Below are 43,494 nucleotides of genomic sequence, written 5' to 3'. Positions count from 1 at the left end.
AATATGATTTATACAATCTTATTTTAGGTAATCCAGCATATTCAAGTGTAGAAGTTATTAATAACAACCTCCCAAACGCTCTTGAAAAAACAGCAGCATTTACTAAAGTGTATTTTAAAGATCAAAGCATTACAATAACTAATAATCTATTTGACAAATACACCTATTTTTTTAAAATTGACTTAAGTAAAAATACAGTAGATTTGAGATTAAAAAAGGAGAACAAATTGCTTTTAAAAACACTCCAATAATTCAAGAAGGAGGAGAGTTTGATAGTTATAGAGAATTAGAAAAAACTTCAAAATTTTTAAGAAAAATAACAAATTCTAAAATAGGTATTTGTGCTTACAAAAAAGATAATTTGCTTATTATTACATTAGTTGCTAGCGAAGAAATTCAAACCACTCCAATGGTTGGATTTGGTGTTGTAACTGGATTAGGCGGATTAATATCTGGAATTATTTATGCTTCATTCAACTCCTATACGCATACTAAATCTACTCGAATAGAATGTTTATTTAATATGGATTTCAAGCATATAATGGGTGAGATTCCAAAAAACGATTTTAATAAAATCGATGACTTTAAGATTACTAATGTTTTTGAGAATTCAAAATTACAAACTGTTTTTAAGTATGATGATAATTTTATTTTTGGCGCTTTAGATAAAGATACAAGTGTTTACAAACTCTATAAGTTAGACTAGTATTATCTGGCTACTCTTGTAGAATGCATCATCTCTAATTTCCATACAGAATCATTCTTAACAGCCACAATACTCTCTAGCCATTAGTAATTAACAATTATGGTGTCTTTCTTAAAAGTTGCATAATTATGGTAAGCCATCCAAACACGATTGCCTTCTTTTTTAGCCTTAAAAAAATCGAAGTTGTTTATTCGCTTAGTACTATCATCTCTTAATTTGGCATTTTTACACCAATTTACAATAGTGTCGTTAGACCAAACCTCTCCATGTTCTAGCAAAACAAAATCTTTAGTTTGATATTTTAAAATGGATTCTTCTTTTTTAGCAGCCCAAACATCGTCAAAAACACCTTGTACAACTTTCTCTACAGCCTTAAAAACTTCCGCGTCTGTATTGTTTCTCTTTATTGCAACTAGTTAAAGCAAAACTTAAAATAATAAGGTATTTAAATAAATGTTTCATTGTGTTCAATTTTTAAATGGTTGGTAAATCTTATTTTAGCAGTATAATTAAAAGAGATGTTAACACAACTAAAATACATAATTTCTAGAACCAATTTACTTGAATCTTCAGTAAAAAACACAATAAAATTACTTAACGAAGATTGTACTGTTCCTTTTATTTCACGATACAGAAAAGAAGCAACAGGTAATTTAGACGAAGTTCAAATTGGTGACATTGTAAAATATAAAGAAATATTTGAAACTTTAGAAAAACGTAAAATTTCAATTAAAAAGGCTATACAAGAACAAGATGTTTTAACTGAAGAATTAAAACAAAAAATTAAAGCTTGCCAAGACCTAATAACACTGGAAGACCTTTACTTGCCATTTAAGAAAAAAAGTAAAAAAAAGGCAGAAACTGCACGTAAAAACGGACTAGAGTCATTGGCAAAAATAATAATGAGTCAAAACTCTAACAACATAGAGTCTACTGCCTTTAAGTATGTAAAAGGCGAAATAACAACTATAGAAGAGGCTTTAGAAGGTGCTAGACATATTATTGCAGAATGGATTAACGAGCGTTTAGACATTAGAAATAATCTTAGAAATCAACTTGAAAGACATGCCCAAATAACTACTAAAGTTGTTAAGGCTAAAATAAACGAAGAGAAAGCTCAAAAATATAGAGATTATTTTGATTGGTCTGAATCTTTACAACGCATTCCATCGCATAGACTTTTGGCTATTTTAAGAGCAGAAAATGAAGGTTTTATACGTGTTAAAATTGAAATTAATTCTATTAAAGCTCTAGAAAACATTGATAGAAAAATTATTAAATCTAATAATGCATGCGCAGACCAAATTGAGTTAGCAATTAGTGACGCTTATAAGCGTTTATTGTTTCCATCTTTAAGTAAGGAAGCCTTAAGTAATGCTAAAGAAAAAGCAGACGAAGCTGCTATTACTGTTTTTGCAAAAAACTTAAAACAATTATTACTTGGTTCTCCATTAGGAGAAAAGCGTGTTTTAGCAATAGATCCAGGTTTTAGAACAGGTTGTAAAATAGTTTGTTTAGATGCACAAGGTGCTTTATTACATAATGAAACTATTTATCCGCATCCACCAAAAAGTGATAGTATTGGAGCTATTAAAAAGTTATCCTCATTAACCGAAGCCTATAAAATTAATGCCATTGCCATAGGTAATGGAACAGCCTCTAGAGAAACAGAAGCTATAGTTAAAAAAGTACATTTTAAAAACGACGTTCAAGTATTTGTAGTTAGCGAAGCAGGAGCAAGTATTTACTCTGCATCAAAAATTGCAAGAGACGAATTTCCTAATTATGATGTTACAGTAAAAGGCTCTGTTTCTATTGGTAGACGTTTACAAGATCCATTAGCAGAATTGGTTAAAATAGATGCTAAATCTATTGGTGTTGGGCAATACCAACATGATGTAGACCAAAATAAATTACAAAAACAATTAGATGTTGTTGTAGAGAATTGTGTAAATAGTGTTGGTGTAAATATTAATACTGCAAGTATTCCATTATTAAGTTCGGTTTCAGGAATTGGACCAAAATTAGCTGAAAACATCTTTGATTACAGAAATGAAAATGGTGTTTTTGAATCGCGAAGTGACATTAAAAAAGTACCACGTTTAGGCGGAAAATCTTTTGAGCAAGGTGCCGCTTTCCTTAGAATTAAAAAGTCTGAAAATCCGCTAGATGATTCTGCTGTGCATCCTGAAAGTTATAAAATAGTGGAGAAAATGGCTAAAGACGAAGGTGTTACAATTCAAGAATTAATTGGTAACGAATCCATACTTCAAAAAATAAATTTAAAAGTATACTGTACAGAAACCATTGGCCTTTTAACACTTCAAGATATTATTAAAGAGTTAAAAAAACCAGGACTGGATATTAGAGAAGCTGCTAAAGTGTTTAGTTTTAATGAGAATATAAAATCTATAACCGATTTGCATTCTGGACAATTATTACCTGGTATAGTAAATAACATAACAGCATTTGGTTGTTTTGTAGATATTGGTATAAAGGAAAGTGGCTTAATACATGTGTCTAATTTAAGTGATAGTTTTGTAAAAGATGTAAACGAACATGTACATTTACACCAACAAATTATTGTTAAGGTTTTAGAGGTTGATGTTACTAGAAAAAGAATTCAATTAAAATTGCACAAATAAGGTGTTAAAAATAGCTTATCATCCTATTTATTGCCATCCTTTGCCAGAAGGACATAGGTTTCCTATGTTAAAATACGAGCTGCTTCCTCAGCAATTAATCCATGAAGGAACTTGTACAGAAGATAATTTTTTTGAGCCTATAAAAATGATTAATGAAGCACCAATTCTAGCTGTTCATAATGCAGAATATTTTTACGATTTACTTAATATTACTTTAAACCAACGTGCTGCAAGAAAAATTGGTTTTCCTTTAAGCGAAGTTTTAATAGAACGCGAAATTACAATTGCTGATGGTACCATAAAAGCAAGTGAATATGCTTTAAAATATGGTATTGCTATGAATATTGCAGGTGGTACACATCATGCTTACACTAATCGTGGAGAAGCTTTTTGTATGTTAAATGATCAAGCTATAGGAGCTAGATATTTACAAAATAAAGGTTTAGCTAAACAAATTCTAATTGTAGATTTAGATGTGCATCAAGGGAATGGTACTGCTGAGATTTTTAAAAACGATGTTTCGGTATTTACTTTTTCTATGCATGGAAAACACAATTATCCGTTTAAAAAAGAACAAAGTAATTTAGATATTGAACTAGAAAATAACGTTGGTGATGCTGAATACCTTTCAATTTTAAAAGGAATTCTTCCTAAGTTAATAAAAGAACAACAACCTGATTTTATTTACTATTTATGTGGTGTAGATGTTATTGCTACAGATAAATTAGGAAAATTAGGTTTAAGTGTAGATGGTTGTAAAGCACGCGACCAATTTATTCTACAAACTTGTAAAAACAATAATATTCCAGTAATGTGTAGTATGGGAGGAGGTTATAGTCCAGACATAAAAACTATTGTAGAAGCTCATGCCAATACCTTTAGACTAGCTCAAGATATTTATTTTTAATTTTTAAGCTTGAAGTAATAATACACCCATTGCTATACAAATAATAGGTAAAGCTAAAAGCAATGCGAAATTATATTTTGGAGCTTTCTTTTTATTAAACTTAGCATTCATTACTTTCCTAGTCTTTCCATTATACTGAATCCAATTTTTAAAATGAATAAATAAGGAAACCATAATAATAAAAAACCAAGCTTTATCTTTAGACATTGCATCTACATGCAACTGACTAAAAAAAGCTGCAAAAAAACAACCTAAAAGGAACGCTAAAGCAATTTGTAATGCAGATGTATAAGACAGAGCTATAATGTTCGCTTTTTGCTTATAGCGTGTTTTAAAACGTAAGAACATGTAATAAAAAAGTTGATCGAAAACTGTCATAACTTAAAATTATAAAACCTGATAGTTAACACTATCAGGTTTTATATAATATTTTATTTTCTGAAAAATTATTCAGCTGAAATTTTAACATTATCTACTTCCCATGTAGCTGCTGAAGCACTAGTTGAGGTATATTTAAATGCAATAAATAAATCACCTCCTGCTGCTGCAGAAACATCTAATAGTCCTGAATCTGTCCATGAAGACCAGCTTCCTGTATTTGTATCTAATGTTGGTGATAAAGCTGCCCAAGTTCCATCTGTTGTTGGATCTCCACCAGCATAATCTGTTGCATATAATACTTCAATATCATTACCATCGTAACGTTTAACTGTTTGGAATGTTAAGAAAGCTGAAGGCACAGAAGACAAATCTATTGGTAAAGAAATTAACCAATCTTCATTTTCTTGTGCTCCACCAGCAAACCCTGACATAGTTGCACTATCTGCTGGATTTCCAAAAGTATTATAATACCATTCTTGAGTTCCTGTTACACTAAATGGTGTCCATTTACTTAAATTTCCTGCAGAGAAATCATCTTCGAATAAAGGATCACAACGTAATGCATCATCAAAATTTAAACCTTCTGGAGAGTTAATATAAATTGTGTAAAAATCATCAAAGTAATCTCTTGTTAAGATACCTTCTATAGAACCTCTATTTGCTGGTAAATTTAATCCTTTAAAATCTGAGAATGTACTAGTACTTAAAATTACAGATCCTCCAGTCTCACAACTTTCTAATGTACGTTCTCCATCAAAACTATCGTTAGGCTCTGATGCAAATGTAGTTTGGTTTCCAACTACTAAGTTGCTATTAAACTGCATGTTATCTAGTTTAATATACTGACTCTCTAAAGAATCGTTAAAATCTGAAATAGAAACTTCTTTAGCAACAATTGTTGCAACTTCGTCTGCTCTTAGTATGTGCTGAACTACTAGAGTGCTTGGTATTCTTTCTAACTCATCGCTTTCTAAACGTCCTAGTTGAATAACACCATTACCTTCGCCTACACTTAATCCATTAAGTTTTATATAAACTTTACGACCAAACTCATATTGAGTAAACATAGGATTTTTATCTACTTGAACAACAATTGCAGCAGTTGGGTTTTCTGGAGCATTTTGTATTACTAGTTGCTTGTAAAAGTTACCACCTTCATCACTAGAGACTACATAACCTTCTGTATATTTCTCTGTTACAGTTTGGCTAGCCTCATCATAAGTTACAGGATCTCCGTTTCCTGTTCCAAAGTTTCCTAATACTGCACTTAAAGAGTTGAATTGTGCATTTGCATTTGGATATTCTGTAATTCCTGAAATTCCAGTTGGGAGATCGAAATTATCGTCTTCAACACAGCCAGTAAGTAAAACTAAGCTCACTAAAAATAATGCGATTTGGTTTAAATTAAATTTTTTCATTTTTTCTTGAATTTATTTTTTCTATAAATATAATTAAAATCTTAGGTAAACATTCATATAATAGGTAGTTCCATTACCTAAAAAATAACGATTACCAAATATTGGTCCATTTCCATTGGTTTGCTCATCTAGTTGACTTCTATAATCTACACGTCTAGATTGCTCAAAACCACCAGTTCTATAGTCTTTATTTAATACGTTATTAATAGTTGCAAAGAATCCTACAAAATAGTCACCTATTTTCCATGATTTACCACCAACAACATTAAGTAACATATATTCATTAAATTGTTCTTGCTGTAATAATTTTCTAGCGATTGCTGGATCTACATCATTAATCTCTCCTCCACTTACAACATAAACGTTTCCTCCTGCTGTACCATCTTGAAACTGAGTATCAGAGTATAATTCTGGATCTGTAACAAAAGCAGCACTTCTTTTTAAAGCACTTGGGTTTACATAAGCGTTAGAAAAGAAATTAGAAGTTATACCAATATTCCAATAATCAGGATCACGATATTCGAACCCAAGCTGCATAGCGCGTTCTGGTCCACTAGCAACGTGTAAGTCTTTTAGGTTCGTTGTACCATCTCCAAAAATAGCACGACCTGTTCCAAACTCCTGACTGTAATATGTGAGATTTGGATTATTAGTGTATGTAAATTGTCCTATTGATGCTACGGCTTTTAATTTAATTGTTGGTGTAACTTGTGCTTCTATACCTAATTCTCCACCTATTCGTTGTGTTTCTATACCAGTAACAGCTTCTTGTACTAAATTACTTCCAGCACCTTCACTAAAGAAAAATCCTGTTTGTGTTCCGTTTTCAAAATTTGAGTAATAACCTGTTAATCTTGCTTGTACTATTGGAGAACGGAAAATATAACTTGCGTCTACACTTGTTATAGTTTCACTATCTACATCATCTAAAAGCATATTAGACTGTCTCGCATTAGCAAATACATTTCTGGTAATTGGTGCTTTTGTCATATATGATCCATTAAAATCTAATAAATGCTTTCCAGAAATTTTATAAGTTGCTCCTGCTTTAACTCCAAAATTACTAAACTCAGCCTTTTCTCCTTTTCCAAAAGAGTTTCCAGCAAAATAACCGCTTTCAAACAAACCATTACGTTGGTAGTCTGTTTTAGAAATATTTCCTGCTAAATAAAAGTCTACTTTATTATATTTAAAAACACCTTGAGCAAATGCACTAACTACATTAACATCAACTTCGTAATTATATTTATAACGATCTCCTTCAGCTACAAGTCTGTTAGGGTTTCTAAGGTCTGATTGTGCAGTAGTTAAAACACCGTCAACAATTTGTCCTTCGTCTGAAAAGAAATCGACATCTAAATAAGTTTCAGCTCCTAATAAATCTGAAACTAAAGCGTAGTTCTCACTTTTTAAGTTTCTGTAGTTAACTGCCGCATTTAAACGAATATTATCGGTTAATTCAGTATCAAAAATAATGTTAGCCATTAATTGTTTATCATCTATTCTATCTTCTTGAATTGCATATATTGCATTGTTTCCAGCATTATTAGAATTAACATTTGCTGTATATAAAGCGTTCCAATCAAACTGTCCATCGTCTAAAAACGCTTGCTGAGCTTGATAAGCTAATTCATAATTATATGCGGTTGGTCCTCCATCTACATTTAAATGATAACTAGGTAGATTTTGGTAATAGGTAGGATCTGTATTACGCGCTCCACCAATATAACTGTCTTGACCTTGGAAGGATACTAAACGTGTTCCTCCATTATCAACTCTTGTGTTTCCAGACGTACCAAATTGGTAACCTATATTTGTATTTATAGATGTTTTATCTGAAAGCGTCCAAAGGTGATTTAACATTAAAATTGGTTCTTCTATTTTTCTAATTCTAGAGTTTCTTACTTCTCCATTTAATTCACCCCAAAAAGGATTATACTGTCTTCCTTTTAAGTCTGTAACTTCTTGAGTTAAAGCTGCTCCTCTACCTCTTCTGTTTTGAGCATAGATTGATGTAAAGTTAATACTATGCTTATCGTTGATTTGCTTCTCTACAGCAACAACAAATGAATTAGCATCGTATAATGTACCTTCAAAATAACCTCCATTTCCATATCTTCTAGAAGCTAATAAACTGTATGCCCATCCATCTTTCATTAAACCAGAATTGTAACTTGCCATTACACGTCCTTCATAACTTCTGTTAGCTGATGCAAAAGATAAACGTCCACCTTCACGATATTTAGAGGCTCTCATTACTATATTATTAGTACCTGCGATATCTCCAAAGTTATTATCGTTAGGAGCCATTCCCATTGAAAATTCTTGGTTACGTTGTAAATCGTTAATACCTCCCCAGTTTCCCCATTGCGGTCTCCCGGTAGCTTGCTTATTCATTTCAAGCCCATTAATTAGAACTTTACCGCTTGAATTATCTAAACCTCTTGGCCTAAAAAATGTCGCACTAAAATCGAAAGCTGCAGCTCTTAAAAACACATCTCTAGAAGCTTGTAATAATCCAGAAATATTACTTGTTAATCCATCTTCATCACTATTCAGCTGATCGTCTGAAAGAGAAATAATAAATAAATCTTTTTTATCACTAGCATTGTATGCTAAAGTCATATCCTGTATGTCTACAGTTTGTCCTTCACTAACAATAATAGGATAACGCCTAGTGGTATAATCTGTTAGTTCGATTTTTAGGAATTGTTCTCCTAATGGAATGCCTTTTTTAAAGATAAATTGTCCAAAAGCATCAGTTTTAGTTGTTAAAATTGACTCTTCAATGATTACTGTTACATTAGGAAGAGGCTCATCTGTAGCAGCGTCCTTAACGCTACCTTTAACAATCGTTTCTTGAGCGAAGACTGTGCAGACAGAAAAAATTCCTAAAAAAAAAATTAAAAAACTTTTTTTCATACTATAAATAATAGTTAATAAATTGTTGATGCATTAAATAATCGTTATTTAAGGCTTACAAAGTTACATTTTTTATTAGAAATATTTAACTTTGGAAAACATATTTGTATAAATATATAATATAATCATAACAATACTATTAATGAAGAACTTTAAAACATGGTTTTCAGTTGTACTAATTACTGCTGTTTTAACCGTTAATGCTCAAGAAGAAAAGAAATATAAAATCCATACTGTGGCTTTTTATAATTTAGAAAACTTATTTGACACAGAAAACGATGTAGAAAAAAATGACGAAGCTAGCCCAATGATGGAAATAAAGGCGGATCGTGAAGAAATCTACAAAAAGAAAGTACACAATATGGCGCGTGTAATTTCAGATATAGGCAATAGTATTACAGGAAATTCTCCTGCTCTGTTAGGTGTCTGTGAAGTTGAAAACGTTAAAGTAATGGAAGATGTAGCTAATGATCCTTTACTTTTAGCAAAGGATTATGGGATTGTTCACTTCGATTCTCCAGATAGACGTGGTATTGATGTAGGTTTAATGTACCAAAAAGGTTTATTTCAGCCAATCTCTAAAAGCACTCATACTCTAAAGATATTTGATGATAATACAAGAAAACGAATTTATACTAGAGACCAATTATTGGTTTCTGGAAATTTAGAAGGCGAACTTGTACACATTATAGTAAACCATTGGCCATCAAGACGTGGTGGAGAGGCTAGAAGTCGTGCTAAACGTGTTGCTGCTGCTAAACTCAATAAACACGTGATGGATTCTTTACAAGCTATAAATCCTTACGCAAAGATTATTACGATGGGAGATTTAAACGATAACCCAACAAATGCAAGTGTTAAAGATGTTTTAAAAGCAAAACGCAAGCAAAAAGACGTGAAAATTAGAGGCATATATAACCCTTTTATTAATATGTTTAAAAAACAAGGTTTAGGAACTGGTGCTTACAGAGATTCTTGGAGTTTATTCGATCAAATTATGGTAACTAAACCTTTTCTTGAAAAAGATTACACCCATTGGTCTTACTATAAAGCTGGGATTTTTAATGAAAATTATTTAGTGAACAAAAAAGGACGTTACAAAGGTTATCCTTTAAGAAGTTTTGCAGATGGTGGTTTTACTAATGGTTTTAGTGATCACTTTCCTGTTTATATTTATTTAATTAAAAAAACAGAATAAAACTTTTTTTAAAGTTAAAACGCCAACTAATCTAGTTGGCGTTTTTTATTACATTATTTTTATGAATAATTTCTTTTTTGCTTTACTAACAATTACGAGTTTACTGGCTTATGGCCAAAAGACTGAAAAAAAAATTATAAATAATAATGCCATAAAATGTATTATTATTGAAGGTGATGACATTTTTAAAATTGATACTAAAACCGCTAAAACAAATCTTATAACTTTAACTACCAAAATTGAAGGAGAGGGAGCGCAAAACACAACAATAATAACAGAAGTTAAAAGTGACTCCTTATTAATTTCAAGTATTTATAAAGGATACTTAAAAAAGAATAACGATAAATTAAGTGCTCATAAACAACTCTCCATAGACGTTTCTATTATAATTCAAGAATATAATTCTAAATTTTAAAAGTAAAATTGCTTCTGCAAAAATTACTGGAAAACATAAACAGCTCATACTCGAATTAAATCAAGGAAATGCTAACATAAGTGGTTTTAATTGAGATGCAATAATTAACACCATTAATGGAAATATTAACCTAGAAACTAACTATGCAAATATTTCTGCATCAACTAAAACTGGAAAAATAAATACCGAAAAAATAATAAAGGCAAATAATGAAATAATAATACATTCCATTAATGGCAATATTAACATCTTTAAAACTAAAAAATAGTATTATTTTAGCTTAAAACATTGAAATGTCTATAAAGAAGACAACTATTTTAATTCTTATTATTCTACTTATCGACCAGGTGAGTAAATTATATATAAAAACACATTTTCAAATACACGAATCACTAGAGGTTTTTAGTTGGTTTAAAATTTACTTTGTTGAAAACGATGGTATGGCTTGGGGAACCACATTAAGTGATATTATTCCTTTTGTTAGTGATAGAACAGGAAAATTATGTCTTACATCATTTAGAATTCTAGCAATTTTTGGTATTGGGTTTTGGCTAATAAACTCCATAAAAAAACAGATTTCTAATACTCTTGTTTTAGCATTAGTGTTTATTTTTTCTGGTGCTTTAGGAAATATAATAGATTCCGTTTTTTATGGTGTATTTTTTAACGACAGTTTTAGCCAAGTCGCCACTTTTATGCCAAAAGATGGTGGTTATGACAAATTACTTTTTGGAAACGTTGTAGACATGCTTTATTTTCCATTATGGCAAGATAATTTACCAGAATGGGTACCATTAATTGGTGGTCGGAATTTTATATTCTTTGAACCAGTATTTAATATAGCTGATGTTGCTATAGCTTTAGGATTTGGTATTTTATTATTCTTCAATAATAAAGCATTTCCTAGATAATGGAAGATATTTTTTAAACTAAATCTGCTTTTTAAAAGAATATATTTTTTGAGGAGTAACACAAAAGTCTAAAGCAATATCGCTACTAAAAATATCAAGAATTTGTTTTTCGGTTTCAAAAAAAGAAAGACCAATTTTTATAGTCTCTGGTTTACAGTTTGCTAAAAAATTATCGTAAAAGCCTTTCCCGTAACCTACTCTATTTCCATATTCGTCGAAAGCTAAAAGAGGTATAAAAACAACTTCAATTTTATTATTTGTAATTTCTATACCATCAACGGGTTCTGGAATATTATATTTATTTAGTTTAATTGTAGTGGCATCTGTAAGTAGAAAATTGTGCAGTATTCTAGTTTTAAAATCACTCTTAGAAATTACTATGTTTTTATCTTTTCCAGATAATATACTAAGTATATAGTCTGTATTAATTTCACTTAAGCTTTCAATCGATAAAAAAATATGATAAAATTCATATTCCCAAATATCTAAAGTTAACAATCTATTTGCAATTTCTAAACTTAAGGCATCGATAGTATCTTTGGTTAATTCCTTTCGAAGGTTTTTATACTTATTTCTTAGTTCTAATTTACTTGTCATAGCTAATCGTCTACCAAAACAGTAGAAATATGAAAAAGAGCATCTCCTTGATACACAATAGGCGATTCATTTACATTAATAATGTAACCAGAATTAGATGCTTTTACAAAATGATTAAATTTACCATAAGGATCTGTAATATTGCCAATAAAATCACCTTTATCAACTTTAGAATTTATCTCAATTGAAGCCTTAAACATACCTGAATAATTAGCACGTATCCATCTGCTTTTAGCAATAAAAACAGGTTTCACTTTAGCTTTAGGAACTTCAAAATTACTTCTTAGCATTCCATAATGGTCTAAAACACGTATAGCACCATTAACGCCTGTTTCTGTAATAATACTATCTATATGAACAGATTTCCCACCCTCAAACAACAAAATAGGTTTACCCATTTTATTACAAGTATTTCTAAAAGATTTACCAATATTATCTGAATAAATAACAAATGGAGCTCCAAAAACTTTGGCATCAGTATCAAACGCAGTATTACCTTTGGTTATTCTTACTTGTGGAGCATTGTAGCGCATTGCTCCACCTGTATGAAAATCTAAAACATAGTCAATATGTGGTAAAATCTCAGTAGTAATAGTATATGCAACTCTGCTTGCTAAAGAACCCGATTTACTTCCAGGAAATACACGGTTTAAATCGCGACCATCTGGAAAAGCACGTGCCATATTTAAAAACCCAAAAATATTGACTACTGGAATACAAATAATTGTACCAATTTTTGCTTTATTAATACCACTAGATATAATTTGCCTTAAAATTTCAACTCCATTAATTTCATCTCCATGAATTCCAGAAGTTAACAAAAAAGTAGGCCCAGGTTTTTTAGAACGTTCTATAATTACAGGAACATCAATTGGTGTTCTTGTGTGCAGTTTAGCAATATTAAAACTAATTTCTTTACTTTCACCTAGCTTAATTACTTCTCCTAAAATAGTTAAGTCTTCTGTGTTTTTAATTGACATCATTTACAAACAATTATACATTACGTTCAATATAACGAATAATATTTGCTGCAATATCTTTTTTAGTAGCCGTTTCAATACCTTCTAAACCTGGAGAAGAATTAACTTCTAAAACTAAAGGTCCACGAGCAGATTGTAATAAATCTACTCCACATATACCCAAACCAAGAGATTTAGCGGCTTTTAAAGCTGCATTTTCTTCTTCATCTGAAAGCTCTATTATGTTGGCACTTCCTCCTCTGTGTAAATTAGATCTAAATTCGCCTTCTTTTCCTTGACGTTTCATTGCACCAACAACAACACCATCCACAATAAAAACACGAAGATCTGCACCTTTAGATTCTTTAATAAATTCTTGAACAATAACACGTGCTTGTAATCCATTAAAAGCTTCAATTACAGATTCTGCTGCGTTATTAGTCTCTGCTAATACAACACCTAATCCTTGAGTCCCTTCTAATAATTTAATTACTAATGGTGCACCACCTACATATTCTATCATGCTTTGAACATCTTTAGCATAGTTAGAAAAAACCGTTTTTGGCATACCTAAACCTGCACGAGATAATACTTGAAGACTACGCAGTTTATCTCTAGATCTTACTAAGGCTTGAGATTCTACAGCGGAAAATACTTTCATCATTTCAAACTGTCTTACCACAGCAGTTCCGTAAAAAGTTACAGAAGCGCCTATTCTAGGTATAATTGCATCACATTCTAGCGTACGTCCTTTAAAAATAACTTTGGGATTTTTTTTCTCAATAATAATATCACACATCAAAGGATCGATAACTTCAACCTCATGCTTACGTTTTTTGGCAGCTTCTACTATACGTTTTGTGGAGTATAAGTGATAATTTCTAGATAAAATTATTATTTTCATGACTTTAAATTGGTTGTTATTATTAATTAGATGTGGTATTTTTAATATATTGAAAGTATTATAATTTTGAAAGCATCTTTCTTTCAAAAGATAAGTTTTTTAAATTAATGTCGACAAGAAATTTTTTAGATAGGAATTTTCTACCAATTAAAATGGGATATTTCATCTCATGTCGCGTACTTAGCGTAAGGTGAATTTTATATTTCTTTTCAAAAAGAATAACTGATGTTTTAACAATGTGTCTGTTTTCAACCATTCCATTACTACTTTTTACTTTAGTTGTAGAATAGTTTTTGAAAACAATAATTTTTTTATTATAATTTGGGTGTTCTCTACCAAAAAACAAGCATTTTAAAGAGTTATCTTCTTCAATGACTTTGTGGCAATGCATAGATGAAGTAAAAGCTCCTGTATCAATCTTAATATCTATGTCGAATAAATCAAGTGTAGGAAAATCTACTTTATCTACTCTACCTATAATTTTCTTTGGCATTATTAGCGCTTAATTTAGGCTACAATGTAACAAAAAACTTGTATTAACTAATCTTGTAATCATAATTACTATTGAAAATATTTTTTAAGTATTACCTTTGATTTATGAGTAAGCCTGCTTTAGACATTCAACTTAAAACCATACCAGAATCTCCTGGTGTTTATCAGTATTTTGACGCAGAAGGAACTATTATATATGTTGGTAAAGCAAAAAACTTAAAAAAAAGAGTATCTTCTTATTTCACAAAAACTCATGAAAATGGTAAAACTAGGGTTTTAGTAAAAAAAATTAAAAATGTAAAGCATATTGTTGTCGAGACTGAAAATGATGCACTTTTATTAGAAAATAATCTAATAAAAAAGCACAAACCAAGATATAATGTTTTATTAAAAGACGATAAAACTTATCCGTGGATTTGCATAAAAAAAGAACGCTTTCCAAGGGTATTCCCAACAAGACGCGTTATAAAGGACGGAAGTGAGTATTTTGGACCTTATACAAGCATGAAAACGGTAAAAACTTTATTAGGTTTAATTAAAGGATTATATCAATTAAGAACATGTAATTATAATTTATCTCAAGAAAAAATTCAAGAAGACAAATACAAGGTTTGTTTAGAATACCACTTAGGAAACTGCAAAGGTGCTTGCGAAGGTAAAGAGACAGAAAGAAGCTACTATGAAAACATTATTGTAATTAAAGACATTTTAAAAGGAAATTTTAAAGAATCTTTAAGTCAATTTAAAATACAAATGCAATCTCTAGCTCAAGACATGCACTTTGAAGAAGCACAAAAAATTAAAGAAAAAATTGAAGTTCTTGAAAACTATCAAGCAAAATCTACTATAATAAATCCTAAAATTAGTAATGTAGATGTTTTTTCTATAGTTAGTGATGAGAGTTACGGTTACATTAATTTTCTTCAAATATCTTTTGGTTCTATAATACGATCGCATACTTTAGAAATCAAGAAAAAATTAGATGAAACAGACAGAGAACTCTTAGAACTCTCAATTGTAGAACTTAGAGCACGTTTTAACTCTAATTCTAAAGAAATATATGTGCCTTTTAAAGTTAGTGTAGGTGAATCTATTAAAGTATCGCTTCCACAACTTGGCGACAAACGAAAAATACTTGACCTATCTATTCGTAATGCAAAATATTACAGAATGGAACGTTTTAAACAAGTTAAAATTACAGATCCAGATCGCCATGTTAATAGAATTATGTCTCAAATGCAAAAAGATCTTCGTTTAAGTGAAGAACCAAGACACATAGAATGTTTTGATAATTCTAATATACAAGGTACAAATCCAGTTGCAGCATGCGTTGTGTTTAAAAATGGTAAACCTAGTAAAAAGGAATACCGGAATTTTAATATAAAAACGGTTGTTGGTCCAGATGATTTTGCATCTATGGAAGAGGTTGTCTATAGACGTTATAAGCGTTTACTAGAGGAAGAGCAACCACTACCGCAGTTGATCATTATAGATGGTGGTAAAGGGCAATTGTCATCGGCCTTGAAAAGTTTAAACGCTTTAGATTTACGCGGTAAAATTGCAATTATTGGCATTGCTAAACGTTTAGAGGAATTATTTTATCCAAACGATCCAATTCCTTTATATTTACACAAAAAAAGTGAAACTCTAAAAATTATACAGCAGTTAAGAAACGAAGCACATCGCTTTGGGATAGAACATCATAGAAATAAAAGAAGCAAACAAGCGTTAAGTACAGAAATGGAAACCATCCCTGGTATTGGCGAAAAAACCATAATAGATTTACTTAAAGAGTTTAAATCTGCAAAACGAATAGCTAATGCAAAATTAGATGAACTTGAACATGTTGTAGGCGTTTCAAGAGCAGAAAAAATTTATAACTATTACCATAAACAAGAAAACGAATAAACGAAACGAGCATGCTAAAATTTTATCGCAAAAGCAGGGATTAATATCGTACAGCTTGTGACCATTAAAAGACAATAAAATAAACACATGAAATCATTTTTCATTGTAATATTACTATTATTAATAACAAACACTAGTGTGTTTTCTCAAGACAACTTGAAAAAAGAACCAAAAGTGGGTCTAGTTTTAAGTGGTGGAGGCGCAAAAGGCTTAGCACATATTGGTGCATTAAAGGTTATAGATAGTCTAGGCATTCGTGTAGACTATATTGCTGGCACAAGTATGGGAGCAATAATTGGGTCTTTATACGCTTCTGGTTACTCAGGCAAGCAATTAGATTCTATTTTTAGTAATGTTGATTTCGATAAAATATTAAAAGACGAAATTCCAAGAGCAGCTAAAACATTTTACGAACGAGAAAACCATGAGAAATATGCTTTAATTTTACCATTTAATAATTTTAAAGTAAAACTACCATCTGCGCTTTCAAGAGGACAAAACATCTTCAATTTATTGTCTCAATTAACATTACACGTTAATGAAATAGAAGATTTTAGTAAGCTACCAATACCTTTTTTTTGCATAGCAACAAACATAGAAAGAGGACAACCAATAATTTTAGAAAAAGGTAATCTGGCTCAATCTGTAAAAGCAAGTGGTGCCTTTCCATCCTTGTTTCAACCTGTAATAATAGACGAACAACTCTTAATAGATGGTGGTGTAACAAACAACTATCCAATAGACGAATTAAGAGATAAAGGAATGGATATTATTATTGGTGTAGATGTTCAAGATGGGTTAGCTAATAGAAGTGATTTGTCTTCTGCTCCTGAGATATTATTTCAAATAAATAATTTTCGAACAATTAACGATATGAAAATTAAGGTGCCAAAAACTGATGTTTATATTAAACCAGACATTACTAAATTTAATGTTATTTCTTTTAATGATGGCTCTAAAATAATAGAAAATGGAGAAATCGCGGCCAAATTAAAAATAGACCAATTAGAACAATTGGCTAAAAAACAAAGAAAAAAAAGAGGTGCTTTTATTACACCAAAAACAGAAGATAGCCTTCAAATAAATCAAATGTTTTTTAAAGGTTTAGATAATTATACAATTTCTTACATATTAGGCAAACTAAAATTAAAACCGTTCGAAAAAGTAAGTTATAAGAGATTTATAAGTGGTGCAAACAACCTTATAGGAACTAATAATTTTGATAGTTTTGCCTATAAATTAGTACCATCTACAATTAATGGTGTTACAGGCTACGATTTACATACAGAAATTAAAGAGACAGATAAAACTGCCTTTTTAAAATTTGGTTTGCATTATGATGGACTATATAAAAGCGCACTTTTAGGAAACATTACTAAAAAACAATTACTATTTAAAAGTGATGCGCTTTCACTAGATTTAATTGCTGGTGATAACGTTAGGTATAATTTTAAATACTATATAGATAAAGGGTTCTACTGGAGTCTTGGTTTAAACTCTAGATATAATGAATTCAACAAAGATGTTTCTGCATCATCCTTCCTATCTCCAGGATTATTTACTTCTTCTGGACTAAATAAATTAGATATTAAAATTACCGATATTACAAATAGAATTTTTGTTCAAACACAGTATAAAAACGATTTAACACTAACACTTGGTGCAGAACAAAAGCATTTAAAAATCTCAACAGAAACTGTATTACCAAGTACAAGCCAAAATGCAACTATATTTGATAATAGCGATTATTTAAGCGCTTTTGGAGATCTGCGTTTCGATTCTTTCGATAATAAATATTACCCAAACGAAGGTTTATATTTTAATACCGATTTTAATTTATACCTATTCTCTTCAGATTATAATACGAATTTTAGTCAATTCTCAATTATCAATGCAAGCTTAGGTTACGCCTATTCTTTTACACCAAAACTTAGTGCTAGTATTATAAAAGAGGTAGGAGCAAAAATTAACGGTAACGGTATCTTGTATTTAGATTTTGCTTTAGGTGGTTTTGCTAACAATTTTATTAATAACTACAAATCTTTTTATGGTTACAATTATCTATCTATTGCAGGAGACAGTTATATAAAAGGCACAATAAATTTAGATTACGAGATAATAAAAAAACACCACATTATACTGGCTGCAAATTATGCAAACGTAGAAGACGATTTGTTTAGCTCAGAAGATGTAGAGTGGTTTTCGCTTCCAGACTATTCTGGTTATGCCTTAGGATATGGAGTAGAAACTTTTCTTGGACCTATTGAAGCCAAATACACTTTTTCACCAGAAACAAAAGAAAGCTATTGGTTTTTTAATTTAGGTTTTTGGTTTTAGAATTTAGAATTTCTTAAACTCCAAAAAAATCACGATATTTGTTAATAATGAATTACTTCTGGCAAGACATGTTAACCTTTTTAAAATTTCTTATTAAAAGAAATCCTGAGTGATTTGTCTTTTCCTTATTTCGCATTTATTATAAGTTGAGATTTCAACTTAAAATTTTTAACTAAAAAACTTAAAAATGCCATTTTATCATAAATTAGGAAACATCCCACCCAAGAGACACACTCAATTTAGAAAAGAAAATGGGTCTCTATATTACGAACAACTTTTTGGAACCATAGGTTTTAATGGTATGAGCACAAACTCTTATCATGAACAACGTCCAACACAAGTAAAAGAAATTAAAAAACAATACAGTGTTGCTCCCAAGATTGCTAAAAAAAACCACATGCAATCCTACAGATTAAAAGGCTTCCAAGTAAAACCAGAAGATGACTATTTAGAAAGTAGAAAAGCTGTTTTAACAAATAGTGATTGTACTATTATTCTAGCAGCACCAAAACAATCTACAACAGATTATTTTTATAAAAATGCAGATGCAGACGAAATGATTTTTGTTCATAAAGGCTCAGGAAAACTAAGAACACACCTTGGTAATCTTGACTTTAAATATGGAGACTATTTAATTATTCCTCGCGGAATAATTTACAAAATAGATTTCGATACCCAAGACAACAGGCTCTTTATTGTAGAATCTCGTAGTCCAATTTACACACCTAAACGCTATAGAAACTGGTTTGGGCAATTATTAGAACATTCACCATATTGCGAACGCGATTTACGTAGACCGTACGAACTAGAAACCAATAACGAATCTGGCGATTTTTTAATGAAAGTTAAGAAACAAGGCGATATTTTCGATATGGTTTATGCCTCACATCCATTCGATGTTATAGGTTACGATGGCTATAATTACCCATATGCGTTTTCAATTCATGATTTCGAACCCATTACTGGTCGTGTACATTTACCACCACCAATACATCAAACCTTCGAAACAAATACCTTTGTAATTTGTAGTTTCGTACCTCGTTTGTACGATTACCACCCAAAAGCTATACCTGCTCCATATAACCATAGTAATATAGATAGTGACGAAGTATTATATTATGTTGATGGTGATTTTATGAGCCGTAACGATATCGAGCAAGGCCACATATCTCTTCATCCAGCAGGAATACCACATGGTCCACATCCAGGAGCTACAGAACGTAGTATTGGCAAAACCGAAACCCAAGAATTAGCAGTTATGGTAGATACATTTAAACCGCTAATGGTAACTGAAGAGGCTATGAAAATTGCCGACGAAGACTATTACAAATCTTGGTTAGAGCATTAAAATAAAATTAAACAATAAGAGAAAGTAGTATTTAAAAGCAAAGCACTCAACAAGTCTTTCCTCTCTACTCTATCTTCTCTATTCTATAAGCATTATGAGTAAAAAAGAAGTAAAATCAGTAAACTACGGTTTAGAAAAAATATTCGAAGGCGCTCAAGATTTCTTACCACTTTTAGGAACAGACTACGTAGAATTCTATGTTGGTAACGCCAAACAAGCAGCGCACTTTTACAAAACAGCATTTGGTTTTCAATCTTATGCCTACAAAGGCTTAGAAACAGGCTCAAGAGATTCTGTAAGTTATGTGTTAAAACAAGACAAAATTCGTTTAGTATTAACAACACCATTAAACAGTAAATCTGAGGTTAATAATCACATTGTAAAACATGGAGATGGTGTAAAGGTTGTAGCACTTTGGGTAGAAGACGCTAGAAAATCTTACGAAGAGACAACAAAACGTGGCGCAAAATCTTACATGGAGCCATTAGTAGAAAAAGACGAATTTGGAGAAGTTGTTAGAGCAGGAATTTATACCTACGGCGAAACCGTGCACATGTTTGTAGAACGTAAAAATTATTCAGGAACATTTATGCCAGGTTTCGAAAAATGGGAAAGCGATTACAATCCAGAACCTGTAGGCTTAAAATATATCGACCACATGGTAGGTAATGTTGGTTGGGGACAAATGAATACATGGGTAAAATGGTACGAAGACGTAATGGGCTTTGTAAACTTTTTATCTTTCGACGACAAGCAAATACACACAGAATACTCTGCTTTAATGAGTAAAGTAATGAGTAATGGAAATGGTCGTATTAAGTTTCCAATAAACGAACCAGCAAAAGCAGCTAAAAAATCTCAAATTGAAGAATATCTAGACTTCTATGAAGATTCTGGTGTACAACACATTGCTGTTGCCACAGACGACATTATTAAAACTGTTGCTCAATTAAAAGCAAGAGGAATAGAGTTTTTACCACCTCCTCCACAAGCGTATTACGACGATATTCCAAATAGATTAGGTGAACATATGGATATGATGGATGAAGACATTAACGAGCTTCAAAAACTATCTATCATGATAGATGCAGACGAAGAAGGGTATTTACTTCAAATTTTCACAAAACCAGTAGAAGATAGACCAACCTTATTTTTCGAAATTATACAACGTATGGGAGCACAAGGTGTTGGAGCAGGAAACTTTAAAGCTTTATTTGAATCTATAGAACGTGAACAAGCAAAACGAGGAACATTATAAATAACAAATTTGTTAAATAAACACTAAAAAATACCATCTAAACATTAGATGGTATTTTTTAGTTTTATATTTTTGGAATAGTAATTGTAATCTAAGTTAATTAAACAACAAAGGCTTAAAATTATAGATTACAAGAACTCGAAAACTATGAAAAAATTACTACTAACAATACTTATAATAGGCTCAATAAACCATGCCACAGCACAAGAAGGCGCTTTTAAAGGTGGAGAGTGGTTTAAATTTGAAATGAGCTATAGCAATTTTCTTAAAGCAGGAAATGCAACATTAAATGTAAAAGAGACAGAATTAAATGGAAAGCCAGTATTCCATGTGGTAGGAAAAGGCTGGACTACTGGAATGATAAAATGGTTTTTTAAAGTAAAAGACCGTTATGAAAGCTATATAGATGTAGATAAAATTATCCCTTATAAATTTATAAGAAATATAGACGAAGGTGGACATAAAAAAGATATAGAAATAGAATTCGATCACGAAAACAAAACAGCTTTAGTCCATAACAAAAAGCATAACACAAAAAAAACAGTAGCCACTAAAGCCAATGTTCAAGACATGGTTTCTATGTACTACTATCTAAGAAATAAGATTAACATTTCGACTCTTAAACCTGGTGATGAAATTAAAACAGATATGTTTTTTGATGAAGAAAATTATGGCTTTAAGTTAAAATACTTAGGCGAAGAAACTATTAAAACAGATTTTGGTAAAATTGAAGCACTAAAGTTTAGACCTTATGTTATGGTTGGACGTGTATTTAAAGAAGAAGAAAGTTTAACGCTTTGGGTTTCAAAAGATAAAAATAAAGTACCTTTACGCATTAAAGCAGATTTAGCTGTTGGCTCCTTAAGAGCAGATTTAGAAGCTTTTAAAGGACTTAAACATCCATTTAAAATTTTTGTAGAGAACTAAATGAGCATAGACAATAAAATAATCGACCAAATACAAGAAAAATACAAAGCAATAGACCAAAATGTAAATTCACATTTAGAAGGTTTGTTACATAGTAAACCAATAGATTATTGGGATTACATCCAAACAGATGCATTGTTAAATTTACAAATACAGCGTACGGTTTTTCCAGACGAAATGGTATTTTTAATGTACCATCAAGTAAATGAATTGTTATTTAAAATGATTCTTTGGGAAATTGATCAAGTTGCTAAAAAAGAAGACATTACTGCTGCTTTTTTTGAAGACAAACTCATGCGTATTAGTCGTTATTTCGATATGCTAACATCCTCTTTTACAGTAATGAAAGATGGAATGGACGTTGCGCAATACAACAAATTTAGACACACATTAACACCAGCAAGTGGTTTTCAAAGCGCTCAATACAGGAAAATTGAATTTTCGTCTACAGAACTTATTAATTTAATAGATAATCGCTTTAGAGAAACTATAGATAGAAACACACCATTTGAACACGCTTTCGAACATTTATATTGGCAAGCTGCTGGAAAAGATTATAAAACTGGTAAAAAAACATATACATTAACAGTTTTCGAAAAGAAATACAAAGACGAATTTATTAGATTTGCAGAATTCTCAAATACTCATAATTTGTGGACAATATTTAAAAAATTGCCTGAAGATGTTAGAGAGAATAAAGATTTAATAAAAGCAATGCGTCATTACGATTACACAGTAAATATTACTTGGGTAATGGCACATTATAACACAGCTAACCACTATCTAAATATTGGTGGCAAAACAGTAGAAGCAACAGGAGGAAGCGAATGGGTAAAATATATGCATCCAAAATATCAAAGACGAATATTTTTTCCAGATTTATGGAGTCAACAAGAACTATACGATTGGGGAAAAAATATTTAATACTCGCGCTTTTTATTATTTCCATTTTTAGCTGTAAAGACGACAATGAAAATAACGAAAACCTAGAACAGGTTATAGAAGAAGGAACCCAAGATGTTTTTGAATTTGGTTTTAATTTAGATGATTATGTTGTTAAAAGAGATACCATTCAAAACGGTGATACTTTTGGAAAAATATTAGAACGTAACAACATTCCTTACCCAAAAATCTTTGAAATAACACAAAAGTCAAAAGATAGTTTTGATGTTAGTAGAAATTTACAACTAGGGAAACCATACACTTTATTATGCTCAAACGATTCTCTTCAACAACCTAAATGTTTTATCTATCAACCAACAAAAGAGCGTTACGTTGTAATAGATTTTCAAGATTCAATAAAAGCATACACTAGTTACAAACCTATCAAATATGTAGAAAAAACGGCTTCTGGAGTAATCACTTCAAACATTTCATTATCTATGGAAGAACTAGGTAAGCCATATATGCTAGCCATAAGGATGAGTGATATTTATGCTTGGACAATAGATTTTTCAAGACTTCAAAAAAATGATAAATTTAAAGTTGTTTATACAGAAAAATATATTGATGACTCTATCTACTCTGGAATCCACGAAATTAAAGCAGCGTATTTCGAGCATAATAAAGAACCTTTTTATGCTTTTGAGTTTGAAACAGATTCCGTTTTAGGAATTCGTGATTATTTTAGTGATGAGGGAAAGAACTTACGTCGTGCATTTTTAAAAGCACCTGTTAGTTTTAGTCGTATTTCATCGAGATATAATCTAAAAAGAAGAATAGCGCATTATGGGTATCGCTTAAAAGCGCATAGAGGAACAGACTTTGCAGCACCTAATGGAACACCTATAATGTCTACAGCAAATGGAACAGTTACAAGATCTGGATATGGCTTAGGTAATGGTAAATTTGTTAAAGTAAAACATAACGCAACTTATAGCACTCAATACCTTCACATGTCTAAAAGAAATGTAAAGGTTGGCGATTTTGTAAAACAAGGAGAAGTTATAGGTTACGTTGGAAACACAGGTAGCTCATCTGGTAATCATGTATGCTATCGTTTCTGGAAAAACGGAAAAGAAGTAGATCCGTTTAAAGAGAAATTACCAGAGGCCAAACCAATGTCTGATAGTTTAAAAGCTAAATTTTTAGAGCATATAAAGCCTTTTAAAAAGCAATTAGAAACTCTTGATTACCCTATAAAAACTGATAGTTTAACTATAGAACTTCAGGACAAAAAACTAACTACTTAGAGCATAAATAATGGGACTCCCTTCAATTAACCCTATAACTACAGCAGCTTGGAAAGCACTTCAAAATCATTTTGAAACGGTTAACCAAGTTAATATTAAAGAGCAATTTATTAAAGATAAAAACAGAGCTAATAATTTTAAAATAAGCTGGGAAGATTTTTATGTAGACTTCTCAAAAAATAGAATAACAGAGGAAACATTTAGTTTGCTTTTAGATCTTGTAGATCAAGTAAAACTTAAAAAGGCTATTAAAGCTTATTATAATGGAGACACTATTAACAAAACAGAAGACAGAGCCGTTTTACACACAGCCTTACGTGGTAAAAAAACAGACACAGTAATTGTTGATGGAAAGAATATAATGCCAGAAATTTTTTCTGTAAAAGAGAAAATGAAAACCTTTACTAGCTCTATATTAGATGGTAAAAGAAAAGGCTATACAAATAAACCATTTACAGATGTTGTAAATATTGGAATTGGTGGAAGTGATTTAGGGCCAGCAATGGTTGTAGAATCTTTACAGTTTTATAAAAACCACTTAACTACTCATTTTGTAAGTAACGTAGATGGTGACCATGTAAATGAAGTTCTAAAAAAATTAAACCCAGAAACTACGCTATTTGTAATTGTTTCAAAAACATTTACAACTCAGGAAACGTTATCTAATGCAAATACCATAAGAGAATGGTTTTTAAAACATGGCAGTGAAAAAGATGTGGCTAAGCATTTTGTAGCTGTTTCAACCAACACAGAAAAAGTTAAAGATTTTGGTATAAATGAAGACAATATTTTTCCAATGTGGAATTGGGTTGGAGGTCGTTTTTCGCTTTGGAGTGCTGTAGGACTAACAATAAGTCTAGCCGTTGGTTTCGATAATTACAATAGGCTTTTAAAAGGGGCAAATACTATGGATGTTCATTTTAAAAATGAAGAATTCCAAAATAATATTCCAGTAGTTTTGGCCTTAATAAGCATATGGTATAATAATTTTTATGGCGCAGAAAGTGAAGCTGTAATTGGCTATTCTCAATACCTAAATCAATTTGCGACCTACTTGCAACAAGGTATAATGGAGAGTAACGGAAAGTCAATAGATAGAAATGGTAACAAAGTAAGTTACGAAACCGGAACATTAATTTGGGGAGAACCAGGTACAAATTCTCAACACGCCTTTTTTCAATTAATACATCAAGGCACAAAATTAATTCCTACAGATTTTATTGGGTTTGCACAAAGTCTTCACGGAAACCAAGATCACCAAGACAAATTAATCTCTAACTATATAGCACAAACCGAAGCTTTATTAAATGGTAAAACGGAATCTGAAGTTTTAGCAGAACTTAAAGCTCAAAACCTATCGCAACAAGAAATAGAAGAGCTGCTTCCTTTTAAAGTTTTTGAAGGTAACAAACCAACAAATTCAATTTTTATAGAAAAACTAACTCCAGAAAGTTTAGGTAAATTAATAGCCATGTACGAACATAAAATATTTGTACAAGGTATTATTTGGAATATTTATAGCTACGATCAATTTGGGGTAGAACTAGGTAAGCAATTAGCGAGTACAATACTAGAAGACATTAAATTTAACACTTTAAAAAATCATGATGCTTCAACTCAAAATCTTTTAGAATTCTTTAAAAAATTTAGATAAATATTGTTAAAAACACTGTTAATAGGTTTATTTTCAATTAAGTAAACACCTTTAAAATTATAACTATCTTCATGTTGTTAAAATATGTTAACAATAAGTTAATATTAAATCATTAATTATTCTCATTTTTGCCAAAAATTAAACAATTTAACTTTAACCAAACCAAATAAAAAACACAATTAAAATTTTGTTTTTTGCAGTCGCTATTTTAAGTTCTGCAATCACTATGGCCCAAAGTACCGTAACAGGTAAAGTATTTGATGCCGAAATGAATGGCCCTTTACCAGGAGCAAATGTTCTAGAAAAAGGTACTTCAAATGGTACTACAACTGATTTTGAGGGAAATTTTTCTTTGAAAACCCTATCAGATTCAGGTGAAATTGTAATAACCTTTGTAGGTTATGATTCTATGACATCGTCATTTAAAGGAAACACTAATTTAGGAACTAAGCAATTAACTTCAGATAGTTCTTTAGAAGAAGTTGTAATTATTGGATCTGGTGTAATTGATCTTGCAGGATCAAGAGCAACTCCAGTAGCAGTTTCTACAATTAGAGGTAAAGATATTCAACTTAAAGCTGCAGGGAATGTAGAATTTGGTGAAGCAATGAAAAACACACCATCTGTTTATGTGTCTAATCAAGCTGGTGGTTTTGGAGATAGCTAAATATTCTTGCGTGGTTTCGATCAAACAAACACGGCATACTTATTAAACGGACAACCAATTAATGGTATGGAAGACGGTAGAATGTACTGGTCTAACTGGTCTGGAATGAGTGATGTTGCAAACACTGTACAAGTACAACGTGGTTTAGGTTCTTCTAAATTAGCTATTTCTTCTGTTGGTGGTACTGTAAACATTGTATCTAAAACTACAGATAAGAAAAAAGGAGGCTTTGTTAGATTATTAGGTGGTAACGATTCTTACGGTAAAGCTACTGCTTCCTACAACTCAGGTTTACAAGAAAGTGGATGGGCTTACTCTATTTTAGTAGACCATTGGCATGCACACCGTAAGTATTCTGAAGGTACAGCTGGTCAAGGGCAAAACTATTTATTCTCAGTTGGTTATAAGCCAAACGAGAAACATTCATTCAACTTCTTATTAACAGGAGCTCCACAATGGCATGATCAAAATTTTTCTGACGATTTAGAAACTTATGAACAGTATGGTGAAAAATACAATGCAAACTCTGGATTTTTAGATGGAGAGCGTTTTACAGAAAGACGTAACTACTACCACAAACCAGTAGCTAACTTAAACTAGGATTTTAAAATTAAAGATGGTTTATATTTATCTACAGTACTTTACGCTTCCTGGGGACGTGGAGGTGGAACAGGTGGTCTTGGAAGAGGTCGTGTAAGAAATGATGGAGCTGGAGAAAATGGTTTAATTAATTTTGATCAAATTACTCAAAACAACATAGATTCTGCAAATAGCGGAATTGGTAACTTTGGTGATTCTTATTTAAGAAGGTCTTCTGTAAACAACCACAATTGGTATGGTTTATTATCTAACTTAAACATTGAAAAAACCGAAAACCTTTCTTTTAATGTTGGTATAGATGCTAGAACTTACAGAGGAGATCACTTCCGTCAAGTAAATAACTTCTTAGGTTTAACTGGATACAATGATAACTTTAGAACAGATCGTCCAAGTGACTATGTAATATCACAAAGTTTCGAAGCAAACCCTTGTTCTGCTCTATTTGATTTCGCAGATGAAGACCAAAGATATGACCGTGATTATTCTGAAAACATAAACTATATTGGTGGTTTTGCTCAAGCAGAATATAAACAAGATTCATTTTCTGCATTCTTTCAAGGTGCTGTTTCTACTCAATCATACCAAAGAGAAGGTAGGTTAACTGGTCGTGGTGATGGATTAGGGAAGTCTGAAAAAATCTCAAAAGCAGGTTATAATCTTAAAGCAGGTGCGGCTTACAAAATAAACGTTCAACACTCTTTCTTTGCTAATGCTGGTGTATATTCTCGTCAGCCCTTTTTAGATAATATTTTTGCTGATATTAGATATTCTAATAGATTAGTTGAACCAGAAGTAGAAAATGAAGAAATTGTTGGTTTTGAAGGAGGATACAGATTTAAAAATGATGTATTCCGTTTGAACATTGATGTTTATAATACAACTTGGGGAAATAGATTTTTAGCAATAAATGGCCCTCAACAAGCAAACGATGAAACTTCTACCTATAGATTAAATGATGTAACACAAGTTCATAATGGTATTGAGTTTGATATGGAGTACAGAGGTTTCGGTCCTAAACTAAATTTAAAGGCTTATGGTTCTATTGGAAACTGGAAGTATGAAGGAGAAACACCTTACAATTTACAAAATGATGAAACAGGTGATTTTATTACTACAGATGGTAAAGTTAATTTAACTAATGTAAAAATTGGTAATGCACCACAAACATCATTTGGTCTTGGATTAAGAACTCAATTATTTAAAGGTTTTTCTGCAGATTTAGATTATAACCTTTACACAGATTTATATGAATTTGTTGATCCTGCAGATGTTGCAGCTGATGCTTTAGCCGGAAGAACTTACAATTCTGTAAGATTACCTGCTTATACTTTAGCTGATGCTGGTGTAACATATAACTTCGATTTAGGAGCTAACAAAATGACTTTTAGAGCAAATGTTTTTAACTTATTTAACAAAGCTTATATTAATCAAAGAGATGCTTTTGGTTACTACTTAGGAATAGGAAGAACATTTAATGCAAGTATGCGTTATAACTTCTAATTTCTATATAAATAGAAAAAATAAACCGCTTCTTAAATGGGAGCGGTTTTTTTATGACTAATAATTACTACATTTGTTTTATAACTAATAAAAACACAGATTATGTTTAAAATATTGCACTCTTACTGGGCTTACCTTGTTTTTTTTATGATGGTAATCGCTACAGCAAATGCACTAATAAAATATTTTGGCAAAAAAGAATACGAAGCTAGAGATTTTAGGTTAGCACTTTTTACACTTATTGTCTCCCATATTCAATTATTAATTGGTATTGCTTTATGGTTTACACAAGATTATTTTGGTGAAAGTTCCATGAAAGAAGTTATGGGAAACTCTGCATTACGATCTAACGCAGTAGAACACCCAATAGCTATGATTTTAGCTGTTGTTTTTATTACTATTGGTTACTCTAAACATAAAAAGAAATTAACCTCAGCAGGAAAATTAAAACCTTTGGCTATCTTTTATACACTAGCACTTGTTTTAGTATTAGCAAAAATTCCTTGGAACACTTGGTTTTAAAACAACATAGTTTAAATAAAAAAACGCCAACTTAAAAAGTTGGCGTTTTTTTATTTAAGAGAATTCTTGCTTATGCAGGAATATTATTTTTGCATATTCTTAGCTTCTATACTTAAAGTAGCATGAGGAACTAGTTCTAATCGCTTTGGGTTTATAAGTTTTCCTGTAACACGACAAACACCATAACTTTTATTCTCTACTCTAATTAATGCGTGTTTAAGATCGCGAATAAATTTTTCTTGTCTAATCGCTAGAGCAGAATTAGATTCTTTACTGTTGACTATACTACCTTCGTCAAAGGCCTTAAATTGAGGAGACGTATCTTCTGTACCATTATTATGGTCATTCATGTATGCGCTTTTAATAAGCTCTAAATCGTGTTGTGCACTTTTTATTTTGTCAAGAATAAGCGTTTTAAATTCTGCTAACTCTTTATCTGAATATCTAACTGTGTGTTCTGTTGCCATACTATTAATTTTTTGTAATAAATAACTTTGTATTTATAGTGTCGAATGCAATATCTATACCATTATTTACTTGTTCTACAATCTCTAGACTATCTGTTAAAGTTTCAGCCTTAATATAATCTAAATTGGTTTTTACTGCTTTAATAATTTCCTCATGCTCTTGTAGTTCTACAGATATACGATCTGTAACTTCAAATCCTGAATCTTTTCGTAAATTTTGTATACGGTTTACTAGCTCTCGAGCAATACCTTCTTCACGTAATTCTTCAGAAATGGTAACATCTAATGCTACTGTAATAGCGCCTTCATTTGCTACAAGCCATCCTTCAATGTCTTGAGATGTAATTTCAACATCACCGAATTCTAAAGTAATAATTTTTCCATTACAATCGACATCTAAACTACCTTTTTGTTCAATACTTTTAATATCTTCTGAAGTCATTTGTTGAATCTGACCTGCAATCAATTTCATATCCTTACCAAAACGAGGCCCTAAAGCTTTAAAATTAGGCTTTATTTGCTTTACTAAAATATCTGAAGCATCTTCTAAAATTTCAACTTCTTTAATGTTTACTTCACTTTTAATTAAATTAGCTACTGCTAGAATTTCTTCCTTTTGTTGAGCGGAATCTACAGGTATCATTATCTTTTGTAGTGGCTGGCGCACTTTAATTTTCTCCTTAGCTCTTAACGACAATACTAAAGACGATATTGTTTGCGCATTTTCCATTTTACGTTCTAATGACTTGTCAATAAAACTAGCATCAGACACTGGGAAATTAGCTAAATGTACACTTTCAAATGTTTCTTTTTTACTAATAGAATTTAAATCTAAATACAGTTTATCCATAAAAAATGGTGCAATTGGAGCGCCAAGTTTTGCTATGGTTACCATACACGTATACAATGTTTGGTATGCTGATATTTTATCTTGTTGGTAATCTCCTTTCCAGAAACGTCTTCTACTTAAACGCACATACCAGTTACTTAAATAATCTTGTGTAAAATTAGAAATAGCACGCGCTGCTTTTGTTGGCTCGTACTCTGCATAATAATCGTCTACTTTTTGAATTAATGTATTTAATTCTGAAAGAATCCATCTATCAATTTCTGGTCTATCTATTAAAGCAATATCTGCTTCAGCATAGGTAAATTTATCAATATTGGTATATAGTTGAAAGAATGAATAGGTATTATAAAGCGTACCAAAAAACTTACGCTTAACCTCTTCTATTCCTTCTAAATCGAATTTTAAATTATCCCATGGATTTGCGTTAGAAATCATATACCATCGCGTCGCATCTGCTCCATAAGTATCTAAAGTCTCGAAAGGATCTGTGGCATTCCCAAGACGTTTAGACATTTTTTGTCCGTTTTTGTCTAAAACTAAACCATTAGAAACTACGTTTTTATAAGCAGCTGAATCAAAAACCATAGTTGCAATAGCATGCAATGTATAAAACCAACCTCGTGTTTGGTCTACACCTTCCGCAATAAAATCTGCTGGAAACGATTTATTATCATCTATTTTATCTTTGTTTTCAAACGGATAATGCCATTGTGCGTAGGGCATAGAACCAGAATCGAACCAGACATCAATTAAATCGCTTTCACGCTTCATTGGTTGTCCGCTTTCTGAAACTAATACAATCTCATCAACGATATTTTTATGTAAATCTATTTTCGCATAATTTTCTTCGGAATTATTTCCAATTTCGAAATCTGCGAAGATATCAGCTTTTAAAACGCCAGCCTCAACAGCACGTTGCATTTCATTTTTAAGCTCTTCAACAGAACCTATACAAATTTCCTCTTTACCATCTTCTGTTCTCCAGATTGGTAATGGAATTCCCCAATAACGAGAACGCGATAAGTTCCAGTCGTTGGCATTGGCTAACCAGTTTCCAAAACGACCTGTTCCAGTAGATTCTGGTTTCCAATTAATACTGGTGTTAAGTTCGTGCATACGTCCTTTAACATCTGTAACTTTTATAAACCAAGAATCTAATGGATAGTATAGAATTGGTTTGTCTGTTCTCCAACAATGTGGATAGTTATGCTTATATTTTTCAACCTTAAAGGCTTTATTTTCTTCTTTTAACTTAATGGCAAGCTCTACGTCTATTGAGCGTTCTGGTGCTTCGCCATCATTATAATATTCGTTCTTAACGTATTTTCCACCAAACTCTTTCATTTCTGGTCTAAAGCGACCTTGTAAGTCTACAAGTGGTACTAAGTTATCGTTCTCATCTTTTACTAAAAGCGGTGGAATTTCTGGTGTTGCTTGTTTTGCTACCAGAGCATCATCTGCTCCAAAAGTTGGTGCAGTATGTACTATTCCTGTTCCATCTTCGGTCGTTACAAAATCTCCAGATATTACTCTAAAAGCATTTTCTAGATTATCGTTTGGCAATGCATATGGTAAAAGTTGTTCGTATTTTATACCAACAAGGTCTTTTCCTTTAAATTCTTTTACTACAAAATATGGGATTTTTTTGTCGCCATCTTTGTAGTTTAAAAGTGCTGATTTTTCTTCAACTTGCACGTTAGCTTTTCCTCCAAATTGTTTTCCTACTAATGGTTTTGCTAAAATGACATTGATAGGTTTAAATGTATATTGATTATACGTTTCTACTAAAACATAATCTATTTTTGGGCCAACTGTTAATGCAGTATTACTTGGCAACGTCCAAGGTGTAGTAGTCCAAGCTATAAAATGAATATCCCCTTCGTTTTGTAAAAAATCTGGCAATGTATTTTGTAAAGCTTTAAATTGAGCTACTACTGTGGTATCTGTTACATCTTGATATGCTCCTGGTTGGTTAACTTCGTGAGAACTTAAACCGGTTCCTGCTTTTGGAGAATAAGGCTGTATGGTATAGCCTTTATACATTAAGTTTTTAGTGTAAATTTCTTTTAATAACCACCATACTGTTTCCATATACTTAGGCTCGTAGGTAATGTATGGATCATCCATATCTACCCAATAACCCATTTTTTGTGTTAGGTTATTCCAAACATCTGTATAACGCATAACAGCTTTTCTACAGGCTGCATTATAATCTTCTACAGAAATAGTTTTACCAATATCTTCTTTAGTAATCCCTAATTCTTTTTCTACACCTAACTCTATTGGTAATCCATGAGTATCCCATCCTGCTTTACGCTTTACTTGGAAACCTTTCATGGTTTTATAACGTGGAAAAATATCTTTTATAGCGCGAGCTAAAACATGGTGTACTCCAGGTAAACCGTTTGCGCTTGGTGGACCTTCAAAAAATACATAAGGTTCTGCAGTTTCACGAGTTGTTACACTCTTTTCGAAGATGTTATTTTCTTGCCAATACTTAAGAATTTCTTCTGCTACGTTTGGTAAGTTAAGTCCTTTATATTCAGGGAATCCTGCACTCATTTTTTCTAATTTCTATATGAAAAGCGAATTTAAGGAATTTTGTGAAAAAAGAGGTTATAATTAGTTAACAGAAATAAACTTGAAAAATTTCATCATCGCACAAATCGTTGTAAAATTGAACTATTTCTATTGCTCTCTTTTTAGAATATTTCTTACTATTTATTTTTTCTACTAAGGTTGGACAATCTTGAAAATACTTAGCTGCTTCTTTATAATAAAACCTATTATTGAGTTTAACAACTAATTTTTGATTTGGCTTTCTTATATAATAATGGTATTTGTTTTTTTTAGACACTTCATTATAATACCCTCCAAATCTATTATCGTTTGGAAACAATCCTCTTCTATTAAAAACATAATAGTCTATAGACTTGTATAAATTTACATTTCCTTTTTCGACAACTTCTAATAATAATGGATGCTGTTTGCCTTTTATAAGATATTGATATTCGTATCTAATATCTGTATCAAACCCATGAAAAGTTATAGCCTTAACCATTATATCTTTCCACTCATCTGGATCATCTTCTAAAGTTAATCTGAATTCAATATTTCTATTGTGAGTTATGCTAGCATATCCTTTTAATGTAGTTCCATCTCTAAAAAATAAAGTCGCTTCTTGATCTTGACTATACAAGTAAAAGGAACAAAATAAAAAAAAGAATATTATAATTTTTCTCATGTAGACTAAACTAAAAAATCTACTAAATCTTCAATCTTAGAAATTAACTGAACTTTTATTTGAGTGTCCTTTAAAGATATCTTATTGTATTTTGATACAAATATTGTTGAAAAACCAAGTTTTTCGGCTTCCAAAATACGCTGTTCAACACGTTGTACTGGTCTTATTTCACCAGACAAACCAACTTCTGCAGCAAAACAATAATTTGCAGGCAAAGCTTCATCCTCATTTGAGGATAAAATGGAAGCAACTACTGCTAAATCTATTGCTGGATCGTCTACAGTTATGCCACCTGTAATATTTAAAAACACATCTTTTGCACCTAAACGGAAACCAGCTCGTTTTTCTAAAACAGCTAAAAGCATGTTTAATCGCTTGGCATTAAAACCGGTTGCACTACGTTGTGGAGTTCCATAAACTGCTGTACTCACTAAGGCTTGCACTTCTATCATTAATGGTCGCATGCCTTCTAAGGTTGCAGCAATAGCGTTTCCAGAAAGTTCTTCGTCTTTTTTAGAAATTAATATTTCACTAGGATTACTCACTTCTCTTAAACCAGAACCTTGCATTTCATATATACCAAGCTCATTTGTAGAACCAAAACGGTTTTTTTGAGCGCGTAAAATTCTAAACACATGGTTTCTATCTCCTTCAAATTGTAACACAGTATCTACCATGTGTTCCAATATTTTGGGTCCTGCTATATTACCATCTTTTGTAATATGACCAATTAAAACTACAGGTGTATTGGTCTCTTTTGCAAATTTTATGAGTTCTGAAGTACATTCTTTTACTTGCGAAATACTTCCGCTTGAAGATTCTATATAATCGCTATGTAATGTTTGTATGGAGTCTATAATAACAATATCTGGCTCTAAAGCTTCTATTTGCTTAAATATATTCTGAGTTTTTGTTTCTGTAAGAATATAGCAACTGTCGTTATCTGGATTTATACGTTCTGCACGCATTTTTATTTGTTTCTGGCTTTCTTCTCCAGAAACATATAAAGTTTTATAGGGCAGTTTTAAAGAAATTTGAAGTAACAATGTGCTTTTTCCTATTCCTGGTTCTCCACCCAAAAGCGTTAATGAACCTGGAACAATACCACCACCAAGAACACGGTTAAACTCCTGATCTAAAGTGTCTAATCTTGCTTCTTTAGACGAATCAATTTGCTTTATTGTAAGCGGTTTTGATGTTCGCTTTTGAGTGTTTGTTGGTGTTTTCCAATCGCTTTTTTCTGGCTTTTGTATTACCTCTTCAACAATTGTATTCCACTCTTTACAAGCTGTACATTGTCCTTGCCATTTAGAATATTGTGTGCCACAACTTTGGCAAAAAAAAGTAGTTTTAACTTTAGCCATATTTATTTTCCCTAGGAATGAGAATGTTAATTATAAAGTTTAATATTATTCTTGTTGTAACCTAAAAAAGTACCGTTTTATTAGTATCCGAAATCTACTTTAATTTGCTCGGCAAGCTCTAAAACATGGTCTTTTGTTATACCAGCCGCTTCTTCTAGTATGTATGCAGATTGGTATGTTTTCATTGCTTTTTTAGTATCTCCTTTCTCTTCGTAATAGCGTCCTAAATAGTAATTCCCAAGTAAAGTGTTTGGATATTCTTTTCTAGCTAATTTACCAAGAGGTTCGTAATATTCAAATTTTTTAGATTTATTTATTGCTGCTGCAACAGCTCTAAAATCGTTTATAAGTATTTGTTTTTTTATTCCAAAAAGATCCTCGATTGTATCATATTTTTCGACTAAATAATCTACTGGAGAAGTCTCTAACTTTGAAAGTGTATCCTTATATTCTTTTTTAGATATTGGCCTAAAGACAAAGAAAATACTCTCTAATGCTTTTGGGATTGCGTGAGCTGGAAGCGAATAATGTGTTGGTCCTTTAAAATTATCGAAAGTGCGTAAAACATTTTTATTTTCTATTCCTTTTATGGCATTATTTAAAGCTAAGGTTTCTATATTTATATTTTTATCATCGTTGTTAGACGTTGCTAAATAATAGAATGTTTTTGTTGTAATATTTGGAAGCCTTTCGGTTAAAAAAGCTTGCATATCTGGAGCTAAATCTGGGCTTAGACTTACATAAGCATTAAATAATGGTATCTCTTTTAGTAAATAATAATTTATAAAATTTGCAGTAATACCATGTCCAACAGCCACTTTAAATTTTTCTGTTCTATATGTTTTTTCAATATATGGAATAAGTTCCATACCTATAAACTCAAAAAAAGCTGCACCTCCTTCTATTGGTAATGAGTTTAATTCTGAATATGTAGTGTCGTCTGTTCTTTTATTAAATTGATTAACACCTACTACTATTGCTTCTGGAATATCTTCCCAATAGGAAGAATATTCTACATTTCCTGCAACAATTTCGAACATATAATCGCCATCTAAAACCACAATTATTGGATAACTTTTATCGCTTGATTGATAACTTCTAGGGAGTTGTATTTTTATTTCTCTAGCCTCAGCTAATCTTTCTGAATTAAAACTTTTATAGGTGACTTGAGCAGAAATTAATTGAACTGAAAAAAGTATAACGAAAAGGAATAAAATACGTTTCATAGTAGATTTATAAAATTAGAAATGCAATGTACAAATTATTTCTTTCTATTGTAAATAGGGAGAAATATGAAAGAAAGTGTGCCAAAAATTATTATCATAACAGTTTGAGATGTCCACATAATCCATCCAAAAGCCAAACTAGGTACTGAGGCAATACCAAAGACCATAAACGCCTTCATTACTGCTACTGGATAAACAAATATTCCACCATTTGTGGCTGCAATTGTAAAACTTGCCGCAATAAAAGCAACAAGTACTGCGCCAATGGTAATGTTATCTAAATCTGGTAAAGCAAGCGTTGTTAAATAAAACATAAGAACATACATAGCCCAAATAAATAATGTATGGAATATAAATGTCCATTTGTTTTTCAGTTTAAAAATACTAAGAACACCTTCTATTAAGCCACTTAAAAAACCCTTAATTTTTAATGCAATTTTAGATTTACTTCTTTTTAGAATAATAAAGATTAGGACAAACGCTACTATTCCTAGTATTGCTATTAAAATAAGTTTTTTAGGGTCTATAGATTGACTAAGCAATTCGTAGATATAATCAAACTGAATAATTAAAGTAAAACCTATGATACCTAACATAACAATTAAATCTGCCATGCGCTCTGCTACAATTGTACCAAAACTTTTCTCGAAAGGTACATTCTCATAATTAGTTAAAACTGCTGCACGTAAAACTTCTCCAGATCTTGGTATACCATAATTGGCTAAATAAGTAATAAAAACGCCCATTATACTATTTGGAAATCTTAGTGTATAACCCATAGGCTCTAGAAGATATTTCCATCTGTAAGCTCTAGATAAATGACTTAATAAACCAAAAAACATACCTAGTAAAATCCACCAATAATTTGCAGACTTAAAATAAGGAAGAATTTCTTTTACAGGTAATTGTGTGAATGTGTACCAACCAAAACAGATTGCAAGTAAAAATGGAAGACCAATTTTGAGAATTTTTTTGAAGGTGCTATTCAAGACTTATTATTTTAACAAATTGGTAGCTTCATCTGGAAACACCAAAGATGGTTTAAAAACTTTAGCCTCTTCAATATCCATAAAACAATAAGTAATTAATATTAAAACATCTCCAGGAGAAACCAGTCTTGCTGCTGCACCGTTTAATGTAATTTCACCACTTTTTCGTGGACCAGGAATGGCATAAGTTACTAAACGAGCTCCATTATTATTATTTACAATTTGAACTTTCTCTCCTTGTATAATGTTAGCAGCATCCATTAAATCTTCATCAATAGTTATACTACCAATGTAATTTAGGTCTGCTCCTGTTACTTTTACTCTATGAATTTTAGATTTTACTACTTGTATTTGCATTTTGCAAAGATAATTAATTAAGCGCGATATTGTCTATTAATCTTATGTCATCTGCATAAGCTGCAACAAACGCACGATACTGTTTAGATTTGGATTTCCTTTTTACGTTTTTTAAGGTTGTAATACCTGCAATTACAAAATATTCAAGTTCTAGAAACTTGTTTTTAGCAAATTGTTTTTCTACCCATTCCGTTACTTGTTTAGCACTTTTTGTGCCAAACCTCTCTTTAGATTCTGTTAAAATTTTAAATATAAAAGGTGCTGCTTTCTTATACTCTGGTTTTAACCTTTCGTTTCTTGAGCTATATGCTAGACCATTAACTTCTCTGTATATTTCGCAACCTTTTACAGTAACAGGTATTTTATACTTTTGAGCTAATTTTTTAATAATTGCTAATTGCTGAAAATCCTTTTCACCAAAATAAGCATTGTTAGGTGTTATAATTTCAAATAGCCTTTTTACAATTGTTCCAACACCATCAAAATGACCTTGCCTAAATTTACCTTCCATTTCAAATTCTATACCATCAAAACTAAAATGTTCTGCTTTGGTATTACCCTCATAAATATCTTGAACGCTCGGTGCATAAACCAAAATAGTCTTAGAAACTGTTCCTAAAAGAGAAACATCTCTTTCTAATGTTCTGGGATACTTTTTAAGATCTTCGACATTATCAAACTGAGTTGGGTTTACAAAAATACTAACCACGCAAACATCATTTTCTTCTAGTGCTCTTTTTACTAAAGACAAATGACCATTATGCAATGCTCCCATAGTTGGAACAAAACCAAAAGTTGTTCCTTTTGCTTTTTTCTTAGAAATATGGTCCTGAATTTCGGTTTTGTTGTTAAAAACTATCATTTTTAATATAAAATTAACGCGTGCAAACTTAATATATTAGTCGCAATCTGCATAAAATTTTGTACTTTTGTATTTTTATTTTTATTTTTAAGCGCTTTTGTAACGTTTGTTCGATAAAAACTAGAAAATGAGAAGGTTAAACAATTTTACCTTGAAAATTAATATCGATTAAAACTAACGTATGAAAGATAAGAGAATATTATATGTGTCGTCTGAAGTGGTACCATATTTGCCAGAAACCGAGATTTCTTCAATGTCGTTTGAAACGCCAAGAATGGTAAACCAACAAGGTGGCCAAATTAGAATATTCATGCCTAGATATGGAAATATTAATGAAAGAAGACACCAATTGCATGAGGTAATTAGACTTTCTGGAATTAATTTAGTGATCAATGATTTAGATATGCCTTTAATTATAAAAGTGGCATCAATACCTAAAGAGCGTATTCAGGTTTATTTTACAGATAATGATGAATACTTTAAAAGAAAAGCAACATTAACAGATGAGGATGGGAAATTATTTCCAGATAATGATGAACGCGCTATTTTCTTTGCAAAAGGCGTTATAGAAACTGTTAAAAAATTAAATTGGGCACCAGACATTATTCATGTTCATGGTTGGCTTGCTGCACTACTACCATTGTATCTAAAGCAATTTTATAAAGACGAACCATTATTTAACGAAAGTAAAATTGTGACTTCTGTATACAATCAAAGCTTTGAAAACACGTTAAATAAAGACCTAATTAATAAAGTAGCTTTCGATAATATCGATAAAGATGCTCTAAAAACATTAGAAAATCCTACTTATAATAATTTAATGAAGGTTGCTATTGATAATTCAGATGCTTTAATAATTGGTTCAGCAGAAATCCCTAAAGAACTAGAAGACTATTTAAAAAAGGCAGACAAACCTGTTTTAGATTTTAAAGAAAAAGATGAGTTTGCAGAAGCTTACACGACATTTTATAATGAAAGTGTTTTATAACACGAGAAGAAATTTTATGAAAAAAACAATTAAAAGCCTTAAATCTATTGGTTTACTTGGCTTAATTTTAATAATCTCAATATCTTGTGATAACGATTTTTCGAATATTGAAAGTGACATTCAGGGCATAAAAAACTTTGATGCAACAAGTAAACTATTTCCATTTGTTACAAGAACAAAAACTTTTACTCCTTTTACTCCAAGCGGAACTAATGATGTTGTTGGAGTTCAAACAAATGGATTGAACGGAAATCTTCTAGGTGTGTATAGAAACCCAACTGCTGCTTTAGGAACCACAGTAGCAAGTGTAATATCCCAAATTACTCCAACAACCTACAATCCAGATTTTGGAGAAGCAAATAGAAGTGTAGAATCTGTATATTTAACAATTCCATATTATTCTACTGGAGAAAGCACAGATGAAGATGGCAATAATACTTACAGTTTAGATTCTATTGTAGGTGATACAGATAAAGCTTTTAAGCTATCTATCTATAGAAGTAATTATGTACTTCAAGATTTAGATCCAAATTTAGATTTTCAAAGCACGCAATGTTACTATTCAAATCAAAGTCAATTATTTGAATCTAACTTAGCTGCTTCAAATTTAATATACCAAGACAACAACTTTAAAATTAGTAATGTAGAACACATTACAATAGAGCAAGACGATGAAGGTAATGATGAAGTAACAGAACGTTTTACACCTGGAATTAGAGTAAACTTACTAGACTCTAGTCCAGATAACCTTAACACTAATGTCGCGCTTTGGGAAAATATTTTCTTTGCAAATCAAGGCAGTAGTATTTTAAGTACTAGAAGTAATTTTAAAGATTTTTTTAGAGGTTTAGTTATAAAAGTAGAGCCTCCAAGCGCAACAGATCCAGATGGAAGTTTAACACATTTAAACTTTAATGCAGGAAACATCCTTTTTAACTACACAAATCAAGAAGAAATTGATGCCGAAGAAGCAGGAGAACCTTATGATGCAAGAAACGCAACAGTTTACAGACTAGAATTTAATGGTAATAGAGTAAACACTTTCGATAGAATAAATGTTGAAGACCATGACGGAGAAGAAGAAAACTTGTATTTAAATGGAACCGAAGGTTCTATGGCTGTTTTAGAATTATTCTCAGGCGATATTGAAAATGAAGATGGAGATTTAGTACCTACTTTCGATTATTTCTATGGTAAAAAAGATAAATGGTTAATTAATGAAGCCAATTTGGTGTTTTATGTAAATGAAGACTTACTTAACGATTCAAGATCAGAAAATGATGAACCTAATCGTTTAACACTTTACGATTTAAAAAACAATACTCCTATTATAGATTATTTCTTAGATGGCTCAACAAATACAATTCAGCCTACCTTTTCTAAAACAGGTTATTCTGAAGTTCTTACCAGAGATTCTAATAACAATGAAAAAGGAGTAAGGTATAAAATTAGATTAACTGCTCATATTACAAATATTTTGCAAAGTGATTCTACCAATGTAAAATTAGGATTATTTATTGCAAATAATATAAATGTTTTATCGCAGTCTAAAATACAAGGAATAAATAATGATGATGATGATAGCACATTAGATATTGTACCAAGTACAAATATTTTAAGCCCTAAAGGCACAATTCTTCATGGAAACGATATAAACATCAATACAGAATTGAGAGCTAAATTCGAAATTTTTTATACAGAACCAGAAAATTAATAATATATGTGTGGTATAGTTGGCTATATTGGCAAAAAAGAAGCTTATCCTATAGTTCTTGAAGGACTTAAAAGACTAGAATATAGAGGTTATGATAGCGCTGGAATTGCTTTGTTTGATGGTGAAAATTTAAGACTATCTAAAACAAAAGGTAAAGTTTCAGACTTAGAAAAAAGAGTAAATCAAGATATGGCTACCAATGGACACGTTGGTATTGGTCATACACGTTGGGCTACACATGGCGTGCCTAACGATGTAAACTCTCATCCACACTATTCTAATTCTGGAGATTTAGTAATCATCCATAACGGTATTATAGAAAACTATGCTTCAATTAAAAAAGAGCTAATAAAAAGAGGTTACACTTTTACATCTGATACAGATACAGAGGTATTGATTAATCTTATCGAAGACGTTAAAAAGAACGAAAAAGTAAAACTAGGTAAAGCTGTTCAAATAACATTAAACCAAGTTATTGGCGCTTATGCTATTGCTGTTTTTGATAAAAATAAACCAGATGAAATAGTAGTTGCTAAACTAGGAAGCCCTCTAGCAATTGGTGTTGGAGATGATGAGTTTTTTATTGCTAGTGATGCAACACCTTTTTTAGAGTACACTAAAAAAACCATATATCTTGAAGATGAAGAAATGGCAATAGTAAGATTAAAAAAAGGAATAAAAATTAGAAAAATTAAAGATGATTCTCTAGTAGATCCATACATACAAGAGCTTAAACTTAATTTAGAACAAATAGTAAAAGGTGGTTATGAGCATTTTATGCTTAAAGAAATACATGAACAACCAGAAGCTATAAAAGACACTTACAGAGGAAGGTTACGTGTAAAAGAAGGTCTTATAAGAATGGCTGGAATAGACGATAATCTTGAACGATTTTTAAATGCTAATAGAATTATATTAATCGCTTGTGGAACATCTTGGCATGCAGGATTAGTAGCTGAATATATATTTGAAGATTTAGCAAGAATTCCAGTTGAAGTTGAATATGCCTCTGAATTTAGATATAGAAACCCAGTAATTACAGAAAAAGACGTTGTTATTGCTATTTCTCAATCTGGAGAAACTGCAGATACATTAGCAGCAATAAAATTAGCTAAATCTAAAGGAGCATTTGTATTTGGAGTTTGTAACGTTATTGGATCGTCTATCGCTAGAGAAACTTATGCAGGAGCTTATACTCATGCTGGACCAGAAATTGGTGTTGCTTCTACTAAAGCATTCACAACACAAATTACAGTATTAACTCTAATTGCTTTAAAACTAGCAAAAGAAAAAGGTACTATCTCTAAACCAGATTTCCAACATCACCTTCAAGAGTTAGAACTAATTCCTGGTAAAGTAGAAAAAGCTTTATTACAAGACGAACACATAAAAGCAATAGCCAGTATCTATAAAGATGCAAAGAACTGTTTATACTTAGGACGTGGATTTAATTTTCCAGTAGCATTAGAAGGCGCTTTAAAACTTAAAGAAATTTCTTATATACATGCTGAAGGTTATCCTGCTGCAGAAATGAAACATGGTCCTATTGCATTAATTGATGAACAAATGCCTGTTTTTGTAATAGCTACTAAGAGAGGTCATTATGAAAAAGTGGTTAGTAATATTCAAGAAATAAAATCTAGAAAAGGAAAAATTATAGGTATTGTAACAGAAGGAGATGTTGATGTAACAGAATTAGCAGACCATGTAATTGAAGTACCCGAAACACTTGAGTCATTAACTCCATTATTAACAACAATACCATTTCAATTACTGTCTTATCACATAGCAGTAATGTTAGATAGAAATGTAGATCAACCTAGAAATCTAGCAAAATCTGTAACGGTGGAGTAGTGACACGTGACATTTACTCTTACTCCTATAAACTACTCGTAACATTCTCAATATCAATAAGAACTACCCATCTTTGGAGTTCTTCATATTCCGATTATCAACAGTACTTGTTTGATAGAATAAGGGGTTTTAAGGAACATTTTCTTACCCCTATTGGATACAGAAAGATATCTCAAATCTTCAATAAGGAGGGGTTAAAAACACCTCGTGG

At 31.2% G+C, this 43,494-nt stretch carries 38 protein-coding genes; 22 read left to right on the top strand and 16 right to left on the bottom strand.

From position 1 onward, the window contains the following. Together QNK89_RS00855 and QNK89_RS00850 are read left to right on the top strand one after the other, a co-directional pair. The coding region (locus QNK89_RS00855; RefSeq protein ID WP_340169091.1) for a hypothetical protein at window positions 1-251 on the top strand (251 nt) is incomplete at its 5' end. A 110-nt stretch (window positions 252-361) separates the two neighbouring features. Continuing rightward, on the top strand, window positions 362-706 hold the full coding sequence (locus QNK89_RS00850) for a hypothetical protein (RefSeq protein WP_340169089.1): 345 nt from the start codon (window positions 362-364) through the stop codon (window positions 704-706). An 83-nt stretch (window positions 707-789) separates the two neighbouring features. Here QNK89_RS00850 and QNK89_RS00845 read toward each other — a convergent pair whose 3' ends face one another. Next, entirely contained in the window at window positions 790-984 is a 195-nt protein-coding gene (locus QNK89_RS00845) for a hypothetical protein (RefSeq protein WP_340169087.1), read from the bottom strand. A gap of 240 nt (window positions 985-1,224) precedes the next feature. Here QNK89_RS00845 and QNK89_RS00840 point away from each other — a divergent pair, with 240 nt between their 5' ends. Further along, window positions 1,225-3,351 (top strand): Tex family protein, encoded by a 2,127-nt coding sequence (locus QNK89_RS00840; protein WP_340169085.1) that lies wholly within the window; start codon window positions 1,225-1,227, stop codon window positions 3,349-3,351. A 1-nt stretch (window position 3,352) separates the two neighbouring features. Next, window positions 3,353-4,258, top strand: a complete 906-nt coding sequence (locus QNK89_RS00835) for a histone deacetylase (RefSeq protein ID WP_340169083.1) — start codon at window positions 3,353-3,355, stop codon at window positions 4,256-4,258. 3 nt (window positions 4,259-4,261) lie between these two features. On the opposite strand, the gene QNK89_RS00830 is transcribed toward QNK89_RS00835, so the two are convergent. The 3 genes from QNK89_RS00830 to QNK89_RS00820 form a co-directional block, all read right to left on the bottom strand. Next, on the bottom strand, window positions 4,262-4,636 hold the full coding sequence (locus QNK89_RS00830) for a hypothetical protein (RefSeq protein WP_340169081.1): 375 nt from the start codon (window positions 4,634-4,636) through the stop codon (window positions 4,262-4,264). A gap of 68 nt (window positions 4,637-4,704) precedes the next feature. Then, window positions 4,705-6,057, bottom strand: coding sequence for a DUF5689 domain-containing protein (locus QNK89_RS00825; RefSeq protein ID WP_340169079.1), 1,353 nt, complete (start codon window positions 6,055-6,057; stop codon window positions 4,705-4,707). Window positions 6,058-6,090: 33 nt separating this feature from the next. Then, window positions 6,091-8,979 carry a carboxypeptidase-like regulatory domain-containing protein gene (locus QNK89_RS00820; protein ID WP_340169077.1) on the bottom strand — a complete coding sequence of 963 codons (2,889 nt, stop codon included), beginning with the start codon at window positions 8,977-8,979 and terminating at the stop codon, window positions 6,091-6,093. 142 nt (window positions 8,980-9,121) lie between these two features. Between QNK89_RS00820 and QNK89_RS00815 the strand changes: the two genes are divergently transcribed. The 3 genes from QNK89_RS00815 to QNK89_RS00805 all read left to right on the top strand — a co-directional run bounded on the left by QNK89_RS00815 (window position 9,122) and on the right by QNK89_RS00805 (window position 11,503). After that, a complete protein-coding gene (locus QNK89_RS00815; protein ID WP_340169076.1) occupies window positions 9,122-10,177 on the top strand; it encodes an endonuclease/exonuclease/phosphatase family protein in 1,056 nt (351 codons plus the stop codon). 61 nt (window positions 10,178-10,238) lie between these two features. Beyond that, on the top strand, window positions 10,239-10,592 hold the full coding sequence (locus QNK89_RS00810; protein ID WP_340169074.1) for a hypothetical protein: 354 nt from the start codon (window positions 10,239-10,241) through the stop codon (window positions 10,590-10,592). A gap of 293 nt (window positions 10,593-10,885) precedes the next feature. Next, on the top strand, window positions 10,886-11,503 hold the full coding sequence (locus QNK89_RS00805; protein WP_340169072.1) for a lipoprotein signal peptidase: 618 nt from the start codon (window positions 10,886-10,888) through the stop codon (window positions 11,501-11,503). An 18-nt stretch (window positions 11,504-11,521) separates the two neighbouring features. Here QNK89_RS00805 and QNK89_RS00800 read toward each other — a convergent pair whose 3' ends face one another. From QNK89_RS00800 to QNK89_RS00785, 4 genes are read right to left on the bottom strand one after another with little or no spacing between them, the layout of a single operon-like run. After that, window positions 11,522-12,100: a 5-formyltetrahydrofolate cyclo-ligase gene (locus QNK89_RS00800; RefSeq protein ID WP_340169070.1), complete on the bottom strand. Its 579-nt coding sequence runs from the start codon at window positions 12,098-12,100 to the stop codon at window positions 11,522-11,524. A 2-nt stretch (window positions 12,101-12,102) separates the two neighbouring features. Continuing rightward, window positions 12,103-13,080: a succinylglutamate desuccinylase/aspartoacylase family protein gene (locus QNK89_RS00795; RefSeq protein ID WP_340169093.1), complete on the bottom strand. Its 978-nt coding sequence runs from the start codon at window positions 13,078-13,080 to the stop codon at window positions 12,103-12,105. Window positions 13,081-13,093: 13 nt separating this feature from the next. Further along, the gene (gene rimK, locus QNK89_RS00790) at window positions 13,094-13,963 is read right to left on the bottom strand and encodes a 30S ribosomal protein S6--L-glutamate ligase (RefSeq protein ID WP_340169068.1); all 870 of its coding nucleotides are present in this window, start codon (window positions 13,961-13,963) and stop codon (window positions 13,094-13,096) included. A 58-nt stretch (window positions 13,964-14,021) separates the two neighbouring features. After that, window positions 14,022-14,456: a RimK/LysX family protein gene (locus tag QNK89_RS00785; RefSeq protein WP_340169066.1), complete on the bottom strand. Its 435-nt coding sequence runs from the start codon at window positions 14,454-14,456 to the stop codon at window positions 14,022-14,024. 104 nt (window positions 14,457-14,560) lie between these two features. On the opposite strand from QNK89_RS00785, the gene uvrC reads away from it, so the two are divergent. From uvrC to QNK89_RS00725, 12 genes are all read left to right on the top strand, one after another. After that, on the top strand, window positions 14,561-16,363 hold the full coding sequence (uvrC, locus tag QNK89_RS00780) for an excinuclease ABC subunit UvrC (protein ID WP_340169064.1): 1,803 nt from the start codon (window positions 14,561-14,563) through the stop codon (window positions 16,361-16,363). An 87-nt stretch (window positions 16,364-16,450) separates the two neighbouring features. Then, window positions 16,451-18,700 (top strand): patatin-like phospholipase family protein, encoded by a 2,250-nt coding sequence (locus tag QNK89_RS00775; RefSeq protein WP_340169062.1) that lies wholly within the window; start codon window positions 16,451-16,453, stop codon window positions 18,698-18,700. A gap of 187 nt (window positions 18,701-18,887) precedes the next feature. Continuing rightward, a complete protein-coding gene (locus tag QNK89_RS00770) occupies window positions 18,888-20,048 on the top strand; it encodes a homogentisate 1,2-dioxygenase (protein ID WP_340169060.1) in 1,161 nt (386 codons plus the stop codon). A 94-nt stretch (window positions 20,049-20,142) separates the two neighbouring features. Further along, a complete protein-coding gene (gene hppD, locus QNK89_RS00765; protein ID WP_340169058.1) occupies window positions 20,143-21,306 on the top strand; it encodes a 4-hydroxyphenylpyruvate dioxygenase in 1,164 nt (387 codons plus the stop codon). Between the two features lie 147 nt (window positions 21,307-21,453). Beyond that, window positions 21,454-22,233 (top strand): DUF3108 domain-containing protein, encoded by a 780-nt coding sequence (locus QNK89_RS00760; protein ID WP_340169057.1) that lies wholly within the window; start codon window positions 21,454-21,456, stop codon window positions 22,231-22,233. Further along, the gene (locus tag QNK89_RS00755) at window positions 22,234-23,157 is read left to right on the top strand and encodes a tryptophan 2,3-dioxygenase family protein (RefSeq protein WP_340169055.1); all 924 of its coding nucleotides are present in this window, start codon (window positions 22,234-22,236) and stop codon (window positions 23,155-23,157) included. It abuts the gene before it with no gap. Next, complete coding sequence (locus QNK89_RS00750; protein WP_340169053.1) at window positions 23,115-24,425, top strand: peptidoglycan DD-metalloendopeptidase family protein; 1,311 nt, start codon at window positions 23,115-23,117, stop codon at window positions 24,423-24,425. The genes QNK89_RS00755 and QNK89_RS00750 overlap by 43 nt, the downstream gene beginning before the upstream one ends. Before the next feature lie 10 nt (window positions 24,426-24,435). Beyond that, complete coding sequence (pgi, locus tag QNK89_RS00745) at window positions 24,436-26,079, top strand: glucose-6-phosphate isomerase (protein ID WP_340169051.1); 1,644 nt, start codon at window positions 24,436-24,438, stop codon at window positions 26,077-26,079. Window positions 26,080-26,266: 187 nt separating this feature from the next. After that, the gene (locus QNK89_RS00740) at window positions 26,267-26,746 is read left to right on the top strand and encodes a carboxypeptidase-like regulatory domain-containing protein (protein WP_340169049.1); all 480 of its coding nucleotides are present in this window, start codon (window positions 26,267-26,269) and stop codon (window positions 26,744-26,746) included. A 6-nt stretch (window positions 26,747-26,752) separates the two neighbouring features. Beyond that, entirely contained in the window at window positions 26,753-27,346 is a 594-nt protein-coding gene (locus QNK89_RS00735) for a hypothetical protein (RefSeq protein WP_340169047.1), read from the top strand. A gap of 9 nt (window positions 27,347-27,355) precedes the next feature. Continuing rightward, entirely contained in the window at window positions 27,356-28,846 is a 1,491-nt protein-coding gene (locus QNK89_RS00730; RefSeq protein WP_340169092.1) for a TonB-dependent receptor, read from the top strand. Window positions 28,847-28,948: 102 nt separating this feature from the next. Further along, window positions 28,949-29,368 (top strand): hypothetical protein, encoded by a 420-nt coding sequence (locus QNK89_RS00725; protein ID WP_340169045.1) that lies wholly within the window; start codon window positions 28,949-28,951, stop codon window positions 29,366-29,368. An 83-nt stretch (window positions 29,369-29,451) separates the two neighbouring features. On the opposite strand, the gene QNK89_RS00720 is transcribed toward QNK89_RS00725, so the two are convergent. From QNK89_RS00720 to panC, 8 genes are all read right to left on the bottom strand, one after another. Continuing rightward, window positions 29,452-29,835: a TraR/DksA C4-type zinc finger protein gene (locus QNK89_RS00720; protein ID WP_340169043.1), complete on the bottom strand. Its 384-nt coding sequence runs from the start codon at window positions 29,833-29,835 to the stop codon at window positions 29,452-29,454. A gap of 4 nt (window positions 29,836-29,839) precedes the next feature. Then, on the bottom strand, window positions 29,840-33,247 hold the full coding sequence (gene ileS, locus QNK89_RS00715) for an isoleucine--tRNA ligase (RefSeq protein ID WP_340169041.1): 3,408 nt from the start codon (window positions 33,245-33,247) through the stop codon (window positions 29,840-29,842). Window positions 33,248-33,311: 64 nt separating this feature from the next. Continuing rightward, complete coding sequence (locus tag QNK89_RS00710; RefSeq protein ID WP_340169039.1) at window positions 33,312-33,884, bottom strand: hypothetical protein; 573 nt, start codon at window positions 33,882-33,884, stop codon at window positions 33,312-33,314. Window positions 33,885-33,934: 50 nt separating this feature from the next. Next, window positions 33,935-35,293, bottom strand: a complete 1,359-nt coding sequence (gene radA, locus QNK89_RS00705; RefSeq protein ID WP_340169037.1) for a DNA repair protein RadA — start codon at window positions 35,291-35,293, stop codon at window positions 33,935-33,937. Between the two features lie 80 nt (window positions 35,294-35,373). Then, on the bottom strand, window positions 35,374-36,519 hold the full coding sequence (locus tag QNK89_RS00700) for an alpha/beta hydrolase-fold protein (protein ID WP_340169035.1): 1,146 nt from the start codon (window positions 36,517-36,519) through the stop codon (window positions 35,374-35,376). A 35-nt stretch (window positions 36,520-36,554) separates the two neighbouring features. After that, complete coding sequence (locus tag QNK89_RS00695) at window positions 36,555-37,508, bottom strand: lysylphosphatidylglycerol synthase transmembrane domain-containing protein (RefSeq protein WP_340169033.1); 954 nt, start codon at window positions 37,506-37,508, stop codon at window positions 36,555-36,557. 6 nt (window positions 37,509-37,514) lie between these two features. Beyond that, on the bottom strand, window positions 37,515-37,865 hold the full coding sequence (panD, locus tag QNK89_RS00690) for an aspartate 1-decarboxylase (RefSeq protein ID WP_340169031.1): 351 nt from the start codon (window positions 37,863-37,865) through the stop codon (window positions 37,515-37,517). Window positions 37,866-37,878: 13 nt separating this feature from the next. Further along, window positions 37,879-38,727 carry a pantoate--beta-alanine ligase gene (panC, locus tag QNK89_RS00685; RefSeq protein WP_340169029.1) on the bottom strand — a complete coding sequence of 283 codons (849 nt, stop codon included), beginning with the start codon at window positions 38,725-38,727 and terminating at the stop codon, window positions 37,879-37,881. Between the two features lie 181 nt (window positions 38,728-38,908). On the opposite strand from panC, the gene QNK89_RS00680 reads away from it, so the two are divergent. Genes QNK89_RS00680 through glmS form a run of 3 tightly spaced genes read left to right on the top strand, consistent with a single transcriptional unit; the run spans window position 38,909 to window position 43,283 of the window. Next, window positions 38,909-39,715, top strand: coding sequence for a glycogen/starch synthase (locus QNK89_RS00680; protein WP_340169027.1), 807 nt, complete (start codon window positions 38,909-38,911; stop codon window positions 39,713-39,715). A gap of 16 nt (window positions 39,716-39,731) precedes the next feature. Then, complete coding sequence (locus tag QNK89_RS00675) at window positions 39,732-41,429, top strand: DUF4270 domain-containing protein (RefSeq protein ID WP_340169025.1); 1,698 nt, start codon at window positions 39,732-39,734, stop codon at window positions 41,427-41,429. Between the two features lie 6 nt (window positions 41,430-41,435). Next, the gene (glmS, locus tag QNK89_RS00670) at window positions 41,436-43,283 is read left to right on the top strand and encodes a glutamine--fructose-6-phosphate transaminase (isomerizing) (protein ID WP_340169023.1); all 1,848 of its coding nucleotides are present in this window, start codon (window positions 41,436-41,438) and stop codon (window positions 43,281-43,283) included. Window positions 43,284-43,494 lie beyond the last annotated feature (211 nt).

This window comes from Lacinutrix sp., assembly GCF_037625555.1.
Classification (GTDB): Bacteria; Bacteroidota; Bacteroidia; order Flavobacteriales; family Flavobacteriaceae; genus Lacinutrix.
The sequence above is the reverse complement of the archived record's forward strand: the minus strand, read 5'-3'. Positions and strand labels throughout refer to the sequence as shown.

Bases quoted from the DNA above. Each gene is read 5' to 3' on its own strand.
- QNK89_RS00840 (WP_340169085.1), top strand. From the start codon at position 1,225: ATGTTAACACAACTAAAATACATAATTTCTAGAACCAATTTACTTGAA.
- QNK89_RS00830 (WP_340169081.1), bottom strand. From the start codon at position 4,636: ATGACAGTTTTCGATCAACTTTTTTATTACATGTTCTTACGTTTTAAA.
- QNK89_RS00825 (WP_340169079.1), bottom strand. From the start codon at position 6,057: ATGAAAAAATTTAATTTAAACCAAATCGCATTATTTTTAGTGAGCTTA.
- QNK89_RS00820 (WP_340169077.1), bottom strand. From the start codon at position 8,979: ATGAAAAAAAGTTTTTTAATTTTTTTTTTAGGAATTTTTTCTGTCTGC.
- QNK89_RS00815 (WP_340169076.1), top strand. From the start codon at position 9,122: ATGAAGAACTTTAAAACATGGTTTTCAGTTGTACTAATTACTGCTGTT.
- QNK89_RS00810 (WP_340169074.1), top strand. From the start codon at position 10,239: ATGAATAATTTCTTTTTTGCTTTACTAACAATTACGAGTTTACTGGCT.
- QNK89_RS00805 (WP_340169072.1), top strand. From the start codon at position 10,886: ATGTCTATAAAGAAGACAACTATTTTAATTCTTATTATTCTACTTATC.
- QNK89_RS00800 (WP_340169070.1), bottom strand. From the start codon at position 12,100: ATGACAAGTAAATTAGAACTAAGAAATAAGTATAAAAACCTTCGAAAG.
- QNK89_RS00795 (WP_340169093.1), bottom strand. From the start codon at position 13,080: ATGTCAATTAAAAACACAGAAGACTTAACTATTTTAGGAGAAGTAATT.
- rimK (WP_340169068.1), bottom strand. From the start codon at position 13,963: ATGAAAATAATAATTTTATCTAGAAATTATCACTTATACTCCACAAAA.
- QNK89_RS00785 (WP_340169066.1), bottom strand. From the start codon at position 14,456: ATGCCAAAGAAAATTATAGGTAGAGTAGATAAAGTAGATTTTCCTACA.
- uvrC (WP_340169064.1), top strand. From the start codon at position 14,561: ATGAGTAAGCCTGCTTTAGACATTCAACTTAAAACCATACCAGAATCT.
- QNK89_RS00775 (WP_340169062.1), top strand. From the start codon at position 16,451: ATGAAATCATTTTTCATTGTAATATTACTATTATTAATAACAAACACT.
- QNK89_RS00770 (WP_340169060.1), top strand. From the start codon at position 18,888: ATGCCATTTTATCATAAATTAGGAAACATCCCACCCAAGAGACACACT.
- hppD (WP_340169058.1), top strand. From the start codon at position 20,143: ATGAGTAAAAAAGAAGTAAAATCAGTAAACTACGGTTTAGAAAAAATA.
- QNK89_RS00760 (WP_340169057.1), top strand. From the start codon at position 21,454: ATGAAAAAATTACTACTAACAATACTTATAATAGGCTCAATAAACCAT.
- QNK89_RS00755 (WP_340169055.1), top strand. From the start codon at position 22,234: ATGAGCATAGACAATAAAATAATCGACCAAATACAAGAAAAATACAAA.
- QNK89_RS00750 (WP_340169053.1), top strand. From the start codon at position 23,115: ATGGAGTCAACAAGAACTATACGATTGGGGAAAAAATATTTAATACTC.
- pgi (WP_340169051.1), top strand. From the start codon at position 24,436: ATGGGACTCCCTTCAATTAACCCTATAACTACAGCAGCTTGGAAAGCA.
- QNK89_RS00725 (WP_340169045.1), top strand. From the start codon at position 28,949: ATGTTTAAAATATTGCACTCTTACTGGGCTTACCTTGTTTTTTTTATG.
- QNK89_RS00720 (WP_340169043.1), bottom strand. From the start codon at position 29,835: ATGGCAACAGAACACACAGTTAGATATTCAGATAAAGAGTTAGCAGAA.
- ileS (WP_340169041.1), bottom strand. From the start codon at position 33,247: ATGAGTGCAGGATTCCCTGAATATAAAGGACTTAACTTACCAAACGTA.
- radA (WP_340169037.1), bottom strand. From the start codon at position 35,293: ATGGCTAAAGTTAAAACTACTTTTTTTTGCCAAAGTTGTGGCACACAA.
- QNK89_RS00700 (WP_340169035.1), bottom strand. From the start codon at position 36,519: ATGAAACGTATTTTATTCCTTTTCGTTATACTTTTTTCAGTTCAATTA.
- panD (WP_340169031.1), bottom strand. From the start codon at position 37,865: ATGCAAATACAAGTAGTAAAATCTAAAATTCATAGAGTAAAAGTAACA.
- panC (WP_340169029.1), bottom strand. From the start codon at position 38,727: ATGATAGTTTTTAACAACAAAACCGAAATTCAGGACCATATTTCTAAG.
- QNK89_RS00680 (WP_340169027.1), top strand. From the start codon at position 38,909: ATGAAAGATAAGAGAATATTATATGTGTCGTCTGAAGTGGTACCATAT.
- QNK89_RS00675 (WP_340169025.1), top strand. From the start codon at position 39,732: ATGAAAAAAACAATTAAAAGCCTTAAATCTATTGGTTTACTTGGCTTA.
- glmS (WP_340169023.1), top strand. From the start codon at position 41,436: ATGTGTGGTATAGTTGGCTATATTGGCAAAAAAGAAGCTTATCCTATA.